This is a genomic window from Phenylobacterium terrae (assembly GCF_042681205.1).
Classification (GTDB): Bacteria; Pseudomonadota; Alphaproteobacteria; order Caulobacterales; family Caulobacteraceae; genus Phenylobacterium; species Phenylobacterium terrae.
Genome location: NZ_JBHUEY010000001.1, coordinates 394,724 through 448,699, shown reverse-complemented (window position 1 = coordinate 448,699; position 53,976 = coordinate 394,724). Strand labels below are relative to the sequence as shown.

Annotated in this window: 57 protein-coding genes (2 of these 57 only partly in view); 31 read left to right on the top strand and 26 right to left on the bottom strand. The window is 71.2% G+C overall.

From position 1 onward, the window contains the following. From ACFSC0_RS02220 to ACFSC0_RS02205, 4 genes are all read right to left on the bottom strand, one after another. On the bottom strand, positions 1–736 hold the 5' portion of the coding sequence (locus tag ACFSC0_RS02220) for an extracellular solute-binding protein (protein ID WP_377280978.1). Its footprint begins 338 nt before the window's first position; the window shows 736 of its 1,074 coding nt (coding positions 1–736); the start codon lies at positions 734–736; its stop codon lies beyond the left edge, outside the window. 63 nt (positions 737–799) lie between these two features. Continuing rightward, positions 800–2,140, bottom strand: coding sequence for an MFS transporter (locus ACFSC0_RS02215; RefSeq protein WP_377355054.1), 1,341 nt, complete (start codon positions 2,138–2,140; stop codon positions 800–802). A gap of 129 nt (positions 2,141–2,269) precedes the next feature. Beyond that, entirely contained in the window at positions 2,270–2,437 is a 168-nt protein-coding gene (locus tag ACFSC0_RS02210) for a hypothetical protein (protein ID WP_377280980.1), read from the bottom strand. Between the two features lie 101 nt (positions 2,438–2,538). Beyond that, positions 2,539–3,447 (bottom strand): LysR substrate-binding domain-containing protein, encoded by a 909-nt coding sequence (locus ACFSC0_RS02205; protein WP_377280981.1) that lies wholly within the window; start codon positions 3,445–3,447, stop codon positions 2,539–2,541. A 124-nt stretch (positions 3,448–3,571) separates the two neighbouring features. On the opposite strand from ACFSC0_RS02205, the gene ACFSC0_RS02200 reads away from it, so the two are divergent. From ACFSC0_RS02200 to ACFSC0_RS02185, 4 genes are all read left to right on the top strand, one after another. After that, positions 3,572–4,951, top strand: a complete 1,380-nt coding sequence (locus tag ACFSC0_RS02200; protein ID WP_377280982.1) for a cytochrome P450 — start codon at positions 3,572–3,574, stop codon at positions 4,949–4,951. A 120-nt stretch (positions 4,952–5,071) separates the two neighbouring features. Beyond that, a complete protein-coding gene (locus ACFSC0_RS02195; protein WP_377280983.1) occupies positions 5,072–6,298 on the top strand; it encodes a putative DNA modification/repair radical SAM protein in 1,227 nt (408 codons plus the stop codon). After that, on the top strand, positions 6,298–7,731 hold the full coding sequence (locus ACFSC0_RS02190) for a UdgX family uracil-DNA binding protein (protein WP_377280984.1): 1,434 nt from the start codon (positions 6,298–6,300) through the stop codon (positions 7,729–7,731). The genes ACFSC0_RS02195 and ACFSC0_RS02190 overlap by 1 nt, the downstream gene beginning before the upstream one ends. Positions 7,732–7,918: 187 nt before the next feature. Continuing rightward, the gene (locus ACFSC0_RS02185; RefSeq protein ID WP_377280985.1) at positions 7,919–9,091 is read left to right on the top strand and encodes a hypothetical protein; all 1,173 of its coding nucleotides are present in this window, start codon (positions 7,919–7,921) and stop codon (positions 9,089–9,091) included. Positions 9,092–9,233: 142 nt separating this feature from the next. Here ACFSC0_RS02185 and ACFSC0_RS02180 read toward each other — a convergent pair whose 3' ends face one another. The 4 genes from ACFSC0_RS02180 to ACFSC0_RS02165 form a co-directional block, all read right to left on the bottom strand. Continuing rightward, positions 9,234–9,890, bottom strand: a complete 657-nt coding sequence (locus tag ACFSC0_RS02180) for a TetR/AcrR family transcriptional regulator (RefSeq protein WP_377280986.1) — start codon at positions 9,888–9,890, stop codon at positions 9,234–9,236. Positions 9,891–9,906: 16 nt separating this feature from the next. Then, positions 9,907–11,082, bottom strand: a complete 1,176-nt coding sequence (locus ACFSC0_RS02175) for a vWA domain-containing protein (protein ID WP_377280987.1) — start codon at positions 11,080–11,082, stop codon at positions 9,907–9,909. A gap of 228 nt (positions 11,083–11,310) precedes the next feature. After that, the gene (locus ACFSC0_RS02170; RefSeq protein WP_377355052.1) at positions 11,311–11,835 is read right to left on the bottom strand and encodes a recombinase family protein; all 525 of its coding nucleotides are present in this window, start codon (positions 11,833–11,835) and stop codon (positions 11,311–11,313) included. A 118-nt stretch (positions 11,836–11,953) separates the two neighbouring features. After that, the gene (locus ACFSC0_RS02165; RefSeq protein ID WP_377280989.1) at positions 11,954–12,502 is read right to left on the bottom strand and encodes a GNAT family N-acetyltransferase; all 549 of its coding nucleotides are present in this window, start codon (positions 12,500–12,502) and stop codon (positions 11,954–11,956) included. A gap of 33 nt (positions 12,503–12,535) precedes the next feature. Between ACFSC0_RS02165 and ACFSC0_RS02160 the strand changes: the two genes are divergently transcribed. The 5 genes from ACFSC0_RS02160 to dxs all read left to right on the top strand — a co-directional run bounded on the left by ACFSC0_RS02160 (position 12,536) and on the right by dxs (position 17,460). Further along, a complete protein-coding gene (locus ACFSC0_RS02160) occupies positions 12,536–13,468 on the top strand; it encodes a histone deacetylase family protein (protein ID WP_377280990.1) in 933 nt (310 codons plus the stop codon). A 49-nt stretch (positions 13,469–13,517) separates the two neighbouring features. Continuing rightward, positions 13,518–14,135 carry a histidine phosphatase family protein gene (locus ACFSC0_RS02155; protein ID WP_377280991.1) on the top strand — a complete coding sequence of 206 codons (618 nt, stop codon included), beginning with the start codon at positions 13,518–13,520 and terminating at the stop codon, positions 14,133–14,135. A gap of 263 nt (positions 14,136–14,398) precedes the next feature. Further along, positions 14,399–14,641, top strand: coding sequence for an exodeoxyribonuclease VII small subunit (locus tag ACFSC0_RS02150; protein WP_377280992.1), 243 nt, complete (start codon positions 14,399–14,401; stop codon positions 14,639–14,641). Next, positions 14,641–15,522, top strand: a complete 882-nt coding sequence (locus tag ACFSC0_RS02145; protein WP_377280993.1) for a polyprenyl synthetase family protein — start codon at positions 14,641–14,643, stop codon at positions 15,520–15,522. The genes ACFSC0_RS02150 and ACFSC0_RS02145 overlap by 1 nt, the downstream gene beginning before the upstream one ends. Before the next feature lie 24 nt (positions 15,523–15,546). Continuing rightward, positions 15,547–17,460 carry a 1-deoxy-D-xylulose-5-phosphate synthase gene (gene dxs / locus ACFSC0_RS02140; RefSeq protein WP_377280994.1) on the top strand — a complete coding sequence of 638 codons (1,914 nt, stop codon included), beginning with the start codon at positions 15,547–15,549 and terminating at the stop codon, positions 17,458–17,460. Here dxs and ACFSC0_RS02135 read toward each other — a convergent pair. Beyond that, a complete protein-coding gene (locus ACFSC0_RS02135) occupies positions 17,457–18,212 on the bottom strand; it encodes a LytTR family DNA-binding domain-containing protein (protein WP_377280995.1) in 756 nt (251 codons plus the stop codon). The two genes, dxs and ACFSC0_RS02135, sit on opposite strands and share 4 nt — an antisense overlap. 144 nt (positions 18,213–18,356) lie before the next feature. Here ACFSC0_RS02135 and ACFSC0_RS02130 point away from each other — a divergent pair, with 144 nt between their 5' ends. After that, a complete protein-coding gene (locus ACFSC0_RS02130; RefSeq protein WP_377280996.1) occupies positions 18,357–19,424 on the top strand; it encodes an alpha/beta fold hydrolase in 1,068 nt (355 codons plus the stop codon). Positions 19,425–19,453: 29 nt separating this feature from the next. Here the strand turns inward: ACFSC0_RS02130 and ACFSC0_RS02125 are convergent, their stop codons facing one another. The 8 genes from ACFSC0_RS02125 to flgF all read right to left on the bottom strand — a co-directional run bounded on the left by ACFSC0_RS02125 (position 19,454) and on the right by flgF (position 24,861). Continuing rightward, positions 19,454–20,032: a DUF4328 domain-containing protein gene (locus ACFSC0_RS02125; RefSeq protein WP_377280997.1), complete on the bottom strand. Its 579-nt coding sequence runs from the start codon at positions 20,030–20,032 to the stop codon at positions 19,454–19,456. 167 nt (positions 20,033–20,199) lie between these two features. Beyond that, positions 20,200–20,703 (bottom strand): hypothetical protein, encoded by a 504-nt coding sequence (locus ACFSC0_RS02120; protein ID WP_377280998.1) that lies wholly within the window; start codon positions 20,701–20,703, stop codon positions 20,200–20,202. Between the two features lie 2 nt (positions 20,704–20,705). Continuing rightward, complete coding sequence (locus ACFSC0_RS02115; protein WP_377280999.1) at positions 20,706–21,206, bottom strand: hypothetical protein; 501 nt, start codon at positions 21,204–21,206, stop codon at positions 20,706–20,708. Positions 21,207–21,271: 65 nt separating this feature from the next. After that, positions 21,272–21,745, bottom strand: a complete 474-nt coding sequence (locus tag ACFSC0_RS02110; protein ID WP_377281000.1) for a hypothetical protein — start codon at positions 21,743–21,745, stop codon at positions 21,272–21,274. 62 nt (positions 21,746–21,807) lie between these two features. After that, positions 21,808–22,545 (bottom strand): flagellar basal body L-ring protein FlgH, encoded by a 738-nt coding sequence (gene flgH / locus ACFSC0_RS02105; protein WP_377281001.1) that lies wholly within the window; start codon positions 22,543–22,545, stop codon positions 21,808–21,810. Positions 22,546–22,556: 11 nt separating this feature from the next. Next, a complete protein-coding gene (gene flgA, locus ACFSC0_RS02100) occupies positions 22,557–23,318 on the bottom strand; it encodes a flagellar basal body P-ring formation chaperone FlgA (RefSeq protein WP_377281002.1) in 762 nt (253 codons plus the stop codon). Further along, the gene (gene flgG, locus ACFSC0_RS02095; protein WP_377281003.1) at positions 23,318–24,106 is read right to left on the bottom strand and encodes a flagellar basal-body rod protein FlgG; all 789 of its coding nucleotides are present in this window, start codon (positions 24,104–24,106) and stop codon (positions 23,318–23,320) included. The genes flgA and flgG overlap by 1 nt, the downstream gene beginning before the upstream one ends. 17 nt (positions 24,107–24,123) lie before the next feature. Next, positions 24,124–24,861 carry a flagellar basal-body rod protein FlgF gene (gene flgF, locus ACFSC0_RS02090; protein ID WP_377281004.1) on the bottom strand — a complete coding sequence of 246 codons (738 nt, stop codon included), beginning with the start codon at positions 24,859–24,861 and terminating at the stop codon, positions 24,124–24,126. A gap of 218 nt (positions 24,862–25,079) precedes the next feature. Here flgF and ACFSC0_RS02085 point away from each other — a divergent pair, with 218 nt between their 5' ends. Genes ACFSC0_RS02085 through ACFSC0_RS02065 form a run of 5 tightly spaced genes read left to right on the top strand, consistent with a single transcriptional unit; the run spans position 25,080 to position 31,219 of the window. Next, positions 25,080–25,694, top strand: coding sequence for a flagellar basal body-associated FliL family protein (locus tag ACFSC0_RS02085; protein ID WP_377281005.1), 615 nt, complete (start codon positions 25,080–25,082; stop codon positions 25,692–25,694). A 29-nt stretch (positions 25,695–25,723) separates the two neighbouring features. Continuing rightward, the gene (fliM, locus tag ACFSC0_RS02080; protein WP_377281006.1) at positions 25,724–26,845 is read left to right on the top strand and encodes a flagellar motor switch protein FliM; all 1,122 of its coding nucleotides are present in this window, start codon (positions 25,724–25,726) and stop codon (positions 26,843–26,845) included. Then, complete coding sequence (locus ACFSC0_RS02075; RefSeq protein WP_377281007.1) at positions 26,842–27,375, top strand: DUF6468 domain-containing protein; 534 nt, start codon at positions 26,842–26,844, stop codon at positions 27,373–27,375. Before fliM ends, ACFSC0_RS02075 begins: the two co-directional genes overlap by 4 nt. Next, a complete protein-coding gene (locus ACFSC0_RS02070; RefSeq protein ID WP_377281008.1) occupies positions 27,372–28,277 on the top strand; it encodes a MotE family protein in 906 nt (301 codons plus the stop codon). The genes ACFSC0_RS02075 and ACFSC0_RS02070 overlap by 4 nt, the downstream gene beginning before the upstream one ends. After that, positions 28,277–31,219 (top strand): tetratricopeptide repeat protein, encoded by a 2,943-nt coding sequence (locus ACFSC0_RS02065; protein WP_377281009.1) that lies wholly within the window; start codon positions 28,277–28,279, stop codon positions 31,217–31,219. The genes ACFSC0_RS02070 and ACFSC0_RS02065 overlap by 1 nt, the downstream gene beginning before the upstream one ends. Before the next feature lie 136 nt (positions 31,220–31,355). Here the strand turns inward: ACFSC0_RS02065 and ACFSC0_RS02060 are convergent, their stop codons facing one another. The 3 genes from ACFSC0_RS02060 to ACFSC0_RS02050 all read right to left on the bottom strand — a co-directional run bounded on the left by ACFSC0_RS02060 (position 31,356) and on the right by ACFSC0_RS02050 (position 32,858). Then, positions 31,356–31,757 carry an endonuclease domain-containing protein gene (locus tag ACFSC0_RS02060; protein WP_377281010.1) on the bottom strand — a complete coding sequence of 134 codons (402 nt, stop codon included), beginning with the start codon at positions 31,755–31,757 and terminating at the stop codon, positions 31,356–31,358. An 86-nt stretch (positions 31,758–31,843) separates the two neighbouring features. Continuing rightward, complete coding sequence (gene fliP / locus ACFSC0_RS02055; RefSeq protein ID WP_377281011.1) at positions 31,844–32,587, bottom strand: flagellar type III secretion system pore protein FliP; 744 nt, start codon at positions 32,585–32,587, stop codon at positions 31,844–31,846. Beyond that, entirely contained in the window at positions 32,580–32,858 is a 279-nt protein-coding gene (locus ACFSC0_RS02050) for a FliO/MopB family protein (protein ID WP_377281012.1), read from the bottom strand. The genes fliP and ACFSC0_RS02050 overlap by 8 nt, the downstream gene beginning before the upstream one ends. A 112-nt stretch (positions 32,859–32,970) precedes the next feature. Between ACFSC0_RS02050 and flgB the strand changes: the two genes are divergently transcribed. The 6 genes from flgB (at position 32,971) to ACFSC0_RS02020 (ending at position 38,117) form a co-directional block, all read left to right on the top strand. Next, positions 32,971–33,381 carry a flagellar basal body rod protein FlgB gene (gene flgB / locus ACFSC0_RS02045; protein WP_377281013.1) on the top strand — a complete coding sequence of 137 codons (411 nt, stop codon included), beginning with the start codon at positions 32,971–32,973 and terminating at the stop codon, positions 33,379–33,381. An 11-nt stretch (positions 33,382–33,392) separates the two neighbouring features. Beyond that, a complete protein-coding gene (gene flgC / locus ACFSC0_RS02040) occupies positions 33,393–33,815 on the top strand; it encodes a flagellar basal body rod protein FlgC (protein ID WP_377281014.1) in 423 nt (140 codons plus the stop codon). Positions 33,816–33,824: 9 nt separating this feature from the next. Continuing rightward, entirely contained in the window at positions 33,825–34,139 is a 315-nt protein-coding gene (gene fliE / locus ACFSC0_RS02035; protein WP_465264464.1) for a flagellar hook-basal body complex protein FliE, read from the top strand. Positions 34,140–34,242: 103 nt separating this feature from the next. Continuing rightward, entirely contained in the window at positions 34,243–35,769 is a 1,527-nt protein-coding gene (locus ACFSC0_RS02030; protein ID WP_377281015.1) for a tetratricopeptide repeat protein, read from the top strand. Between the two features lie 39 nt (positions 35,770–35,808). Continuing rightward, a complete protein-coding gene (locus ACFSC0_RS02025; protein WP_377281016.1) occupies positions 35,809–36,573 on the top strand; it encodes an ATP-binding cassette domain-containing protein in 765 nt (254 codons plus the stop codon). Then, entirely contained in the window at positions 36,570–38,117 is a 1,548-nt protein-coding gene (locus ACFSC0_RS02020) for a glycine betaine ABC transporter substrate-binding protein (protein WP_377281017.1), read from the top strand. Before ACFSC0_RS02025 ends, ACFSC0_RS02020 begins: the two co-directional genes overlap by 4 nt. Here ACFSC0_RS02020 and ACFSC0_RS02015 read toward each other — a convergent pair. Beyond that, positions 38,114–38,356 (bottom strand): hypothetical protein, encoded by a 243-nt coding sequence (locus ACFSC0_RS02015; RefSeq protein WP_377355050.1) that lies wholly within the window; start codon positions 38,354–38,356, stop codon positions 38,114–38,116. The genes ACFSC0_RS02020 and ACFSC0_RS02015 overlap by 4 nt on opposite strands. Continuing rightward, on the bottom strand, positions 38,353–38,796 hold the full coding sequence (locus ACFSC0_RS02010; protein ID WP_377281019.1) for a hypothetical protein: 444 nt from the start codon (positions 38,794–38,796) through the stop codon (positions 38,353–38,355). The genes ACFSC0_RS02015 and ACFSC0_RS02010 overlap by 4 nt, the downstream gene beginning before the upstream one ends. Before the next feature lie 158 nt (positions 38,797–38,954). Here ACFSC0_RS02010 and fliQ point away from each other — a divergent pair, with 158 nt between their 5' ends. The 7 genes from fliQ (at position 38,955) to ACFSC0_RS01975 (ending at position 48,483) form a co-directional block, all read left to right on the top strand. Then, positions 38,955–39,218, top strand: coding sequence for a flagellar biosynthesis protein FliQ (fliQ, locus tag ACFSC0_RS02005; protein ID WP_377281020.1), 264 nt, complete (start codon positions 38,955–38,957; stop codon positions 39,216–39,218). Positions 39,219–39,234: 16 nt separating this feature from the next. Continuing rightward, positions 39,235–39,990, top strand: a complete 756-nt coding sequence (gene fliR / locus ACFSC0_RS02000) for a flagellar biosynthetic protein FliR (RefSeq protein ID WP_377281021.1) — start codon at positions 39,235–39,237, stop codon at positions 39,988–39,990. A 3-nt stretch (positions 39,991–39,993) separates the two neighbouring features. Then, positions 39,994–41,076 (top strand): flagellar biosynthesis protein FlhB, encoded by a 1,083-nt coding sequence (gene flhB, locus ACFSC0_RS01995; protein ID WP_377281022.1) that lies wholly within the window; start codon positions 39,994–39,996, stop codon positions 41,074–41,076. Positions 41,077–41,144: 68 nt separating this feature from the next. After that, positions 41,145–43,214 carry a cell cycle histidine kinase CckA gene (gene cckA / locus ACFSC0_RS01990; protein ID WP_377281023.1) on the top strand — a complete coding sequence of 690 codons (2,070 nt, stop codon included), beginning with the start codon at positions 41,145–41,147 and terminating at the stop codon, positions 43,212–43,214. 229 nt (positions 43,215–43,443) lie between these two features. Continuing rightward, the gene (locus ACFSC0_RS01985) at positions 43,444–44,982 is read left to right on the top strand and encodes an MFS transporter (protein WP_377281024.1); all 1,539 of its coding nucleotides are present in this window, start codon (positions 43,444–43,446) and stop codon (positions 44,980–44,982) included. Between the two features lie 38 nt (positions 44,983–45,020). Further along, entirely contained in the window at positions 45,021–46,562 is a 1,542-nt protein-coding gene (locus ACFSC0_RS01980; protein ID WP_377281025.1) for an MFS transporter, read from the top strand. Positions 46,563–46,662: 100 nt separating this feature from the next. Then, positions 46,663–48,483, top strand: a complete 1,821-nt coding sequence (locus tag ACFSC0_RS01975; RefSeq protein WP_377281026.1) for a DUF885 domain-containing protein — start codon at positions 46,663–46,665, stop codon at positions 48,481–48,483. An 8-nt stretch (positions 48,484–48,491) separates the two neighbouring features. Here the strand turns inward: ACFSC0_RS01975 and ACFSC0_RS01970 are convergent, their stop codons facing one another. Continuing rightward, positions 48,492–50,087, bottom strand: a complete 1,596-nt coding sequence (locus tag ACFSC0_RS01970; protein ID WP_377281027.1) for an EAL domain-containing protein — start codon at positions 50,085–50,087, stop codon at positions 48,492–48,494. Positions 50,088–50,240: 153 nt separating this feature from the next. Between ACFSC0_RS01970 and ACFSC0_RS01965 the strand changes: the two genes are divergently transcribed. Then, positions 50,241–50,717: an NUDIX hydrolase gene (locus tag ACFSC0_RS01965; protein ID WP_377281028.1), complete on the top strand. Its 477-nt coding sequence runs from the start codon at positions 50,241–50,243 to the stop codon at positions 50,715–50,717. A gap of 102 nt (positions 50,718–50,819) precedes the next feature. Here ACFSC0_RS01965 and ACFSC0_RS01960 read toward each other — a convergent pair whose 3' ends face one another. The 3 genes from ACFSC0_RS01960 to ACFSC0_RS01950 all read right to left on the bottom strand — a co-directional run bounded on the left by ACFSC0_RS01960 (position 50,820) and on the right by ACFSC0_RS01950 (position 52,769). Next, positions 50,820–51,344 carry a hypothetical protein gene (locus ACFSC0_RS01960; protein WP_377281029.1) on the bottom strand — a complete coding sequence of 175 codons (525 nt, stop codon included), beginning with the start codon at positions 51,342–51,344 and terminating at the stop codon, positions 50,820–50,822. Positions 51,345–51,424: 80 nt separating this feature from the next. Further along, positions 51,425–51,826, bottom strand: coding sequence for a GFA family protein (locus ACFSC0_RS01955; protein WP_377281030.1), 402 nt, complete (start codon positions 51,824–51,826; stop codon positions 51,425–51,427). A 28-nt stretch (positions 51,827–51,854) separates the two neighbouring features. Then, entirely contained in the window at positions 51,855–52,769 is a 915-nt protein-coding gene (locus tag ACFSC0_RS01950; protein WP_377355171.1) for a type II toxin-antitoxin system prevent-host-death family antitoxin, read from the bottom strand. 291 nt (positions 52,770–53,060) lie between these two features. Here ACFSC0_RS01950 and ACFSC0_RS01945 point away from each other — a divergent pair, with 291 nt between their 5' ends. Further along, positions 53,061–53,426: a TadE/TadG family type IV pilus assembly protein gene (locus ACFSC0_RS01945; protein WP_377281032.1), complete on the top strand. Its 366-nt coding sequence runs from the start codon at positions 53,061–53,063 to the stop codon at positions 53,424–53,426. Beyond that, on the top strand, positions 53,426–53,976 hold the 5' end (the start) of the coding sequence (locus ACFSC0_RS01940; RefSeq protein WP_377281033.1) for a TadG family pilus assembly protein. The gene runs 1,114 nt beyond the window's last position; 551 of the gene's 1,665 nt are visible here — the first part of the coding sequence; the start codon lies at positions 53,426–53,428; the stop codon falls past the right edge of the window. Before ACFSC0_RS01945 ends, ACFSC0_RS01940 begins: the two co-directional genes overlap by 1 nt.

Genomic DNA, 53,976 nt, shown 5'->3' with positions numbered 1-53,976 from the left:
AGCGGGCGATGCGCAGGAAGTAGTAGCTGTTGGTCAGGGCCACCTGGCAGGCGCCCGCCTCGACCGCGCGGATCTGGTCGATGTCGCCGCCGGCCGGCGGGCGGGCCATGTTGGCGACGACGCCCTTCGCCCAGGCCTGCGCCTTCTCCGGCCCCCAGCGCTCGACCAGCGCGGCCATCAGGGAGAGGTTGTAGACGTTGTCGGCCGAGCGGACGCAGACCTGGCCCTTGAACCTGGGCGAGGCGAGGGCCTCGTAGGTCGCCACCTCCTCGGGCTTCACCTTGGCCTTGTGATAGGCGATCACCCGCGCCCGGCGCGAGAAGCCGAACCACTCGCCCTCCGGGTCGCGCAGGTTGGCGGGGATGGCCTGCTCCAGCTCGGGGATGCTCGCCTGCGCCAGCAGGCCGGCCTCCTCGGCGCGCCACAGGGCGCCGGCGTCGGCCATGATCACGACGTCGGCCGGCGAGGACGCCCCTTCCGCCTTCATCCGCTCGATCAGCTGGTCGGGCGCCATCTCGAGCCGGTTGACCTTGATGCCCGTGGCCCGGGTGAAGGCGTCGTAGAGCTGCAGGTCGGCGTCGTAGTGGCGGGCGGTGTAGAGGTTGACCGAGCCCTTGGCCGGGTCCGGGATGGCAGGCGCCTCGCCGGCGGGCGCTCCGGCCGTCTCCGCCCCCTGCTGGCCGCAGGCGGTCAGGGCCAGGGCGGCGGCGGCGAGGGCGGCGATCAGGCGGTTCATGGACTACGGCCTCATACTCTATGCGGCCGAGCTAGTCGCACAGTTGAGAACCGCTCGCAACTGTCAGCCTTGCAGCGTCAGCCTCGAAGTCCGCGGCTCGGGCACCATGAGGATCAGGACCAGCAGTCCGGCCGCCAGGAAGGCCATCGAGGTCCCGAACAGCACGGTGTAGCCCAGCGTCGCGGCCAGCACCCCGCCGAGCAGCGGGCCGGCCGAGGCCATGATGCCTTCGGCGGTCGAGGAGAAGGCGACCCGCATCGGCAGTTCGTCGCGCGATCCGAACTCCAGGATCATCGTCCCGGCGCTCATCATGTAGCCGGACTGGCTGGCGCCCAGGCCGAAGAAGGCCAGGAAGATCGGGATCGTGACGTCCAGCCCCATCAGGCCGGCGATCGCCTCGGATTCGATCAGCAGCAGGGTCGCGCCGATCCACAGGCCGATCGACAGCAGCATGATGCGCCGGAACCCGGTCTTGTCGCCGACGTAGCCCCACAGCAGGTTCGAAAGGGTGTCGGCCCCCAGGTAGGCCAGCGTCAGTCCGCCGAGGTTCGCCCCGGTGAGCTCGATCGAGCTGGAGACGAACAGGATGTAGAAGGGCACCGCCATCCGGCCCGAGACCGTCAGCATCTGGACGATCATGAACCACATGAACCCGCGGTCGGAGCGGATCAGGGCGGGGAAGTCCTTCAGCCGGTCGCGGAAGCGGGTCTTCTGGCGAACGGTCGGCGGCTCCGGCTCGACCATCAGCCACTGCAGCGCCGTCAGCCCCAGGCTGGTGAGCACGAAGGCGAACAGGAAGGTCGTCGAATAGCCGTTCCCGAACAGGTTGGCGTCGATGAAGTAGCGTCCGGCCACGTAGGCGAGCGCCGCGGCGATCACCCCGCCGGTGGCGTTGCGCCAGGCCTGCAGCCGGCCGCGCCGGCTGATCGGGATTACCTTGGACATGAGGATCGAGAAGACGACCCGCTGGGTGCCCATGAAGAGCCCGAACATGAACATGAAGAACAGCAGCGCGATGACCAGCGGCTGGCCGGAGAGCAGCCAGCCGGCGATGGCCATGCCGAGCACCTGGAGGCGGGCCAGCCCGCCCATCCAGATGGCCGCGCCCATCACCTTGGTCTTGTGCTCGATCTGGGTGGCGCCGAAGATCGGCGAGATGATCCCGCCCATCTGCTGCAGGGCCAGGCCCAGCCCCACGATGGTGTTCGAGCCCGAGAGGGCGAACAGATAGGCCGGCAGGAAGGTGGGGGCGTTGACCAGCCTGAAGCCGGTCATCCCCAGCATGCCGTGCAGATAGTGGCCGATGTAGTTGCGCTTGAGGTTGTCCCAAACGAACTTTTCGTAGGCGGCCTCGCGCTCGGCGAGGTCAGCTTCAACTGGCGCGGCGTCGGGCCGCGCGTCCACACGCTCGAGGTTTGCCAACGACCCTGCCGCGCGCGCCGCCCGTAATGCCCGGCGCGGGCGACTCCCTAATGAGAAGAATAATTATGGGCCCGTCCTAGCAACTCCGCTGCGCCGGGGAAAGCGGCCGCTCTAGCCTTCCTCCTCCTCGTTTTCGGCGGCGCGCTGGTCGGCGGCGTCGCGCTTCTCGCGGGGGGCGTCGGTGCGCTGTCCGCCCTGGCCGTCGGGGCCGGTTGCTTCACCGTCGCGGCGGGGCTGCGGCGGGTCCTCACGCCAGGTGACGTCTTGGGGATGGGGCATGGCTGGCCTCCTGATTTAAGGTTCGGAGCCCAACCCGCGAGCGGCGGAAGATGTTTCGGCCAGATGCTTCCTGGTGGGATGAGCGGTTGGGGGGGGAGCGGTCAGCCGGCGGGCTGAAGCAGCCCAGGCGCCGGCGGCGCGGGCGCGGCGGCGGCTTCCTCGACCAGCCAGTCGCGGAACGCAGCCGCGGCGCTCTTGGGCGCGCCCGGCGGCAGCAGCAGGAAGAAGCGGGCCGGCGTGGGCACGAAGCCGTAGGGCGCCGCCAGCCGGCCCGTGGCGATGTCGCCGGCCACGTAGATCCAGGGGCTGAGGCCGGCGCCCAGTCCGGCGGCGGCGGCCTCCAGCATGTAGAACAGGTGCTCGAACTCGCGGTCGACGGGGGCGTGGGGAAGCCGCACGCCGCTGTGCGCCTCCCATTCGGCCCAGGCCGACAGGTGCGGGCGGGTGTGCAGCCGCGGGATGGTGTCGAGGCCGCCGCCGGCCGCCAGCAGGGCGGGGGCGACGACGGGCCCGTGGAAATTCTCCAAGAAGGGCAGGGCCTCCACCCCGTGCGAGGGCACGTGCTCGGCCAGCCGGATGGCCGCATCGAACGGCTGGCGCGCGAAGTCCACCGGCGCGAAGGACTCGGTGACCTTGACCCGGAACTCCGGGTGGCGGGCGTGGAAGCTCGGCAGGCGCGGGATCAGCCAGCGGATGGCGAAGGTGCCGACGCAGGAGAGCCTAAGCTCGTGCTCGGCCGCCGACTTAAGCTCCACGAAGCAGCGCTCGAGCTGGTCGAAGCTCGAAGACAGCGAGGCGGCCAGCCGCTGGCCGGCGTCCGTCAGGCGCAGCTTGTGGCGCGGCCCCTCCGTCAGGCGCAGACCAGTGTCCCGCTCCAGGCTGCGGATCTGGCGGCTCACCGCCCCGTGGGTGACGCAGAGCTCGTCCGCCGCCAGCGTCATCTGGCCCAGGCGGGCGAAGGCCTCGAAGGCGCGGAGCGCCCCGAGCGGCGGCAGCGTGCGTCGGGCCATGTGACCTCAGCTCACAAGAACCTTGTTCATATATCGTTTGTCGCACTGCAGCAACGTCCGCATCCTCCCCGTGGGATAAAGGTTGCGCCGCAACGCAAGGTGGCGCGAAGCGTGGGAGAGACCGGTGAACAAGCCTGTCGTCGTCGAGCGATTCCGCCCCGCCTGTCCGCCGCGGCCGAAGGCGCCGCCGTCCTACTGGAGCGCCATGTTCGGGGCCCAGTCGCGCAACCCGATCAACGGCTGGCCGAGGGCCTCGTTCGAGATCTCGCACGACAGCCGCCGGCTCCCGGGCTTCACCTACCACACGGTCAACGATCCCGAGCTGATCCAGCAGGTCCTCCTCGACAAGCAGCCGAGCTTCGGCAAGCCCGCGCTGATGAAGCGGCTGGCCGGCCGCTACATGGGCGGCAGCGTGTTCATGGAGGAGGGCGAGGCCTGGCGCGGCCAGCGCCGGCTGATGGCGCCGACCTTCACGCCGGTCGCGGTGTCCGCCTTCCATCCCATCTTCGTCGACGCGGCGCAGCGGACGGCCGACCGCTGGGCCGGCGAGGCGCCCGGCGTGCTGGACGTGGACGCCGAGGCCGTGCGCACCACCTTCGACGTGATCAGCCGGGCGCTGTTCTCGGCCGAGCATGGCCTCGGCACCGACGAGGCGGCCGAGCACGTGGAGAACCTGCTCGCCTCGGTGCTGCGGCCGGGCGCGATCCTCGGCGGCCTGGGATGGCTCGACCAGACCCGGCGCACGCGCAAGGGCCGGGCGGCGGAGGCCTTCCTGATCTCGCGCCTGTCGGCCTTCATCGCCGCTCGCCAGGCCGATCCGGACCCGCCGGCCGACTTCATGACCCAGATCCTGCGGGCTTTCGCCGCCGACCACCCGCCGGAGGCGGCCGCGCGGATGGCGCTCAGCAACGCGGTGGTCTTCCTGGTCGCCGGCCACGAGACGACGGCCCACGCGCTCGCCTGGACCCTCTACCTGCTCGCCAACGACCGGCAGGCGCAGGCCTGGGCGGCCGAGGAGGCGCGCGACGCCCTCAGCGGCGCCGCCACGCCCGCCGAGACGCTGGAGCGCCTGATCTACCTGCGCATGGTGCTGGAGGAGGCGCTCCGCCTCTATCCGCCCGCGCCGCGTCTGGAACGCGAGGCGGTCTGCGACGAGGAACTGGGCGACCTCAGGATCCGCAAAGGCGACTGGGTCGGCGTCTGGCCCTGGCTCGTCCACCGGCACAAGGCCCTGTGGCGCGACCCGGACCTGTTCGACCCGGAGAACTTCTCGCCGGAGGCCAAGGAGGGCCGCCACCGGTTCCAGTACATCCCCTTCGGGGCCGGTCCCAGGATCTGCATCGGCGCCCAGTTCGCCATGGCCGAGGCGCTGCTGGCGCTGGCCCACTGGCTGGCCAGGTACGAGTTCGATCCCGTGCCCGGCCACAAGGTCGAGCTGTTCTCGGACATGACGCTGAAGCCGATCGGCGGCATGCCCCTGCGGGTCTACGAGCGGTTCGGCTGAGCAGGAACGCGCCTCGTCCAATCTCCGCTGGGGCTTGCGACCGGGATGACGGAGAGGTCGAAACGCGAAATCGCTACGGCTCAGCTCGACAGAACAAAAGTGGAACATTAACTTGCGGGAATGGCCGTTCTCGACCTGAAGCGCAAGCTCGCGATCCTCTCGGACGCCGCCAAGTACGACGCGTCCTGCGCGTCCTCGGGGACGGAGAAGCGGGATTCCGTCGGCGGCCGCGGCGTCGGCTCGACGGAGGGGATGGGCATCTGCCACGCCTATGCGCCGGACGGCCGCTGCATCAGCCTGCTGAAGATCCTGCTGACCAACTTCTGCGTATACGACTGCGCCTATTGCGTGAACCGGGTGTCGTCGAACGTGCCTCGGGCGCGCTTTTCGGTGCAGGAGGTCGTCGATCTCACCCTGGGCTTCTACAAGCGCAACTACATTGAAGGCCTGTTCCTCTCCTCCGGCATCATCCAGAGCGCCGACTACACGATGGAGGCGCTGGTGCGGGTGGCCCGCACGTTGCGCGAGGTCCACGATTTCCGCGGCTACATCCACCTGAAGCTGATCCCCGAGGCCTCGCCGGAGCTGGTGAACGAGGCGGGCCTGTGGGCCGACCGGGTCTCGATCAACATCGAGCTGCCCAAGGACGAGAGCCTGGCCGCCTTCGCGCCCGAGAAGGACCTGGTCGGCATCAAGCGGTCGATGGGCAAGGTGCGGCTCGCGATCGACTCTGCGAAGGAGCCGGCCCGCACGGCGGCGGCGCCCGCCTACGCGCCGGCCGGCCAGTCCACCCAGATGATCGTCGGCGCAGACGGCGCCAGCGACGGCGAGATCCTGGCCCGCAGCGCCAGCCTCTACGGCGCCTACGGCCTTCGGCGCGTCTACTATTCCGCCTTCAGCCCGATCCCCGATGCGGCGGCGGCCCTCCCGCCGGTGAAGCCGCCCTTGATGCGCGAGCACCGCCTCTACCAGGCCGACTGGCTGATGCGCTTCTACGGCTTCGAGCGCGAGGAGATCGCGGCGACGGGCGAAGACCTGGACCTGGCGATCGACCCCAAGCTCGCCTGGGCCCTGAGGAACCGCGGCGCCTTCCCGGTCGACCTCAACCTCGCCGAGCGCGAGCGGCTGCTCCGCGTGCCGGGCCTGGGGGTGAAGAGCGTCGACAAGCTGCTCGAGGTGCGCCGCTACAAGCGCCTGCGCCTCGAAGACGTGAAGCGCGCCGCCCGCAGCCTGGAGAAGCTGAAGCCGTTCATCGTGGTGGAGGACTGGACGCCGGGCGGCCTGACCGACCGGGCCGACCTGCGCTCGCGCATCGCGCCCGGGCCGGAGCAGCTGAGGCTCTTCTGATGCGGCTGGTGCGCCTTGCCTCCGAGATCGACTTCGACGGCTGGCGGCGCGCCGCCCGCGCACTGCGAACGGAGGGCGTCGCGCCGGAGGCGGTGGTCTGGACCGTGGACGGGGAGGGCGACCTGTTCGCGGCCGGCCAGCCGGCGCTTGCCGCCGCCGCGCCTGCCTTCACCGTCCCGAAGGACTTCGTGGAGCTGGCCCAGGAGGCGATCCTGCACCGCTCGGACGAGCGGTTCGCGCTGATGTACCGGGTGCTCTGGCGGCTCGGCGCCGAGCCTGCCCTGATGCACATCGCCACCGATCCGGACGTCGCCCGACTTCGCGACATGGCCCGCAACGTCGACAAGGCCGCCCACAAGATGAAGGCCTTCGTGCGTTTCCGGCTGGTCAGCGATCCCGACCAGCCGGAGACCTACGCCGCCTGGTTCGAGCCGGCGCACCGGGTGGCCGAGAAGGTCGCCCCGTTCTTCGCCCGCCGGTTCACCAACGTGCGGTTCTCGATCCTGACGCCGGACGTCTGCGTCCACTGGGACGGCGAGCGGCTGGGCTTCTCGCCGGGCGCGGACCCGGCCGACGCGCCGGCCCATGACTCCCTCGAGGACTACTGGCGCACCTACTACGCGGCCATCTTCAACCCGGCCCGGCTGAAGGTCGCCCAGATGCAGAAGGAGATGCCCAAACGCTACTGGCGGAACCTGCCCGAGGCGCGGCTCATTCCCGAACTGATCGAGGCCGCCGAAAGCCGCACCGCCGCCATGGTCGCCCAGCCCCCGACCGAGCCCTCCCGCCGCATCGTCCGCCAGGCCGCCCGCGTCAGCCGCGACGCGACCTACGACGCCACGGTGCCCACCACCCTGGAGGAGGTCTGGGGTGGGGTGCAGGTCTGCCGCCGTTGCGAGCTCTACCGCGAAGGCACGCAAGGGGTGGCCGGCGAAGGGCCGAAGACCGCCAAGCTGATGTTCGTCGGCGAGCAGCCCGGCGACCAGGAGGACCTGGCCGGCAAGCCGTTCGTCGGGCCCGCCGGCAAGGTGCTGGACCGGGCCCTGGACGAGGCCGGCGTGCCGCGCGGCGAGACCTTCGTCACCAACGCCGTGAAGCACTTCCGCCACGAGCTGCGCGGCAAGCGGCGGCTGCACAAGACGCCGGACGCCGGCCACGTCGAGGCCTGCCGCTGGTGGCTGGACGCCGAGCGGGCGATCGTCCGGCCGCGGGTGATCGTCGCCCTGGGCGGGACCGCGGTGCTGTCGGTGTTCGGCAAGCCGATGGCCATCGGCAAGTTCCGCCAGCAGGCGATCCAGCTGCCGGACCAGGCCCAGGGCGTCGTCACCTACCACCCCTCCTACCTGCTCCGCGTCCCCGACGCCGAAGTCAAGGCCAAGGCCTTCGCCCTGTTCGTCGACGACCTGAAGTTCGCCTGGAAGCTGGCGGCGTAGTGACCTCTCCCCCCGCCTGGCGGGGGGAGAGGTCTAAGAGCGATTGACCACGCCTGCTTCTGCCGCCAAGCTGCGTTCGCTGAACAAGGACGCTCCCATGCGTGAGGTCATTTCCTAGCGGCGTGACGCCCCCGCTTCCCCGGCTCGCCTGAGCCGCGACCTCACCTGCTGTTCGGCAAACTCATTCATGGCTTTCTTTCGCAACGAGGCGATCAACCGCCTCAACCTGCACACCACGGTGCAGACCTTCGCCCAGGCCGGCGGGGGCGTCTTTTTCTTCGCGTTCCTGCTCGCGGCCGGCGTGCCGGCGCACTGGGCGCTCGCGGCCGAGGCCGCGGTGGTCGCCGGGCGGTTCGTCCTGCGGCCGGCGATCCTGCCCTTCGCCCGGCGGTGGGGGCTGAAGCCCCTGCTCATCGCCGGGGCGCTGGCCACGGCGCTGCCTTATCTGCTGCTGGCCCAGGTGAGCGGCGTCGGCGGAAAGCTCGCCATCCTGGCCCTCACCCGCTGCGTGGCCGAGGTGGTCTACTGGGTTTCGTACAACGCCTACTTCGCCAGCGTCGGCGACTCCGAACATCGCGGCCACCAGATCAGCGCCCGCGAGGCCGCGGTGGCGGCGGCGAGCGTCGCAGCGCCCCTTGTCGGCGCCTGGGCGCTGGTGAGCGCCGGGCCCGTCTGGATGTTCGCCGGCGTCGCCCTGGTACAGGCGCTGTCGGTCCTGCCGCTTCTCGGCGCCCCGAACGTTGCGGTGCGGAGCGAGGCGGCCGGCGTCCTTCGGTCCGCCCGGCTGACCATGGCGCTGAACGCCCTCGACGGCTGGATCGACAGCTTCTTCTTCTACGTCTGGCAGATCGTGCTGTTCGTGACCCTGGCCGAGAGCTTCTCGGCCTACGGCGGGGCGATGGCGCTGGCGGCGCTGGCCGGGGCGGCGTTCGGCCTGGTGCTGGGCCGGCACGTGGACCTGGGCGGCGGCCGGCGCGCGGCGCTGATCGCCTACACGGCCATGGGGCTGGTGGTGCTGGTCCGTTCGGCGGCGGCCGGGCACCCGGCCCTGGCGGTCGCGGCCAACGCGGCCGGGCCCGTGGCCATCGCCCTGCTGGCCCCGGCCGTGGGCGTGGCGAACAGCAACCTGGTCAAGGCCTCGCCCTGCTGCCTGCGGGCCACGATGGCCAACGAGGGGGCCTGGGACGTGGGCTGCTTCGCCGCCTGCCTGACCGCGGCCGGGATCGCGGCGGCCGGCGCGCCGCTGGCGCCGTCGATCCTGCTGGCCCTGCCGGCGATCGCCCTGACCGGGGTCCTGCTGCGGCGGTATTACGGGGGGCTCATCCTCTCCCCCGAGGCGCAGCCCGAGGGGAGAGGGTAGGGAGAGGGGCGGAGCGGCGTTTCGAACTTCGCCGGATGCTTGATCGCTTGGGCGTGACCGGGCCGCCGCCTCGAACGCGGACAGGTCCAGTCACCCCTCTCCCGGCCTCTCCCCCCGCTCTTCGAGTCGGGGGAGAGGAGGGTCAGGCGCTGAACCCCGCTTCGGCGAAGTCGAGCATGCGGCCGAGCAGGGCCTCCACGTCGCCCTCGCGGGTGATCCCGCCGGAGAGGTGGTGCAGCCGGTCGAGCTCGGCGAAGCGGTTGTTGTGGATCATGCCCAGGCAGAAGTGCAGCCGCCAATAGACCTCCTCGCGGGGCAGGTCCGGACGGGCGGCGATCAGCGCGTCGGCGAAGCGGGCGAGGTGGGAGACGTCGTGCTGCAGCGCCTCGCGCATCTCGGCCGTGCCCTCGCCGCGGGCGCGGATGATGAACTGCAGCGAGATGCGCCGGGCGTTGTCGGGGGCGCTCCAGCGCAGCGGCGGGGCGAACAGCGCCTCGAGGATCTCGCGCACCGGCGGGGCGCCGCCGTGGCGGGCGTTGGCCTCGTGCAGCATCCGGGCCCGCTCGCGGTTCAGCTCCGCCGTGCGCCGGCGGAAGATCTCGAACAGCAGGGCGTCCTTGGAGCCGAAGTGATAGTTCACCGAGGCCAGGTTCACCCCCGCCTCGGCGGTGATGTCGCGCACCGAGACGTTCTGGAACCCGTGCAGGGCGAACAGCCGCTCGGCGGCCGCCAGCACGGCGGCCTTGGTCGCGGCCTCGTTCTCTTCCGCCGGAGCCTCGTGGGCGAGAGGATCGCTCATCCCGTTCTCGCCTGGGTCAGCGGGCGAGCTCCCGCATCGCCTTCTCCAGGCCTTCCAGCGTCAGGGGGTACATCCGGTCGTTGACCAGCTGTTTGATGAGGCCGACCGAGGGCGTGTAGTCCCAGTGGCGCTCGGCGGTGGGGTTCAGCCACACCACGTGCTCGTAGATCTGCGAGACCCGGTCGAGCCAGACGGCGCCGGCCTCCTCGTTCCAGTGCTCCACCGAGCCGCCCGGATAGGTGATCTCGTAGGGGCTCATGGTGGCGTCGCCGACGAAGATCACCTTGTAGTCGCTGGGGAACTTGTGAAGCACGTCCCAGGTCGGGATCTTCTCGGCGTGGCGGCGGCGGTTGTCCTTCCACACGGCCTCGTAGAGGCAGTTGTGGAAGTAGTAGAACTCCATGTTCTTGAACTCGGAGCGGGCCGCGGAGAACAGCTCCTCGCAGAGCTTGATGTGGGAATCCATCGAGCCGCCGATGTCGAAGAAGATCAGCACGCTGATCTTGTTGCGGCGCTCCGGACGCAGGTGGATGTCCAGGTAGCCCTTCTCGGCCGTGCCCTTGATGGTGCCGTCCATGTCGAGCTCGTCCGGCGCGCCGTCGCGGACCCATTTGCGCAGCCGGCGCAGGGCGACCTTGATGTTGCGGGTGCCGAGCTCGACGGAGTCGTCGAGGTTCTTGTACTCGCGCTTGTCCCAGACCTTGATGGCCTTGCCGTGCCGGCCCTTGTCCTGGCCGATGCGGATGCCCTCGGGGTGGTAGCCGTTGGCGCCGAAGGGGCTGGTGCCGCCGGTGCCGATGGCCTTGTTGCCGCCCTCGTGCCGCTCCTTCTGCTCCTTGATGCGCTGGGCCAGCGCCTCCATGAGCTTGTCGAAGCCGCCCATGGCCTCGATCTGCGCCTTCTCCTCCTCGGTGAGGAACTTCTCGCTCATCTTCTTCAGCCACTCGGCCGGGATGTCGGCGGTGATGTCGCCGTCCACCCTGTCCAGGCCCTTGAACACGTGGCCGAACACCTGGTCGAAGCGGTCGAGGTTCTTCTCGTCCTTCACCAGCGCCGCGCGCGAGAGATAGTAGAAGTCGTCCACGGAGCGGTCGATCACCGCCTTGTCGAGCCCCTCCATCAGCATGAGGTACTCTTTCAGCGTCACCGGCACCTTGGCTTGGCGCAGCTCGGTGAAGAAGCGCATGAACATGGGCGAAGCGTCCTTCGAGACGAACGGGCGTTTGACCGCCGAGGATGGGGCGGCGCGCCCGCAAAGTCCAGCGGGGCCCGCCGGGACAACGTCCGCCGCAAATCAAAGTTCGTCATCCTGGACGGGCTGCAGGCCCGATCCGGGACCCAGAGGCCCCGCGTGCATGGCTGGGTCCCGGCTCTCCAGCCCGCAGTTGCGGGCTTCCGGCCGGGATGACGGTGGGGGCAGCTAAGCTTCCGCCGCCTTCAGCTTGCGCCAGACGGTCATGCGCGAGACGCCCAGGCGGCGGGCGATCTCGACCGGGCCGTGGCCGGCCTGCTGCAGGGCGCGGATCTCGTGGGCGGGCGGCGCGGAGCGGCGGCGGCGCATGGGCAGGGGGCGTTCCACCGCTGCGACCGCCTGCAGGACGGCCCGCAGCGCCTTGCCGCTCTCGCCCTTGGTGGTGATCTCCGGCTCCACGACGTAGAGGCTGGCGCCCTTCTCCTCTAGCCGGTCGAGGACTTCCAGAACCGTGCGGGTTGAGTGGGCCAGGTGCTCCAGCCGCGTGACGACCAGCTGGTCGCCGTCGCCGATGAAGTCGAGGATGGCGGTCAGCACCGACGAGCCGGGATCGCTCGGCCCGGCCGGCTCCTCGGCGCGTACGACGTGGCACCCGACGCCCTTGAGAGTCGCACTGTCCTCTGCCGACGCCTCATCCCGCAGACGTACATAGCCGATCCGCACCATCACTCCCGCCCACCTACCGTCGCCCATCCCAGTTGCGACAAAATCGCAAACCGTGGGTCCGCCGTCAAAGTGTCTCGCGTTAAATCGGCGCAATAAAACTGCGAATCCAGGGGGTTCTTGGCGAAAAACTGGGCGTGCGTTCAGCCTAACTCGCCCCTGATGTAGAAATTCTGTGCGCAGGGCGCAGCTTGTAGATGTATTCGCGGTCGCGGCTCGCCCCGACGGGGAATTCGTACTCGCCGGCGTGCCCGAAGCCGTAGCGCGCATAGAACCTCTGGGCGCGGTGATTCTCCGACCACACGCCCAGATAGATCGCCGGGGGCGCGGCGGCCTGCATCCAGGCCATGGCCGCGTCCATCAGGCGGACGGCCACCCCGGCGCCCTGCCATGGCTTCAGCACATAGAGCCGCTTCAGTTCCAGGCAGCGGGCGGTGACCTCGGGATGAGGCAGCTCGCAGGGGCCGGCGTGGGCGTAGCCGACCGGTTCCTCGCCGGCCAAGGCCACCCAAACCGCCTGGCGCGCATCGGCCAGGATGGCGGCGTGGGCGCTCGGCGTATGCGTCTCGGCGAGGAAGGCCGCGAGGTCCTCCGGCGGGTAGAGGTGCGCGAAGGTTTCGCTGAAGGTGGCGGCGCCGAGCTCGGCGAGCCGGGGCGCCTCGGCGGGACCCGCGCGCCGGATGATCGGTTGTTGCATCGAAAGGACGACGTTCCGCGCTAGTATGGGGACATGTCTGTCGCTCTCTACACGCACCCGGACATGCTCGACCACCGTCCGGGCGAAGGCCACCCGGAGCGTCCGGCCCGCCTGAAGGCGGTGATCGACTCGCTGGAGGACGCCTCCGACCTCGACCTGGAGCTCGAGGACGCGCCCCTGGCCGAGCTCGCCGACCTCGAGCTCGTCCACGACCGGGCCTACATCAAGGCGATACTGGAGGCTGCGCCGAGCGGCGGCCTGCGCCAGCTCGATCCCGACACGGCGATGTCGGCGGGCAGCCTGATCGCCGCGCGACGGGCGGCCGGCGCGGTGATCGCCGCCGTCCGCGACGTCGCCTCTGGACACCAGGAGCGGGCCTTCTGCGCCGTGCGCCCGCCCGGCCACCACGCTGAGCCCGGCGTGCCGATGGGCTTCTGCATCTTCTCGAACGTCGCCATCGCCGCCCGGGCGGCCCAGCAGGCGGGGCTCTCCAAGGTCGCGGTGGTCGATTTCGACGTGCACCACGGCAACGGCACCCAGGCGGCCTTCTCCGGCAAGGACGGGCTGTTCCTGGCCTCGGTGCAGTCCTGGCCGATGTGGCCGGGCACCGGCCATCCCTCGCAGCCGGCGGCGGCCAACATCTGCAACGCTGTGGTGCCGGTCGGGGCCCCGGCCAGCGCCTGGCGCGCCGAATTCCTCAAGCTGATGAGCCACGTGGACGGCTTCGCCCCGGACCTGATCATCATCTCGGCCGGCTTCGACGCGCACGAGCGCGACCCCCTCGGCGGCGCGGACGGCGGGCAGAACCTGACCGAGGAAGACTTCGCCTGGGCGACCCGCGCCGTGCTCGATGTGGCGCGCGCCCACGCCAAGGGCCGGGTTGTCTCCTCGCTCGAGGGCGGATACGACCTGGAGGCGCTGGGCCGTTCGGCGCTGGCGCACGTGCGGGCGCTGCAGGAGGCGTAACGGGGCCATGGTCGGCTCTCGTGGGGCGAGGCGCATAGTTTCCGAATCGATGGCAGACGCCCTGACCGCCGCGCCGCCCAAAGCCGTCGCCCAGAAGGCCGGCGCCATCGTGCTCGCTCGCCACGGCGAGCCGGCGCTGTCGCGCAAGGTGCTGCTCTCCGCCGAGGAGTACCGGAGGTTCTGGGCCAGTTACGAGGTGCTCGGCATCCTGCCCGGCCAGACGCCGCCGGACGCGCTGATGCAGTTCGTGGCCAAGTGCGGCGCGCTCGTCTCCTCGACCCGGCTTCGCTCCATCGAAAGCGCCAAGGCGCTGGCCGGCGAGCGCCAGTTCGCCCAGCACGACCTGCTGGTGGAGGCGCCCCTGCCGCCGCCCAACTGGCCCTCGTGGATCAAGATGTCCCCCAAGTTCTGGGGCTTCTTCGCCCGCGTCTGGTGGTGGTGCTTCAACCACCACGAGGGCGAGGAGACCCGGGCCCAGGCCGTCAAGCGCGCCGAAGAGGCCGCCGACATGCTGGTCGAGATGGCCGAGGGCGGCGAGGACGTCGTCGTCCTGGCCCACGGCTTCTTCAACTTCATGATCGGCCGGGCCCTGCGCCGCCGAGGTTGGCGCTGCGTCGCCAGCCAGGGCTACAAATACTGGTCCATGCGCCGCTTCGAGCGGGGATAGCGCTTCTCCTTCCCTCCCCTTCAGGGGAGGGCCGAGTCGGCGGAGCCGACCGGGGTGGGGAAGCATCGGGCCGGCGAGGCGCCGATCGTCCAGCGCTCGCGAAGACCAAGACTTCCCCACCCGTCGCGTCGCTGCGCTCCGCGCCACCCTCCCCTGAAGGGGAGGGAAGATGCACCTGCGGCGCCTTTTCGGCGCAGGCGCCTCTCGCCCGTTGCGGCGTCCGCGCCCGCTCTCTAGGTTGCCGGCTCGTGGAAAGGAGCGTCATGGCCGAGGCCCCCGACATCGAAGCCCTGTCGTTCGAGCAGGCGCTGGCCGAACTCGAAGGCATCGTCGCCAAGCTGGAATCCGGCCAGGCGCCGCTGGAGCAGTCGATCCAGATGTACGAGCGCGGCGCGCTCCTGAAGGCCCACTGCGAAAAGCGGCTGGAGGCCGCGCGCCTGCGCGTCGAGAAGATCGTCATGGGTCAGGGGGGACCCCAGGGCGTCGAGCCGGCCGAGTTCGGCTGATGCTCGACCTCGCCAGGCGGGTGGCCGAGGCGGCGGATCTGGTGACCGTCGCCCTCGACGAGTTGCTGCCCAGAGCCGACGGGCCCGAATCGCGGCTGACCGAGGCGATGCGCTACGCGGTGCTCGGCCCCGGCAAGCGGCTGCGCACCTTCTTCGCCATCGAGACCGGCCGGATGTTCGAGATCGACGAGCGGCCGGTGCTGCGCGCCGCCTGCGCGCTGGAGTGCATCCAGGCCTACAGCCTGATCCACGACGACCTGCCGTGCATGGACGACGACGACCTGCGCCGCGGCCGCCCGACCGTCCACAAGGCCTACGACGAGGCCACCGCCGTGCTGGCCGGGGACGCCCTGCAAACCGTCGCCTTCGAGATCCTGGCCCACCCGGACACCCACAAGGACGGGACGGTCCGCTCGGACATGATCCTCAAGCTGGCCCTGGCCAGCGGCGCGCGGGGCATGGTCGGCGGGCAGATGATCGACATGGTCGGCGTCTCCGACGACCTCGGGGGCGTGGCCCGCATGCAGCGGATGAAGACCGGCGCCCTGATCGCCTGCGCCTTCGAGCTGCCGCTGGTGATGGCCCACGCGGGCGAGGCCGAGCGCCATGCGCTGATGGCCTTCGCCCAGGACCTGGGCCTGGCCTACCAGATCGTCGACGACCTGCTGGACGCCGAGGGCGACCCGGAGAAGCTCGGTAAACGGGCCGGCAAGGATGCGGAGAAGGGCAAGACCAACTATGTGACTCTGCTGGGCGCCGACGCGGCCAAGGAGCGCCTCGCCCTGCTGGCCGAGCAGACCAAGGCCCACCTCGACCCCTTCGGGCCGCCGGCCGAAATCCTGCGGGCCAGCGTGGATTTCGTGCTAGAGCGCCGCAACTGATTTGGGACCAGCCCCAGACCCCCGATGACCCACACCCCCCTCCTCGACAAGGTCGACTCGCCCGCCGACGTGCGGGCCCTGGCGCAGGCTGACCTGCACCAGCTGGCCGCCGAGCTGCGCGCCGAGACCATCGAGGCGGTGAGCCAGACCGGCGGACACCTGGGCGCGGGCCTGGGCGTCGTCGAGCTGACCGTGGCCCTGCACCACGTGTTCGACACCCCCAAGGACATCCTGATCTGGGACGTCGGCCACCAGGCCTATCCGCACAAGATCCTCACCGGCCGGCGCAGCCGCATCCGCACCCTGCGTCAGGGCGGGGGCCTGTCCGGCTTCACCAAGCGGGCCGAGAGCGAATACGACCCGTTCGGCGCGGCCCACGCGGCGACCTCCATCTCGGCCGCCCTCGGCTTCTGCGTCGCGCGCGACCGCGAGGGACGCGACAACTCGGTGGTGGCGGTGATCGGCGACGGCTCGATGAGCGCCGGCATGGCCTACGAGGCGATGAACAACGCCGCCGAGTCGACCAAGCAGCTGACCGTCGTGCTGAACGACAACGACATGTCCATCGCGCCGCCGGTCGGCGGGATGAGCGCCTACATGGCCAGGCTGGTCTCCGGCGGCGGCTACCAGCAGCTGCGCAAGGTCGGCAAGTCGATGGCCCGCGCCTTCCCCAAGCCGCTGCAGGAGGCCGCCCGCAAGGCCGAGGAGTTCGCCCGCGGCATGGTCACCGGCGGCACCTTCTTCGAGGAGCTGGGCTTCTACTACGTCGGGCCCATCGACGGGCACGACCTCGACGCCCTGGTGCCGGTGCTGAAGAACGCCCGCTCGATCAAGGACCGGCCGGTGCTGGTCCACGTGGTCACCCAGAAGGGCAAGGGCTACGCCCCGGCCGAGAAGGCGGCGGACAAGTACCACGGCGTCCAGAAGTTCAACGTCGTCACCGGCGAGCAGTCCAAGGGCTCCGGCGGGCCGCCCAGCTACACCAAGGTGTTCGCCGCCGAGCTGATCAAGCAGGCCGAGAAGGACGACAAGATCGTCGCCATCACCGCGGCGATGGATAGCGGCACCGGCCTCGACATGTTCGCCAAGCGCTTCCCGGACCGGATGTTCGACGTGGGCATCGCCGAGCAGCACGCGGTGACCTTCGCCGCGGGCCTGGCGGCCGACGGCATGAAGCCGTTCGCGGCGATCTATTCGACCTTCCTGCAGCGCGGCTACGACCAGGTGGTGCACGACGTGGCCATCCAGCGCCTGCCGGTGCGCTTCGCCATCGATCGGGCGGGCCTGGTGGGCGCCGACGGACCGACCCACGCCGGCTCGTTCGACGTCGGCTACATGGGCGCCCTGCCGGGCATGGTGGTGATGGCCGCCGCCGACGAGGCCGAGCTGGCCCGCATGGTCGCCACCGCCGTGGCCATCGACGACCGGCCCAGCGCCTTCCGCTATCCGCGCGGCGAGGGGACCGGGGTGGCCATTCCCGATGTCGCCGAGCCGCTGGAGATCGGCAAGGGCCGCATCGTGCGCGAGGGCAACGCCGTCGCCATCCTCTCCTTCGGCACCCGTCTGGCCGAATCCCTGCGCGCCGCCGACCTGCTGGCCGTGCGCGGCTACACCGCCACGGTCGCCGACGCCCGCTTCGCCAAGCCGCTGGACCTCGACCTGGTGCTGCGGCTGGCGCGCGAGCACGAGTGCCTGATCACCGTCGAGGAAGGCTCCGTCGGCGGCTTCGGCGCCTTCGTCCTGCATGCCCTGGCCGAGCACGGCGCCCTCGACCGTGGCCTGAAGATCCGCACCCTGACCCTGCCCGACGTCTTCCAGGACCAGGACAAGCCCGAGGCCATGTACGCCCAGGCCGGTCTGGACGCCGACGGCATCCTCCGCGCGGCGCTCTCGGCACTCGGCGTCGACAACGCCTCGGCTGCGGGCCGCCGGGCCTAGATCCAGCCGGCGCGCCTCAGGCGCGGGACTGCGTCTCGCGTGACCGGCGCCTCGACGCCGTTGGCGAGCGTCAGCGTCATGCGCCGCCCGTCGGGGCGCGCCGAGGCGACCGCGGACCTCGCCACCCACCACGACCGGTGCACCCGTTCGCCCTCGAGCCCGTCGAGTTCGGCGATGGCGTCCGCCAGCCGCATCAGGATCAGGGTCGACCCGGCCTTCGTGTGCACCCGCACGTAGTGGTCCTCGGCCTGCAGGGCCAGCACCTCGCGGCCGAGGCGGCCGGGCAGGCGGGCGAGCAGCCTCGGCGGAGCCGGTTCCGGGCGGACCGGCGGCCTCTCCTCCCGCTCCAGCCAGCGATCGACGAACAGGTAGCCGACGCCCACCGGCAGCACCATCGCCAGAACCGCGAAGTAGCGCTGAAGGCCGCTCGAGACCGGGTCCGCCTCGAACAGGCGGCCGACCAGCCAGGTGACGGCGCTGACCGGGACGGCCAGCAGGCTTAGCCCGGCCACCATCACGAACAGGTCCGGAAGGCCTGCCCGCGCGCCGGCGCGCAGCGCCAGCCGCATCGGCGGCCAGAGGATGAGCAGGCCCGAGAAGCCGTAGGCGAAGCTCCGGACGATCCGCTCCTCCAGGGGCGCGTCGTAGGAGCCGTAGGGTCCCATGACGGCGATGGTCAGCGCGGCGACCGCGGTGAACGCGATGTCGCGCACCCAGACCCGCCGATCCCCGATCGCTTCCGCCGGCGTCATGGCCCGATGCTAGCTGCCGAACGGCGGTTCGTGAATTGGCCGCGCGGCGGGTCCGCGCACCCGAGCGGCCGACTGGCGCAACCGTCGTTGCCGGTCCCGGCCCGGCCGGCTCCCTTGGGGTCGACGAGAGCAGGGGAGGTACGGATGCGAAGACTGAAGCGGTGGGCGCTCGGCGTTGTGGTGGTGATCGCGGCGGCGGTCGTCTCGGGGTTCGTCCTCAGGGCCGCGGCCCAGGCCGCGGCGGCCTCGACGGCGCAGATCGGCGACCCGGCAGGAATTTCCGAGGCCGGCTACGTCCGCATCAACGGGACCGAGCAATGGGTCACCATCCGGGGCCGCGACCGGGCCAACCCCGTCCTGCTGATCCTGGACGGCGGCCCGGGCTACGCCACCAGCCACCTCGTCCCGCATCCGTTGGAGGACCGCTTCACCATCGTGAAGTGGGACCAGCCGGGCGCCGGCCGCTCGTTCGCCCGGGCCGGCCGGCGGATCGATCCCGGGCTGACCGACGACCGCTTCGCTGAGGACGGGATCGCGGTCGCCGAGCATGTGCGCCGGCGGCTCGGCAAGGCCAGGGTGGGCCTCCTCGCCTCCTCGTGGGGGACCTACGTCGGGGTGAACATGATCCGGCGTCGGCCGGAGCTCTTCTACGCCTACGTCGGCGCGGGCCAGGTGGTGCACGGCCGGATGGGCGAGGAGATCGGCTACCGGCAGGTGCTCGCCAAGGCGCGGGCCCGCGGCGACCGCCGTGCGATCGCCGAACTCGAGCGGCTCGGGCCGCCGCCCTGGCGCTCCCAGGACGAACTGGGCGTCCAGCGCAGGTGGGCCATGGCGTACGAGGACGGGGCGCCCGGCGCAGTCGAGATCCTCGGCGGCCTGATGACCGCGCCCGGGTTCAGCCTGGACGACGCGCGCAACTGGATGGACGGATTCAGGGGCGGGACCTCGCATTTCTACCGCGTGCGACAGGACCGGGACCTGTTCGCCCTCGGGCCCGAGTTCGACACGCCCATCTTCGTCTTCCAGGGCGAGGCGGACGACTTCACGCCCCACGGCCTCGCCTGGCGCTGGTTCCAGGTGGTCGAGGCGCCGCGCAAGCGGTTCGTCACCGTCCGCGGCGGCGGGCACTTCGCCCAGGTGAGCCACTGGCCGCAGCTGCGCCGGCTGCTCGTCGAGGAGGTTCGGCCGCTGGGGATGGCGGCGAAGAGCTGAAGCCAGGCGATCTTGGCGGCCGTCGGCCTTTACGCGAATGCTCTCGCACTCAGCGCGTGAGTTTGCGCCTCCGATAGGCGTCGGACGATCTGCGCGAACATCAGATTCACTACGATATTCAGCGGGTAGGTCACCATCGCAACCACGTCCAGGGTGTGGAGCTCGCGGACGGTGTCCGCCTGCAGGGTCGCGGGAAGGGCGGCAAGGCCGATCACCGATGACAGAATCCAAAGCGCCCACCAGCCATACAGCAGAGCCGGGGTCTTGAGGCCTGGCCAGGAGGCGGGGTCATGGCTCGCCTTCCACGTCTCCCGGAGGGATTCGAACGGCATCCAAAGGCTGACGACGGGAACGAAGAACCAGCCGACGGCCCAGCCTGGCGAGGTCTGCAGACCGGTGGCGAGCTCATGGGCATTGAGCTTCGTCCGGTAGATCCACTTCAACACCAGGAAGGCGGCTATCACCCAGATGACGAGCTGCAATAGCGCCACCGAGCTGAGCAGGATGTCGAGGGTCGCCGTTTCAGCTACGCCGGTTACGGGATCGTACGTCTTTGCCGGGTCGAGGCCGCTGAGGGCGCGCAGGTGCAGCCAGGTGACAAGCAACACCAGCGCGTTGCCTCCTATGTCGAGCCGCAGCCAAAGCACGACGGTCCGTCCGAGCGCCGCCGGCGGCAGCGGTTCACGCTTAGACCCTGAGGCCATGCTCCCCCCTGGGAGTTGTCTACAACTACCGGGCGGTGGTCTGCAAATGACGACTCAACCGGGTGAACGCCCTAGCGACACGCCCTCACCAGCCGGCTCGCGTCGCGGCGGGGGGCGGGTGGCACGGCGACGGTGGTCCCCAGCGCGCTGACCCGCAGTTCGCCGGTCTTGGCGAAGGCCTGCATCACCGGGGCGCGGTCGGTGAGCTCGACGCTAATGCTGGAGCCGCCGGCCAGCTCGTCGGGGTGGGCCTCGCCGCGGACGGTGGTGGACTGCGCGCCCGAGGCGACGGTGACGCTCACCGGCCAGGGGGCGGGCCGGCCGACCTTGTCCAGCCAGGTGGAGCCCCGCAGGGTCTCCGCCAGCCGCTCCTCGACTGGGAAGAAGATGCGGATCTGGCCGGTCTTGCGGGTGCAGTTCAGCGAGAGCTCCACCTCGTCCGACTCCGGGACCGCGTAGGTCAGGTGGGCCTCGGTCTTCTCCACCGCGCCCATCCACCGGGGCGCGGGGTCGGCCTCCTGCGCCTGGGCGGCGCCGGCGGTCAGGACGGCGGCGAGGATAAGCGCGGCTCTCATGGTCAGGGCTGGCAGGCCTCGAGGAACTGGCGGACCAGTTCGGCCGGGGCGCGCGGCGTGCTGGTGGTCTCGCCGAAGGCGCTCGCGGAGAACTCGCCGCTGCGGCCGAACGCTGACAGCACCGGCCCGCCCATGGGGAAGTCGGCGGTGATGAACGAGGCCTCCCGGGCCTCGTCGTGATGGGCCTGGCCGCTGAGCGCGGCGCGGTGCTGGCCGGAGGCGACAGTCACCCGCACCGGCCAGGGCGCCGGGCGGCCGGCCTCGTCGTAGTAGGTGGTCCCGCGCAGCTCGACCCCGATCCGGCGCTCGACGTTGAAGGCCACGACGATGCGGCTGCTGGCGTCGCGGCAGCGGAACCAGAGGTCGCCCACGTCGCTGCCCTCCGGCCCGTAGACCAGGTGGCTATGCCCCGGGCTGGTGCGGAATCTCCAGTCGAGGTCCTGGGCCTGTGCGGGGAAGGCGCCGAGCACGGCCAGCGCGGCGAGGAAGGGGAGGGCTTTCATGCGGCCAAGCTAGCATCGCGCCCGCGCCGGTCCAGTGCGACGCGCGGCCTCGCCGGAACGTGCGCTCAGACTTCGGCCCGGCAGGCGGCGAAGAAGTCGCGGATCCGGCCGCGTTCGGCGACGCGGACCGGCAGCCGGGCCGAGTGGTCGGCGTCGTGCAGGGACAGCTCGCCCGTGCGGGCGAAGCGGGCCAGCGCCGGATGATCGGCCGGCGCGGCGGCCTCCACATAGACGCCCTGGCCGAGGCCGGCCGGACCGGCCTCGCCGAAGAAGTCGGCGCGCTCGCCGGCGGAGGTCAGCCGGATCTGCGCCGAATCGCCGGAGTTCACGGCCGACACCGTCACCTGGCCGGAGTGCGGCTGGCAGGTCATCATCAGCACGACGTTGTCGCTCGACGGGGCGCCGTAGGCCAGCTTCGCGCCTTCCCCCTCGCTCTCGTAGAGGAACCAGGCGAGCCCCGGCAGGGCGCCCTGGCCCTGGCTGGCGCAGGCCACGACGAGGCATGAGGCGACGAGGGTGAAGATGGCGCGACGGCGCATGAGTGACGCTCCCGGACGTCACTCATTAACTATTGAAACCGGCGGAGGTTCACCGGCCCCGCTCAGAACGGGGTGAAACGCTCCACGAGCGACTGGCCGGCCGGAGTCTTCTGCACGCGGCTGATGTCGCCGCGGCCGCCGTAGCTGATCCGCGCCTCGGCGATCTGGGTGTGGCGGATGGTGTTGGCGCTGGAGATGTCCTCCGGCCGCACGATGCCGCTGACCGCCAGCTGGCGCACGTCGTAGTTGGTGCGCACCTCCTGGGTGCCCTGGATCATCATGTTGCCGTTGGGCAGCACGGCGGTGACCACCGCGGCGATGGTCAGGTTGATCTTCTCGGCCCGGTTCACCGAACCCGCGCCGGCGTTGGAGGTGGTCGAGCCGGTGTTGATCGCGTTGGCCGGATCGAAGCCGCCCGGGAAGACGCGGCCCAGGCTGGACTCCAGGCCGAAGAAGTTCTCCACGCCCGCGTGGGTGTTGGCGGTGCGCGAGGAGCTGGTGGCGTTGGTCGTCTTGGCCGAGTCGTCGATCTCGATCTGCACCGTCAGGATGTCGCCGACCCGGTTGGCCCGCTGGTCGTTGAAGAAGGCCCGCGCGCCCGAGCGCCACAGGGAGTTGGCCGAGGCCGGCTGGGGCGCCGGCTCGCGCGCCGAGGCCAGGTGCATGACGTCCTGCTGCTGCGGGACCAGGACGGCGGGATAGCGCACCGGCGTCAGGTCCGGGCCCTGGACGGCCTCCTTGACGGTGGTGCAGGCGCAGAGCGGGGCCAGGGCGGCGAGGGCGACGAGAAGCGGACGCATGGGATGGGCCTCTAGCGGGACGCGAAGGTGCGGGCGCGGAGCTGGAGCGCGGCGGGGCCGACCACGGCCTCGCCGGGACCGGTGGCCACGGCCTGCAGCACCTTGCCCGAGCTGGGGTTCTGGACGTTGAAGCTCTCGCCGGCGGCGGCGGCGCCGACGGCCTTGGCCTGCAGGGTCAGGCTGATCTGACCGTCGGCGTAGGTGACCAGCACCATGTCGCCCTTCTTGATCACCTGCGGGGCCGAGACGTCGCGGGCCGAGACGGCCGCGCCGGCGCGCAGGGGGCGCTTGGCGGCCAGGCCGATCACCCGCTCGGCGTCGGACGGGGCGTCGGCCGGGGCGGCCGCGGCCTTGGCCCAGACCAGATCCTCCGGTCCCACGATCTCGCCGGCCGCGAGGCTGCGGGCGTAGGTCAGGACCTCCACGTTGCCGCGAACGGCGGTCGCCGCCGGAGCTGCGGCGGCGCCCGTCTCGCCGGACCGCACCGCGATCAGGCGCAGGCCCTGGGCGTTCGGCCAGTCGAGGCCGGAGCGGCGGGCGAGGGACTGCACGGCCGCGGCGTGCAACATCACCGACCGGCCGGGCTTGGCCGCCACCGGCACGTTCGCGGCCTCGCCGGCGCCTTCGAACAGGTCGCCGAGGGTGACCACGCCGTCGTCGTCCACGGTCTGCGCCTTGAGCACGACCGGCACGCCGGCGCAGGCCCAGGAGACCCAGACCACGCTCGCCAGCCCCGCCAGGGCGCCGGCCAGCACCTTCACCTTGCGGACCATCAGCGGCTCACCTGGCTGGCGGTCTGCAGCATCTCGTCGGCGGCGGAGATGACCTTGGAATTCATCTCGTAGGCCCGCTGGGCGACGATCAGGGCGGTGATCTCGCTCACCGCATCGACGTTGGAGCTTTCGATGTGGCCCTGGATCAGGTCGCCGACGCCCTCCGCGCCGGGGGCGCCGACGGTCGCCGCGCCGGAAGCGGTGGTCTCCAGGTAGAGGTTGTCGCCGATGGCCATCAGCCCGGCCTCGTTGACGAAGGTGGCCAGTTCGATCTGCCCCAGCACCTGCGGCTCGGTCTGGCCCGCGGTCGCGGCCTGCACCTGGCCGGTCTTGGAGATGGTCACCGCGGTGGCGTCGGCCGGGACGTTGATCGCCGGCTCGATGGCGTAGCCGTCCTCGGTGACCAGCAGGCCCTCGTTGTTGACCGAGAAGTTGCCGGCCCGGGTGTAGCCGATCTCGCCGGACGGCATCTGCACCTGGAAGAAGCCGCGGCCGCCGATCGCCAGGTCGTAGGGGTTGTCGGTGCGGGTCAGCGAGCCCTGCGCATGGATGCGGTAGGTCGAGCCCGCCTTCACCCCGGCGCCGATCTGCACGCCCGTCGGCACCACCGTGCCCTGGTCCGAGGACTGCGCGCCGGGCATCTCCAGCGTCTGGTAGAGCAGGTCCTGGAACTCGGCCCGTTGGCGCTTGAAGCCGACGGTGTTCATGTTGGCGATGTTGTTCGAGATGAGATCGACGTTCATCTGCTGGGCGGACATGCCCGTGGCGGCGGTGCGCAGAGCCTGCATCGCTGGAGCCCTTCCTCTTACTGCACGCGGCCCAGCCGCTCGACGGAGCGGCGGGCGAGTTCTTGTTCGGAATCCATCATCTTGGAGATCGAGGTGTAGGCCCGGCTGACCTCGATCATCCGGGTGATCTCGACGATGGGATTGACGTTGGAGCCTTCGATGAAGCCCTGACGGACGACCGCGTCGGCCGCCGGCTGGGGCTGGGCGTTGGAGGCGTTGCGGAGCTGGTTGTCGCCCGTCTTCTCCAGCACCGTCAGGTCGTCGAAGGTGAAGACGCCGATCCGGCCGACCTGCTCCTCGCCCTGGCTGAGGGTGCCGTCCTTGCCGATGGCGACCGGGCCCTGGGCCGGGTCGATGACGATCTCCTCGCCGCCGTCGCCCAGCACCGGATGACCGCTCTGGCTGACCATGCGGCCCGCCTCGTCGAGGCGGAAGCGGCCGTCGCGGGTGAAGCGGGGGCCGTCGGCGGTGTCGACCTGGAAGAAGCCCATGCCCTCGATCGCCAGGTCGAAGGCGCCGCCGGTCTGGCGCAGCGCGCCCTGGCCGAAGTCGCGCGCGACGCCGTTGGCGACCACGAACTTGACCGGCTTGGGCCCGTCGGCCGTGTGGGCCGGGGCGGCCGGCTCGGCCCTCGCCAGCAGCGACTCGACCTTGAAGCCGGTCGTGTCGGCGTTGGCGATGTTGTTGGCCACGATGTCGAGCTCGCGGCGCAGCAGGATCTGCCGCGACAGTCCGACATAGAGGGCGTTGTCCATCGTAAAGCTTTTGCTCGTTGCGACAGTTTGCTCGCCCTTCCGCCTGCAAGCTTCAGGCCAGTCCGAAACGCCAATCAATTCAGCGGAAAAGACGGTTAACGGCGGCCGGCCGGCGGAAATTTCCGGGCCGGGTTTTGCCGCCTTAACAAGCTCTAAAAACGACCCGTTAACCAATCGGCGCGCACACACGAGCAACAAGGATTCTAAGGAACGCGCGCGTGTTCGGGAAAAAGAAGCCCAAGCCCGAAGAGGCCGAGGCGACCGAGACCGACGCCCCCGAGGGCGAAGGCGCCGAAGGCGAGGTCGCAGAGGGCAAGAAGAAGCTTCCGCTGAAGCTGGTCCTGATGGGCGCGGCCGGCGCCCTGGTGGTGCTCGGCGGGGGCGGGACCGCGGCCTACATGTTCCTGGCGCCGAAAGGCGACAAGGCCGGCGCCCAGGCCGAGAAGCCGAAAAAGAAGGAGAAGGGCGGCCACGCCGAGAAGGGCAAGGCCGCGCCCGGCGGGGCGGTCGTCCGCGCCGGCCCGGACGGCGTCACCTTCTACACCCTGCCCGACATCGTCGTGAACATGCAGACCGCCGACGGGCGGCCGACCTTCCTCAAGCTGAAGCTGACCTTCGAGCTGCCCGACGAGCACACCGTCGAGGTGCTCGATCCGAACATGCCCAGGCTGCAGGACATGTTCCAGACCTTCCTGCGCGAGCTGCGCCCGGAGGACCTGAACGGCAGCCAGGGCAGCTACCAGCTGCGCATGGAGATCCTTCGGCGGGTGAACCTCGTGGTCGCCCCGGCCAAGGTCAACGCCGTGCTCATCGAGGAGATGCTGATCAACTAGGCGCTCCCTGCGCCTCGTGACGCCCCGCCATGAGTGACCAGACCGACCCCTTAGCGGCCATCGCCGCCGCCGCCGCCGCCAACGCCGAGGCCGCCGAGAAGGGCGAGGCGGCTCCGGGCGGCTGGGAGGACTCGCCCGATCCGGAAGCGCTGATGAGCGCCGAGCGGATCCTCAACCAGGACGAGATCGACAGCCTGCTGGGCTTCGACCTCACCGAGGACGAGGCCGCCGAGCGGACCGGCATCCGCGCCATCATCAACTCCGCGCTCGTCACCTACGAGCGCCTGCCGATGCTGGAGATCGTCTTCGACCGCCTGGTGCGGCTGATGACGACGTCCTTGCGCAACTTCACCTCGGACAACGTCGAGGTCAGCCTCGACAACATCTCCTCGATCCGCTTCGGCGACTACCTGAACTCGATCCCGCTGCCGGCCATCCTGGCCGTGTTCCAGGCCGAGGAGCTCGACAACTACGGCCTGCTGACGGTCGATTCGAACCTGATCTACTCGATCGTCGACGTGCTGCTGGGCGGACGGCGCGGCACCGCGGCCATGCGCATCGAGGGCCGGCCCTACACCACCATCGAGCGGGTGCTGGTGCAGAAGATGGTCGAGGTCATCCTGGCCGACGCCAAGACCGCCTTCCAGCCGCTGCGCCCCTCGGCGCCGATCAACTTCACCCTCGACCGGCTGGAGACCAACCCGCGCTTCGCCGCCATCGCCCGGCCGAACAATGCGGCCATCCTGGTCAAGCTTCGGATCGACATGGAGGACCGGGGCGGGCGAATCGAGCTCCTGTTGCCCTACGCCACGCTCGAGCCGGTCCGGAAGCTGCTGCTGCAGCAGTTCATGGGCGAGAAGTTCGGCCGCGACAACATCTGGGAAGGCCACCTGGCGACCGAGCTGTGGACCACGCAGATGGAGGTCCGCGCGGTCCTCGACGAGCTGCAGATCCCGCTCAAGGACGTGCTGGCGCTGAAGGAGGGGGACACCCTGATGCTCAACGCCACGCCCGACAGCGTCGTTGAACTGCGCGCCGGGTCGATCCCGCTCACCGTCGGCCGCATGGGCCGGCGCAACCACCACATCGCCGTCCGCGTGGAGGCGCCGCTGTCGCCCCACGCCCGGCGCGCCGTCCAGAGGACCTCATGAGCGCCGTCGCGATCGGGCTGAACGTCTTGCTGGCGGCGCTGCTGGCCGCGGCGCTGGCCATGGGCTGGCGGCTGAACCGGCGGCTGAACGTCCTGCGCGAGAGCCAGGCCGGCTTCGCCAAGGCGGTCGCCGACCTCAACGCCGCCGCCGCCCGGGCGGAGAAGGGCCTCGCCGACCTGCGCGCCGCCGGCGACGAGGCGATGGACCTGCTCTCCGACCGCATCACCAAGGGCCGCGAGCTGGCCTCCAAGCTGGAGAGCCTGACCGCCGCCGCCGAGGCCGCCGCGAGCCGGGTCCCGCCCCGCGCGGCTGCGCCGCGGGCCGGCGACGAGGACGTGCTGGAGCTGGGCGACCGCGACCGGCGCCTGGGCGCGCTGCTCGCCGAGGCCCAGCGCCGGCGCGCGACGCCCGAACCGCCCGCGGGCGGCGAGCGGCCGCTGACCCTGGCCCGCCCCAGATCCTTCGATGACGACCTGTTCGACAGCCCGGCCGACGAGGCCGGGCTTGGCCGCCTGAGGCTTCGCCGATGAGCAACATGCCCCGCATCCTGCCGCTGATCGGCGTCGCCATCGGCGGCGTGCTGGCCCTCAACGCCGTCTCCGGCGCCCGGGCGCTGCCGGACCTGCTTTCCGGCGCGACCGCCTTCGCCGAGGAGGCCAAGCCCGGCGAGAAGGCCGCCGTCGGCGAGGCCGCGCCCGCCGCCGGCAAGGCCGCTGTGCCGCCCGGCGCCTCGGCCGCAGCGCCCAAGCCGCCGGCCCCGGTGTGCGCCCCGACCGCCGCCGAACTCGCCCGCCAGGCCGGCCTCTCGCCCGCCGAGCTGCAGGTCCTGCAGAGCCTGGGCGCCCGTAGGGGCCAGCTGGAGCAGCGGGAACAGGACCTCAACGTCCAGCTCGCCCTGCTGGCCGCCGCCGAGGCCAAGCTCGACGCGAAGCTGAAGCAGATGAACACCCTCAAGGCCGAGGTCCAGGGGCTGATGACCCAGGCCGACGAGAAGGAGGCCGCCGAGACCGACCGGCTGGTGAAGGTCTTCGAGTCCATGAAGGCCAAGGACGCGGCCCCGCGGATGGAGCTGCTGGACGATTCCGTGCGCCTGCCGATCGCCGCCAAGATGAAGGAGCGGGTGCTCTCGGCCATCCTCGCAGAGATGAAGCCGGCCGAGGCCAAGCGCCTGACCGAGGCCCTGGCGCGCCGCCACTCCGCCGCCAAGGCTGCGGCTCAGGCCGCTCAGGCCGCCGCCCAGGCCCCGGCCGCCGACCCCGTCAAGCTCGCCGCCGCGACCGCTCCGCCCGCCGCCAAGCCGGCGCCGAAGAAGCCTGCGCCCAAGCCCGCCGCGCCCAAGCCGGCGCCCGAGAAGACCGCGGCGGCCGCGCCCGCGCCGGCCGAGAAGGCCGCCCCCGCCAAGCCGGCCGAGCCGGCGGCCAAGCCGGGCTGATGAGCCTCTCCCGGGCCCTGCGCGCCTCGGCGGCCGCGGCCGCCATCCTGGCCGTGGCCCTGCCGCCGGCCGGTCTGGCCGCGCCCGAACGCGTGGCCGCCGCGAACGGGGCGCTGGAGGTCCGCGTCGGCCAGGCCGACGACTTCTCGCGGATCGAGTTCCACTGGCGCGGCGGGGCCAGGATGACGACCCGGCGCGAGGGCCAGCTGCTGGTCCTGCGCTTCAGCCGCGACGCCCGGCCCGACATCTCCCGCCTGCGGGTCAGCCCGCCGCGCTGGCTGAAGGGCGCCGAGCAGAAGCATGTGGGCGGGGCCCTGGAGCTGCACCTGACGCTGGCGGACGACGCCGACGCCCGCACCGGCGTCGCCGACGGCGCGCCCTACGTCGTGGTCTTCGAGAAGGCCGCGCCGCCGCCGGAGCCCAAGACCGCCGAGGCGGACCCGTCCGAGGTCGCCCGCCCGAACCCGATCCCGGCCGGCGGCGTCGTGCGCATGGGCGCCGAGCTCGACGGCAGACAGGTGCTGCTGACCTTCCCGTGGGCGAATCCCAACGGGGCGGCGGTGTTCCGGCGCGGCGACGCCGTCTGGGTGGTGTTCGACGCCCCGGCGCGGATCGACGTCTCCAAGACGCCCCGCGGCCTGCGCCAGCTGAGCGGCGCGCGGGCCTATCACGGCGCCGACTATGCGGCGGTGCGCATCGCCTCGCCCGCCACCGTGCCGGTGAGCGTCAGCCAGGAAGGGCCGGTCTGGACCGTGGCCCTGGGCGCCGGCGCTCCGGTCACCCCGGGGGTGATCGGCGTCGCCCGCAACGATGTCGCCGGCCCGGCCGGCCTGGTCGCCGCGGTCGCCGGCGTCAGCCGGATCGTGCGGATGACGGACCCGGTGGTCGGCGACGAGCTGACCATCGCCACCGCGCTCGGTCCCGCCAAGGTGCTCCCCTCGCGCCGCGAGTACGTCCAGCTCGCCTTCCTGCCGACGGCCCACGGCCTGGCCATGGAGACCTACGCCGACAACCTGCTGGTCTCGCGGCGGGGCGACCTGGTCAGCATCGTCCGGCCGCAGGGCCTGGTGCTCTCGAAGGGCGGCGCGCGCAAGAACGCCGCCGCCGGCCTGGAAGGCGCGCCCCTGCCCGCGGCGCTGCCGGGCCTGGTCCGGGAGGACTGGGCCAAGACCGGCTCGGGCGGGTTCCTGGCCCGCTACAACGCCCTGCTCGACGCCGCCTCGGAGGAGATCGCCAAGGGCAAGGACGCCCCCGTCGCGGCCCGCCTGGCCCTGGCCCGGTTCCTGGTCGGCTCGGAGCTGGCGCACGAAGCCATCGGCGTGCTCAACGAGCTGGCCCGCACCAACCCGCGGCAGCTCTCCAACCCCGAGTTCCGCGGCCTGCGCGGCATCGCCAAGGTGATGGCCCGCCGCCATCAGGAAGCGGCCGCCGACTTCGCCTCGCCCGCCCTGGCGGACGATCCGGCCAGCGCGCTCTGGCGCAGCCACATCGCCGTGCAGGGCGCCGATTGGACCGAGGGGCGGCAGGCCTTCGCCGCCGGCGCCTCCGCCTTCAACCAGTTCCCGGCCCGGTGGAAGGCCCGCTTCGCCCGTGGCGACGCCAAGGCCGCCCTGGCGCTCGGCGACCTGGCCGGCGCCACCGCCCGCGTCAACCTCGCCCTGATGGCCCGGGCCGGCCCCCGGGAGGACCTCGCCACCCGCCTGGTCCAGGCCCGGCTGCTCGAGGCCCAGGGCCAGAACGCACGGGCCTTGGCCATCTACCAGGCCGTCCAGAAGGCGCCGCTGGAGGAGCTGGCCGCGCCGGCGCTGCTGCGCGCCACCCAGATCCGCTACCAGACCGGCCAGGCGACGCCGGCCCAGGCGGCCCAGGTGTTCGACGGCCTGCGCTTCCGCTGGCGGGGCGACGCCACCGAGCTGGAGACCATCCGCGCGCTCGGCCGCCTCTATCTCGACCAGGGCCGCTACCGCGAGGCGCTGGAGGCGCTGCGCTCGGCCGGCATGCGGCTGCCCGACCTGCCCGAGGCGGTGGCCCTGCAGGCGGACCTGGCGGGCGCCTTCCGGACCCTGTTCCTCGACGGCATGGCCGACGGCCTGGAGCCGATCCAGGCGCTGGCCCTGTTCTTCGACTTCAAGGAGCTGACCCCCATCGGCGCCGACGGCGACATGATGGTCCGCAAGCTGACCCGCCGGCTGGTGGACGTGGACCTGCTGGCCCAGGCCGCCGAGCTGCTCGACTATCAGGCCAACAACCGCCTCGACGGGGTGCCGCGCGCCCAGGTCGCCACGGACCTGGCCCTCATCCATCTGATGGACCGCCAACCGGAGAAGGCCCTGGCCGCCATCAACGCCTCGCGCACCACCGTCCTGCCGACGGCGCTGAACGTCGAGCGGCGGCTCATCGAGGGCCGGGCGCTGATGATGCTCGGCCGCTACGAGCACGCCCTGGAGGTCATCCAGCGCGACAACTCCCGCGAGGCGAACGATCTGCGCGCCGAGATCATGTGGCGGCAGAAGGACTGGGCCGGCGCGGCGTCCGCCTTCGAGCGCTCCCTCGGCGAGCGCTGGAAGAACCCCGCCATCCTCTCCGCGGACGAGGAGGGCCGCCTGCTGCGGGCCGGCGTCGCCTACAGCCTGGCCGGCGACGAGGCCGCCCTGAACCGCCTCGAGGGCCGCTGGAGCGGCTTCTACGAAAAGGCGCGCAACCCCGAGGCCCTGCGCGTGGCCCTCAGCGGCGCCGGCTCCGGCTCCCTCGGCGCCGCCGAGTTCGGCCGCCTGACCGCCGACACCGAGGCCTTCGCCGGCTGGGTCGCCAAGATGAAGGAACGCTTCCGCCAGGGCCCGACCCAGTACGCCCCCGCGCCGCTCGCCAAACCCCCGGTGCTCGCGCCCCCTCCGGCGGCCCAGAAGCAGGCGGCGGCTGCGGGACCGGAGAGGCGCGGCTAACCCTTTCCCTGCCCTCGGGCTTCGCCTCGGGGGAGAGGAGATCGCGCGGCTAAGGCCTCCTCTCCCCCGACACGAAGTGCGGGGGGAGAGGATTGAGGAGAGGGGCGACGCCGTCATCGCGGCCGCTCCGGATGGTTCAGCGATCGTCCACCGGGCCGCCGCCGCTCTCGCAGGCCTCAAGGATCGTCAGGCACACGCCGTCGAGGTTCTCGGACACGTCCCTGTTCCAGAACCGCAGAACTCGAAGGCCGAGGTCTCCGAGGAAGGCCGTCCGCCTCGCGTCGTACGCGACCTGCTCATCGTGCTGGCCGCCGTCGACCTCCACGACCAGACCAGCGTCATTGCAGATGAAGTCGACGATGTAGGGGCCCTTGGGAACCTGCCGGCGCCACTTCCAGCCGCCGAGCCGGCGGGCGCGCAAAGCGCCCCAGAGCTTCGCCTCAGCGTCGGTGTCGTCCCGCCGCATCGCGTTGGCGCGCGCCAGCAGCGGGTCCTCGTTGATGGTCCGGATCCTGCCCACAACCAGAGGGTGGGCCATTGACCAGCTTCTTCGCAAGCGGAGAGGCCGCTCCGCCCCTCTCCTTAATCCTCTCCCCCCGCGCTTCGCGTCGGGGGAGAGGAGACTCATCCCCCCGCGCCCCGCTGGAAACTCTCCACCAGGCTCCCCGCCACGAGGCGCCAGCCGTCGACGAGGACGAAGAAGATCAGCTTGAAGGGCAGGGACACCACCACCGGGGGCAGCATCATCATCCCCATGCTCATCAGCACGCTGGCGACGACGAGGTCGATGACCAGGAAGGGGACGAACAGCAGAAAGCCGATCTCGAAGGCCCGTTTCAGCTCGCTGATCATGAACGCCGGGGTGACGACCCGCAGCGGCAGGTCCTGGACGTTGGCCGGTCGCTCGACCCGCGAGAGGCGGACGAACAGCGCCAGGTCCTCGCGGTCGACCTGGCTCAGCATGAAGGTCTTCACCGGCGCGCCGGCCGCCTCGAAGGCGACGGGCAGCTCCATCTGCTGGTCGAGCAGCGGCCGGATGCCCTCGTCGTAGGAGCGCTCGAAGGTCGGGCCCATGACGATGGCGGTGAGGAACAGCGACAGGCTGATGATCACCGCGTTGGGCGGGCTCTGCTGCAGGCCGAGCGCGGTGCGCAGCAGGCTGAGCACCACCACGATCCGCACGAACGAGGTGGTCATGATGACGATCGACGGGGCCAGCGACAGGACGGTCAGCAGGCCGACCAGCTGGACCACCCGCTCGGTCAGGCCGGCGCCGGTGCCGAGGTCGATGTTGATCGCCTGGGCCTGGGCTGCGGCGGGCAGGGCGATCAGCGCCAGGGCCGCAAGGACGGGCAGGGCTCTAAGCATCGGCGCCCTCGCGACGCGTCCCGTGCGGCATCACCTTGCCCTCGCCGAGCAGCAGCAGCTGTTCGGTCCCGTCCACGTCCACGATCACCAGCCGCCGGGCCGGGTCGAGCACCAGCGTCTCGACGATGCGGATGCGGCGCTCCTTGCGGGTGGGGATGAAGCGGGAGAGGGCGTCCGGCCCGAACCGGCGCAGGGCGACGGCGCAAAGGCCGATCAGGCCCAGCACCAGGGCCAGGGCGAAGACCGCCTGGGCGAAGTCGGCGAAGTTCATCGAAGCGAGGGTCTCTCGGGGCGCCGGGCGGGCGGGGCGCCGGTCTTGCAGGGCGATTTGTCGATGAGTCCCTTAAGCCGCGGTTAACCCTGTTTCTTCACCAATGGACCCCATGAACCTCGGCGAGATTCCGCTCTTTGCGATGCTGAAGTCCCGCCTCGGACACCTGTCCGAACGGCAGCGGCTGATCGCCCAGAACGTCGCCAACTCCGACACCCCGGGCTACCGGCCGCAGGACCTGAAGCCGTTCGGCTTCCAGGCCCACCTGGCCGCCGCCGCGTCCGGCGGGGCCGACCAGCCGGCCCGCACCAACAAGGCGCACCTGTCCGGCACGGTGAGGCGCGCGGGCCCGCACCGGGCGGTGGAGGGCAAGGATTCGGAAGTCACCCTCGACGGCAACGCGGTCTCGCTTGAGGAGCAGATGCTGAAGATGGCCGAGGCGCGGATGAGCTACGACGCGGCCATCGGCTTCTACCAGAAGTCCATGGGCCTGCTGCGCATGGCCGCCCGGACCCCGAAGTGAGGACGCCCTAGATGCCCGAGATCAAGACCGGTTCGGCGGCGACCATGGCGACCGCGGCCTCGGCGTTGAAGGCCCAGCAGGCCAGGATGCGGATCATCGCCGAGAACCTGGCCAACGCGAACTCGACCTCGCGCACGCCGGGCGGGGATCCCTACCGGCGGCAGATCCCGGTGTTCGAGCCGGCCAAGGTGGCCGGCGGCGCCGAGGGGGTGAAGATGGCCCGCGTCCAGGCCGACCCCTCCGACTTCAAGACCGAGTACGACCCCGGCCACCCGTCCGCCGACGCCAAGGGCTATGTGAAGCTGCCCAACGTGAACACCCTCATCGAGGCGATGGACATGCGCGAGGCCCAGCGGGCCTACGAGGCCAACCTCAACGTCATCGAGACGCAGCGCGCCATGGAGATGCGCACGCTCGACATCCTGAAGAAGTAGGGCTGACCGATGATCACTCCGCTCGCCGCCGCCAAGGCCTACGGCGCCGCCCAGAGCCAGGCGCTGAAGGGCGTGGGCGGCGGGGACGGCCCGGAAGCCGCCCAGGGGCCGGGCTTCGCCGACCTCGTCCGCAACGCCATCAACGACGTCACTCAGACCTCCAAGGCGGCCGAAACCCAGATCGCCGCCCAGGTCGCCGGCAAGGCCGAGCTGATCGACGTGGTCACCGCCATCTCCGCGGCCGAGGCGAGCCTGGAGACCGTCATGGCGGTCCGCGACCAGGTGATCGCCGCCTACCAGGAAATCATGCGGATGCCGATCTAGGGGCGTTCGCCCCCCTGCGGCTCGACCGGTTGTTGTGAGATCGCTACACTCTCCGCGAGCATCGGGGGGTGAGGCGATGGGTCTGGCGGGCTGGCGCAACCTCATGAGAGTCGCTGCGGCGGCGGCGGCCGGCGCGCTTCTGGCGCTGGCGGGGGTCGCCGAGGCGGCCTGGTACCGGGCCGAGACCGACCGGTTCGTGGTCTACGGCGAGGGGCGGGAAGCCCAGGTCCGCGACTACGCCGTCAAGCTCACCGTCTTCGACCGCGTGCTGCGCCAGCTCAATCCGGTCGCCGCCGACCGCCCTGCGGGCGCCAAGGTCGAGGTGTATCTGGTGCGCGGCGTCGGGCAGATGCGGCGCGTCCGTCCGGGGATCGACCAGAGCATCGCCGGCTTCTACTCCGGCAACAACGAGGCCATGTTCGCGGTGGCCGATCTGGACCGCAGGGACGTCGAGGCCCAGCAGGTCCTGTTCCACGAATACGCCCACCACTTCATGCTGGCCAACTTCCCGGCCGCCTATCCCGCGTGGTTCGTGGAGGGCTGGGCCGAGTACTACCAGACGGTCGAGATCACGCCCGAGCAGATCAAGGTCGGCGACTACAGCGAGAACCGCGTCGAGTGGCTGTGGCTCGGCCGCTGGCTGCCGCTCGACGAACTGCTGACCAAGCGTGTCTCGGACCTGCGTGACGACGGACAGGCCGCCTTCTACGCCCAGGCCTGGCTGCTGATGCACTACATGCGCAGCGACGCCGAACGCGCCGATCAGCTGAACGCCGCCATGCTCGCCATATCGCGGGGACAAGATCCGCTCACCGCGTTCAAGGCGGCCACAGGCGCCGAGCCGAGCCAGATCGACAAGCGTCTCCAGCGCTACCGCAAGCTGCCGGTGCTGCTGATGAAGAACACCGAGCCGCCGCCCGAGGTGAAGGTCACGCAGCTGCCCGCGTCCGCGGACGACCTGCTGCTGGAGAACCTCAGGCTGATGTCCAGCCCGCTCGAGCCGCCGGACACCCGCTTCCTCGAACAGGTCCGCGCCAAGGCCGCCCGCTATCCCGGGGACCGGCTGGCCGAGATGACGCTGGCCCGGGCCGAGTTCACCTACGGCGACCTCGACAAGGCCCAGGCGATCCTCGATGCGCGTATCGCCGCCGATCCGACGGACGAGGATGCGCTCGTGCTCGCGGGCGTCGGGCAGTACGTCGCCGGCCTGCGTCAGCCCGACCGCGCGGCGGAACGGTTCAGGGCCGCGCGCCAATACTTCGGCAAGGCGCATGCGCTGGATTCGAACGACTTCCGCACCCTCTACCACTACGCCCGCAGCCGCCAGCTCGAAGCCAACTATCCCACGGAGAACGATGTGGCGGCCCTGCTGCAGGCCCGCGCCCTTGCGCCGTCGGTGATGGAGATCTCGATGCACGCCGGAGCGGCGCTGATGCACAGGGGCCGCAAGGAAGAGGCGGCGCTGGTGCTGTCGCCCGTGCTGAACTCGCCCCACGGCGGCGAGAGCGCCGCCGTCGCCAAGGCGATCCTGGAAGGCCGCTCGGTGGAGGAGGCCCAGACCGGCGCCCAGCCGGCGGCCGCGCCGGCGCCCGATCCCGTCACGCCCGAGAAGACCGCCAACGGCGGCTGACGGGAGGCGCCCGCGGCTTGGCCGTGGTAACCCTTGGCCATGGCCGGAACGCAGATCGAGGTCGCATCCGTCTCCAAGCGCTTCGGCGCGGTGGCGGCGCTGGACGGGGTCAGCCTCGCGGTGGAGGCCGGCGAGTTCGTCGCCCTGGTGGGCGGGTCGGGTTCCGGCAAGACGACCCTGCTCAAGACGCTGAACCGGCTGGTGACGCCGGACGCCGGGAGCGTGCGGATCGGCGGGGCGGAAGCGTCCGGCCTTGCGCCCCACGAGCTGCGGCGGCGGATCGGCTACGTGTTCCAGGAGATCGGCCTGTTCCCGCACCTGACGGTCGGGGAGAACATCGCCATCACCCCGCGCCTGCTGGGCTGGGACGAGGCGCGGCGGGCGGCGCGGGCGGCCGAGCTGCTCGAGCTCGTCGCCCTGCCGGGCGAGGTCGCGGCCCGCCGCCCGGCCGAGCTGTCCGGCGGTCAGAGACAGCGGGTGGGCGTCGCCCGGGCGCTGGCGGCCGAGCCGGCGATCATGCTGATGGACGAGCCGTTCGGCGCGCTCGATCCCCTGACCCGCGACGCCCTGGGGGCCGACTACCGCGCGCTGCACGAGCGGCTGGGCCTGACCACCCTGATGGTCACCCACGACATCGCCGAGGCGGTGCTGCTGGCCGACCGGATCGTGGTGCTCAACACGGGCCGGATCGTCGGCGACGGGACCGCCGCCGAGCTGCTGGCCAGCGCCGATCCGGACGTGCGCGACCTGATCGAGGCGCCGCGCCGCCAGGCCGACCGCCTGCACGCGAGGCTGGCCGGATGAGCCCGCAGGTCTCGGCCGCCTTCGGCCTTCTGCCGGAGTACCTGGCCTGGCACGTGCTGCTCAGCGCCGCGGCGCTGGGCCTGGGCGTGGCCATCAGCCTGCCGCTCGCCGTCGCGGCGGCCCGGCGCCCGGCGCTGCGCTGGCCGGTGCTGGGCGGGGCGGGGGTGATCCAGACCATCCCCAGCCTGGCGCTGCTGGCGCTGTTCTTCCCGCTGCTGCTGGCGCTGTCGGCGCTCAGCGAGGAGGTCACGGGGCGGGGCTTCTCGGCCCTCGGCTTCCTGCCGGCGCTGCTGGCGCTGACCCTCTATTCGATGCTGCCGATCGTGCGGAACACGGTCACCGGCCTGGCCAGCCTCGATCCGGCGGTGCTGGAGGCGGCCGACGGCGTCGGCATGACCGCCGGCCAGAAGCTGCGGCTCGTCGAGCTGCCGCTCGCCGCCCCGGTGATCATGGCCGGCGTCCGCACCGCCGCGGTGTGGACCATCGGGGCGGCGACGCTGGCGACGCCGGTGGGACAGACGAGCCTCGGCAACTACATCTTCGCCGGCCTGCAGACCGAGAACTGGGTCTTCGTGCTGTTCGGCTGCGCCGCCTCGGCGGCCCTGGCGCTCGCCGCCGACCAGCTGCTGGGGCTGATCGAGCGGGGGACCGCGCGGCGCAGCCGGGCCCTGGTGATCGGCGGGGCGGCCGGCCTGGCCGCCGGCGTGCTGCTCGCCCTCCTGCCGCTGGCCGCCTTCGGCGGACCCGCCAGCTACGTCGTCGGCGCGAAGAACTTCTCCGAGCAGTACATCCTGGCCGAGCTGATGGCCGAGAAGCTGGAGGCGAGCGGCGCGCAGGTGCGCCGCAAGGAGGACCTGGGCTCGGCCATCGCCTACCGGGCGCTCGCCTCGGGCGAGATCGACGCCTACGTCGACTACTCCGGCACCCTCTGGGCCAACGTCCTGGGCCGCAACGACAACCCCGGCCGCGAGCAGGTGCTGGCCGAGCTGACCCGCGAACTCAAGGCCCGCGACGGCGTCCTCGTCCTGGGCTCCCTCGGTTTCGAGAACGCCTACGCCCTGGCCATGCGCCAGGACCGGGCGCAGGCGCTGGGGATCGCCTCCATCGCCGACCTCTCCGCCCACGCGCCGCAGCTGGTGATGGGCGCCGACCTGGAGTTCTTCTCGCGGCCCGAATGGAAGGCGGTGGAGAGCGCCTATGGGCTCCGGTTCCGCGCGCAGCGCACCTTCCAGCCCACCTTCATGTACCGGGCGCTGGCGCGCGACGCCGACGTGATCAGCGCCTTCTCCTCGGACGGGCGGATCGCCGCCGACCGGCTGGTGGTGCTCACCGACCCCAAGGGCGCCCTGCCGCCGTACGATGCGGTGATCCTCGTCTCGCCGAAACGGGCCGGGGACCAGCGCCTGCTCGCCGCCCTGCGGCCGCTGATCGGCAAGATCCCGGTCGAGGCCATGCGCGAGGCCAACTACAGCGTCGACCGCGACGCGGACAAGGCGACCCCGGCCCAGGCCGCGGCGGCGCTGGCGCAGAAGCTGGGGCTCTAGTCCTTCGGCGCCTGGCAGAGCGTCTGCGGATCCGCGGTCGCGGCCTTGGCCTTGGCGTGCGCCTCGCGGGTCAGGGCCTCGGCGGCCGCCCGGTCGGTCAGCCAGAACAGGCCCCGGCTGATCAGCACCTCCCCCTGGAAGTCGGTGACGCTGGTGATCACCGTCCGCGCGCTGGTCAGCGAATCGAGCAGCGGCGCGGCGCCTTCGTCCTCGCGGGTGAAGGGGACCGTCCCCATCACGCTGACCGGCTGGCCCGCTTCGCTCGCGCCGAGCAGGGGGCGCCGGCCTTCAGGTCGGCGACGGCCTGGCCGTACATGCGCCACTCCTTGAAGATCGGCTGGATGGTGTTGCTCGACACCCCGACGGCGGCGCGGTCGGCCGCGGGGGGATCCATGGACGCCGCATTGAGCGCTTGCAGCGCCGTGTACTCGCCCAGCACGCCCGCCTCCGGATCGGCATAGCGGCGCTCGAGCAGCAGCGCCGCGCCGGGCGTGGACGAGCGGTCGGCGGGCGGCATCCACCGGGCCCCGCCGTCGGTGATGCGGCCGCCGTCGACCTCCAGGACGACGAGCACTTCGCCCGCCGCACCCTTGGCCTCGCCTTGGCACACCCGTTCGGCGGCGGCGGCCGGTCCGACCATTGCGCCCGCGAGCGCGAGAAACCCCAGCAGCCTGCGCATGATCCGCACCTCCCCGGCGCAGAGGGTGAGGCCCCGCGGCCGCGGCGTCCAGCCGGTCCGATCCGTTAACAAAGGTAGCCCTTCGTTAACCATGATCGGCGAGCTTTCGGATCGACACGCTCGACCACCCAAACTGCAGTACGCAAAGAGGCTTTCCCATGAACGGCGCCGAGGTGCTGGACGTCGGCAGAGACGCCATTTGGCTGACCATCCAGCTCTCGGCGCCGGTGCTCATCGTCGGTCTGATCGTCGGCGTCGCCATCGGCCTGTTCCAGGCCCTGACCCAGATCCAGGAGGCGACGCTCGTCTACGCGCCGAAGATCGTGGCCATCTTCGTGTCCCTGCTGCTGTTCCTGCCGGTGATGGGGGCGCTGATGAGCGGCTTCATGCGGCAGATCGCGGCCCGCATCGCCGGCATGTGAGGGGGCGCGCAGCCCCATGGAATCCTACGCCACAGCCGGCCAGGTCTGGGCCGCCGGGCTGATCTTCGCCCGCATCGGCGCCCTGCTGATGGTGATTCCCGGCGTCGGCGAGCAGTCGGTGCCGCCCCGCGTCCGGCTGGGCTTCGCCCTGCTGTTCGCCCTGATGCTCTACCCGGTCCTGGCCCCCTCGATGCCGCCCGTGCCGGGCACGGTGGGCAGCCTGGCGGCCCAGGTCATCAAGGAGATCCTGATCGGCTTGGTCATCGGGACCGTCCTGCGCCTGTTCCTGGCCTCGCTGGCCACGGCGGGCGAGGTGGTCTCGCTGCAGACCACCCTGTCGATCGCCCAGACGGCCAACCCGGGTCAGGCGCAGCCTACGGCGACGCTGGCCACCTTCTTGGGCCTCCTGGGCCTGGTGCTGATCATGACCACCGACCTGCACCACATGTTCATTTCGGCGATGGTGCGTTCCTACGCGCTGTTCCCGGTGATCAAGCCGCTGCCGGTCGCCGATTCCGCCCAGCTGGCGATCCGCACGGTGGGCGACAGCTTCGCCCTGGGGATCCAGCTCGCCGCGCCGGTGCTGGTGTTCAGCCTGGTGTTCAACATCGCCACCGGCCTGGTCGGGCGGATCATGCCGCAGTTCCCGGTGTTCTTCGTGGCCAGCCCGATCATGGTGCTGCTGGGCCTGTCGATCTTCGCCCTCAGCCTGGGGGCCGTCGGCCTCGTCTGGGTCGACCGCTACCGCCAGCTGGCGGACATCTTCGTGTGATCCATGGCTGAGGAAAACGAAGGCGCCTCGAAGACAGAAGAGCCGACACCGCACAAGCTCCAGAAGGCGCGGGAGAAGGGCGACGTCGTCAAGTCGGCGGACCTGGCGCCGCTGGCGGCGCTGCTGGCGGCGGCCGGCGTGATGGCGGTGATGGGCGGGCCCCTGGCGCGCGAGCTGGCGGTGGGGCTTCGCAGCTATATCGCCGAGGCCGGGAGCATGTCGCTGGAGGGCCATGCCGGCGCCCAGCTCCTGGCCCAGACGATGCAGTTGGGCGCGCCGGTGCTGCTGGCGGTGCTGGGGACCGCCGCCGTGGCCGCGGCCGCCGGCAATCTTGTCCAGCACGGCTTCATGTTCACGCCGGAGAAGCTGAAGTTCGAGTGGAAGAAGCTCTCGCCCATGCAGGGCGCGAAGCGGATCTTCGGCCCGGACGGGCTGTTCAACTTCCTCAAGACGATCGTGAAGATCCTGCTGGTCGCCGGCGTCGCCTGGTGGGCCGTGGATCCGCACTACGACGAGCTGCAGACGCTGGCGCGCATCTCGCCCATGGCCATCCTCCCGCTCGCCGCCGACCTGATGCGGCGGCTGGTGTTCGCGGTGGTGGTGCTGCTCGCCGTCGTCACCGGGATCGACTGGTTCTGGCAGCGCCACCGGTTCATCAAGCGGATGCGGATGACCAAGGAGGAGCTGAAGGACGAGTTCAAGCAGACCGACGGCGACCCGCACGTGAAGGCGCGCCTGCGGCAACTGCGTATCCAGCGGTCGCGCCGGCGGATGATGGCCGCGGTGCCGGACGCCACCGTGGTGATCATGAACCCGACCCACTTCGCCGTGGCCCTGAAGTACGAGCCGGGCGAGTTCGGCGCGCCGACCTGCGTCGCCAAGGGCCTCGACACCCTGGCCCTGAAGATCCGCGACGTGGCGAAGGACGCGAACGTGCCGGTGGTGGAGGATCCGCCGCTGGCCCGGGCGCTCTACGCCGCCGTCGAGATCGACGAGCAGATTCCCCCCAAACACTACGAAGCCGTGGCCAAGATCATCGGCTTCGTGCTGGCCGCCGCACGAAAGCGTGGGGCGAGCGCACTGTGAGAGTATGATCGATGCGTGATTCGGACGGGCTGGCCGCCCTGGCGCCGAACGATAGCCGAAGGTCCGGAATGGCGGACGCCGCGAGCGCAGCGCGCCCCAGGCGCAAGGGCAGCGCCCTGAACTGGCTGATCGGCCTGTTCTTCGGGGTCGCGGCCCTGTGCGCGGCCGCCCCCGTGCTCGTCGCCCCGGTGACCGCCGCCAGCCTGATGCTGCTGGTGGGGCTGGCCGGCGTCGCCTGCCTGGGCCTGCTCGCCCTGCGCAATCCGGCCGAGCCGGCGAGCGATCCCGAGCTCAGCCCCGAGGCGCTGCTGGAGGCGCTGCCGGAGCCGACCGCGCTGGCCGCCGCCGACGGGCGGATCCACGCCTGCAACGGCGCCTGGCGGGGCAGCGTCGGGATGGCGCCGCGCCTGCCGAAGAACGGCGCCAGCGGCGCGGGCCTGTTCGCCGGCCTGTCCGCCGCCCGCCGCGGCGAGACCGGCCGCGCCAGCCTGAAGATCGCCGGCGAGGACCGTCTGGTGGAGATCACCCCGGCGGGGCCACGCCGGTTCCTGGTGCGGCTGCTGGAGGGCGGGCCCGAGCCGCTGCGCCTGCCGGCCAAGGCCCTCGAGGTGCTGGCGGCGGTGGCCACCGCCAGCCCCCCGCCGCCCAAGGTGCTGGACGCCTTCGCCGCCGCCTCGCCGTTCGGCGCGGCGCTGCTGGAAGGGGAGGACCCCTTCGCTGCGGCCATCGTCGAGGCCAACCCCGCCCTGGCGGCGGTGGCCGGCGGCGGCGCGCCGGGACAGGTGTTCGGCGAGCTGATCGAGCCGGCCTCGCGGGCCGACGCGGCGCAGAAGCTGCAGGACGGCGCCCAGGGCGCGCTGGAGGTGCGGCTGTCGAGCGACCCTTCGCGCATCGCCCACCTGTACCTGGCCAAGAGCGACGGCCGCTGGGTGGCCTACCTCGTCGACGTCTCGGCCCAGAAGCAGATCGAGCTGCAGCTGGCCCAGAGCCAGAAGATGCAGGCCATCGGCCAGCTGGCCGGCGGCGTGGCCCACGACTTCAACAATCTGCTCACCGCCATCTTCATGCAGCTCGACGTGCTGGCCGCCCGCCATCCGGTGGGCGACCCCAGCTACGAGGGGCTGAACGAGATCCGCCAGACCTCCGCCCGGGCCGCCGACCTGGTCCGCAAGCTGCTGGCCTTCTCGCGCAAGCAGACGGTGCAGCGCGAGGTGCTGGACCTTGGCGAACTCATCTCCGAATTCGAGGTGCTGCTGCGCCGGGTGCTCTACGAGGACGTCAACCTCAAGACCGAGTACGGCCGCGACCTGCCGCAGGTGAAGGCCGACCGCAGCCAGCTGGAGACGGCGGTGATGAACCTGGCCGTCAACGCCCGCGACGCCGTGCGCGCCCATGGCGGCGGCACGGTCAGCATCCGCACCGCCCGCCTGACCGAGGCGCAGGCCCAGTCGATGGGCTTTGCGGCCGCCAAGGGCGACCAGGCGCTGATCGAAGTCGCCGACGACGGGCCGGGCATCCCGCCCGAGGTGATGGACAAGATCTTCGACCCCTTCTTCACCACCAAGCCGGTGGGCGAGGGGACGGGGCTGGGCCTGGCCACCGTCTACGGCATCGTCAAGCAGTCGGACGGCTGGATCAGCGTCCACACCAAGCCCGGCCAGGGCGCCGCCTTCCGCATCTTCCTGCCGGTGCACGTGCCGCTGGCCTCGGTCGAGCCCGCGCCCGCGCCGGTGAAGCCGCGGCCGGTGGCCCGCGACCTCTCCGGCGCCGGCAAGATCCTGTTCGTGGAGGACGAGGACGCGGTGCGCGGCGTCGCCGCCAAGCTGCTGCGCGCCCGCGGCTACGAGGTGATCGAGGCGGCGTCCGGCGAGGAGGCCCTGGAACTGGCCGAACAGCACGCCGGCGAGATCGACCTGATGATCTCCGACGTGGTGATGCCGGGGATGCAGGGGCCCGACCTGCTCAAGCACGCCCGGGCCTACCTGGGCGCGGCCCCGGTGATGTTCATCTCCGGCTACGCCGAGAGCGAGTTCTCCGACCTGCTGGAGGGCGAGAAGAACATCTCCTTCCTGCCCAAGCCCATCGACATCAAGACGCTGGCCGAACGCGTCAAGCTCGAGCTCCAGAAGGCGGCCTAGAGAGTTCCCCGCCGCCCGGGTCGGCGGCGACGGGCAGCGCCTGCGGCGCGACCGGCGGCCGACAGCCGCATCCCTCCGTTCCGCCAATCCGACCGCTGCGGCGGGGGACATCCGCCTGCGGCGACGCTGTGTCGGCGCTGTAACGTCTCGGCCGTTGACGAGGCCCGCCGGATCATCCTTGTTTGCCGGATTGATCGGCGCACCAAGAGGCGCCCGGGAGGTTATTGTTTTGGTCGATACTGCCAGCGGCGGCGCATCTCGCCTGCCAACAAGAACGAAGGTCGCGTTCGGCCTGGGGAGCGGCGCGGAGTCGGTCACCCTCTACGCCATCAGCCAGTTCGCGGTTCTCTACTATTTCCAGGTGCGCGGCCTGTCTCCGGCCCTCGCGGGCCTGGCGGTCTCCGTCAGTCTGGTGCTCGACGCGCTCTCCGACCCCTTCGCCGGGTCGCTGTCGGACCGCACGCGCTCGAAGTGGGGCCGGCGGCACCCCTACATGTTCGCCTCGCCGATCTTCATCGTCGCCGCGTTCATCGCCATCTTCAACCCGCCCGCCGCGCTCACCGACATGGGCCTGTTCTTCTGGTTCCTGGCCAGCGTGGTGGTCATGCGCCAGGCGATGACCTTCTACCACACGCCCCACCTGGCGCTGGGGGGCGAGCTCTCCACGGACTATGTCGAGAGGTCCAAGGTCATGGCGTGGGCCAGCTTCCTGGGCTGGGCCGGGGGCGCCTCGACCTTCTGGGTGGCCACCCGGCTGTTCTTCCCGGAGACGCCCGAGTACTCGAACGGACTGCTCAATCCGGAGCCGTGGTTCGCCTATTCGATGACGATGGGCGTGGTCGCCCTGCTGTTCCTGTACGGCTCGGCCTGGTTCACGCGCGACCGGATCCCCCATCTGCCGCAGCCGCCGGAGAACCAGCCGCCCTGGAGCCCGCTGGAGTTCTTCAAGGACATCGCCCGGGCGATGGGCAACATCAACTACGTGTGGATCATCGTCGGCTACTTCTTCCTGTCGATGATGGTGGGCCTGCGCAACGGCCTGCACATCTTCACCAACACCTTCTTCTGGGAGCTGAAGACGATCGACCTGTCGTGGTTCGTGATCGGCAGCTTCTTCGGCTTCCTCACCTCGTTCGTCGTGGCCCCGCGGGTGCACGGCAAGTTCGACAAGAAGCTGACGATGATCGTGTCCGGGCTGGCCTACGCCATCGTCCCGGCGATCCCGATGGTCCTGGGCCTGCTGGGGATCATGGGCCCCGAGACCCCGGGCCTGGTGCCGATCCTCATCGTCTTCCACGGGGCCGGCTGGTGCGCCATCAGCATCCTGAACATCAGCATCATGTCGGCGCTGGCGGACATCTCCGACGAGAACGAGCTGAAGCACGGCGTGCGCCAGGAAGGGGTGCTCTACGCGACGCGCGCCTTCTTCGCCAAGGTGGACGCCGCCATCGGCACCGCCTTCGCCGGCGTGGTGCTGGGCTTCATCAGCTTCCCTGAGAAGGCCAAGCCGGGCCAGGTCGCGCCCGAGGTGCTGCACAACCTCGTCATCTGGGACGCCCTGGTGGCGATGATCCCGGGCGTCTTGGCCGTGTATTTCTACACCCGGTACAAGATCACCCGCGGCAGCTACGACGCGACCCGGGCGGCGCTGAACGAGAAGAAGGGCCTCGCCGCCTCGCCCACGCTCACCGGCGTGATGGCGGCGGAGGACATCGGTAGCCCCCTCGAGAACCCGGGCGGCGCCAAGCCCGCCCCCGGTCAGGCATGACCCGCCGGCCTTAAAACCCAAGAAGGAGGAGCCGTCCCGTGAGCAGCACCCAGGCCGCCGGCGCGGACCGGCTCCCCTTCAAGACCAAGCTGGCCTTCGGCCTCGGCAGCGGGGCCGAGACGATCGCGCTCTACACGGTCAGCCAGTTCGCGATGCTCTACTACAACCAGGTGCTCGGGCTGCCCGGGCACCTGGCGGGCCTGGCGGTCTCGGCCAGCCTGATCCTCGACGGCCTGTCCGACCCGGTGGTCGGCTCGCTGTCGGACCGCACCCGGTCCAGGTGGGGCCGGCGGCACATCTACATGTTCTGGGCCCCGATCCCGATCGTCCTGGCCTTCATCGCCATCTTCAACCCGCCGGCCGGGCTCTCCCAGTGGGCGCTGTTCGCCTGGTTCATGCTGACGGTGATCCTGCTCCGGCAGGCGATGACCTTCTACCACACGCCGCACCTGGCGCTCGGCGGCGAGCTCTCCCGCGACTACACCGAGCGGTCCAAGGTGATGAGCTACAACAGCTTCTTCGCCTGGGCGGGCGGGGCGGCGACCAGCTGGATCGCGCTCAGCTACTTCTTCGTCGACACCCCGGAATACCCGCGCGGGCTGCTGAACCCGGAGCCCTACGCGCCCTATTCGCTGGTGATGGGCGCGGTGGCCCTGGCGGTGCTCTTCGGATCGGCCTGGTTCACCCGCGACCGCATCCCCCTGCTGCCCAAGCCCCCGGCCGAGTTGCCGCGCTGGAGTCCGCTCGAGTTCCTGAAGGACGTCGGCAAGGCGTTCCGGAACGTGAACTACGTCTGGCTGCTGGTCGGCTACTTCTTCCTGTCGATCATGATCGGCCTGCGGCAGACGCTGCATCTCTACGTCAACACCTTCTACTGGGAGCTGGGGTCGGAGCAGATCCGCTGGTTCGTGATCGGCTCCTTCGCCGGCTACTTCACCGCCTTCGTGGTCGCCGCGCGGCTGCACGGCCGGTTCGACAAGCGGCTGACGATGATCGTCGCCTGCGTGCTCTACGCCGTCATCCCCGGCCTGCCGGTCGTGCTGGGCGGGATGGGGATCCTCACGCCGCAGACGCCGGGCCTGCTGGCCATCCTCATCGCCATCGCCGCCCTCGGCTACGGCGCGGTCAGCGTGCTCTCGATCAGCGTCATGTCGGCGCTGGCCGACATCGCCGACCAGAACGAGCTGAAGTTCGGGGTGCGCCAGGAAGGGGTGCTCTATTCGACCCGGGCGCTGTTCGCCAAGGTGGACCAGGCGGTGGGCGCCTTCATCGGCGGCCTGGTGCTGACCATCATCGCCTTCCCGACCAAGGCCAAGCCGGGCCAGGTGCCGGACGAGATCGTCTGGAACCTGGCGCTCTGGGACGGCGTGATCGGCGGCGTGCCCGGCCTGATCGCGGCGCTGTTCTACGCCAAGTACGGCATCAACCGGCAGTCCTACGAGGCCACCAAGGCGGCGCTCGCGGCGCTGCGGCCCAAAGCGGCGGTCGCCGCCGCGGCCGTGCAGGGGGCCGAGGATGCGCCCGAGCCGCTGGGCGGGGGCGGCACGCCGCCTCAGGCCTCGCCGCGGCCCGCCGAATAGGCGGCGGATTACAGCGATTTAACCCGCGACGGCTTGCCGGGCGCGGGCCGGTGCGCCAAGCCTGCAAGCGTAACATTGGTAACACGCTGGGGCCCGCGAAGTGCTGAACCGCCGCCATCTTCTCGTAACCGCCGCCGCGCTCGCCGGCTCCGCCGCTGCGCCGGCCCTGGCACAGCCGGCGCCCGCGGGCTCGCCGCAGGCGCAGCTTGACGCCCTGCTGGAGGCCTTCTTCCAGGAGGCGCTGGACGACTCGCCCCAGCTCGCCACCCAGCTCGGCGTCGACACCGGAGCGCGCGCCGCGGCCAAGTCGCAGCTGGACGACCGCTCCATCGCCGACCTCGAGCGCGACAAGGCCCGGACCGCCGACCAGCTGCGGCGGCTGAAGGCCGTGCCCCGCGCCCCGCTCACCGGCATGGCCGCCGTCAACTACGACGCCGTGCTCGACGGCCTGGAGCGGGCCGACGCGGCCAACCGGCGCTTCGTCTACGGCAACGGCGGGGCGGGCCAGCCCTACGTCCTCAGCCAGCTCACCGGGGCCTACCGCTCCATCCCCGACTTCCTGGGGACCCAGCACACCATCGAGACCAAGGCCGACGCCGACGCCTATCTCGCGCGGCTGGAGGCCTACGCCACTGTGATGGACCAGGAGGCCGAGCGGGCCCGTCGCGACGTCGGCCTGGGCGTCGTCCCGCCCGACTTCGTCATCGAGCGCTCGCTGCAGCAGATGCGCGCCCTGAAGGTCGCCCCTGAGGCCTCCCCGCTGGTCAGCTCGGTCGCGGACCGGGCCCGGGAGAAGGGCATCGCCGGCGACTACGCCGCCCAGGCGGCGAAGATCTACGCGGACAAGGTGGTCCCGGCGCTCGACCGCCAGATCGCCTTCATGGAGGGGCTGAAGCCCCGCGCGGTGCACGACGCCGGCGTCTGGCGGCTGCCGGACGGGGAGGCCTACTACGCCCACGCCTCCCAGGCCTCGACGACCACCCGGATGACGCCGGACGAGATCCACCAGATGGGGCTAGACGAGTCCCGCCGGCTCTCCGACCGCGCCGAGGTGCTGCTGCGCAAGCTGGGGATGACGAAGGGGACGGTCGGCCAGCGGATCCGCGCGCTCTACGACGATCCCAAGCACCACTATCCCAACACCGACCCTGCCAAGGAAAAGCTGATCGAGGATCTGAACGCCCAGGTGAAGGCCATGATGGCTCGCCTGCCGGAGGTGTTCGGCCGCCTCCCCAAGGCGCCCGTCGAAGTGCGCCGCGTGCCGAGCTTCATCGAGGCCGGCGCGCCGGGCGGCTACTACAATCAGCCCACCCTCGATGGCTCGCGGCCGGGGATCTACTGGATCAACCTGCGCGACACGGCCGAGTATCCCAAGTGGACCCTGCCGACGCTCACCTACCACGAGGCCGTGCCGGGCCATCACATGCACCTGGCCATCCAGCAGGAGACCGAGCTGCCGATGATCCGGCGGGCGACCTTCCTGTCCGCCTACGGCGAGGGCTGGGCGCTCTACGCCGAGGAACTGGCCCGGGAGATGGGCGTCTACGAGGACGATCCGCTGGGCGAGATCGGCTACCTCCAGTCCTCGCTGTTCCGCTCGGCCCGGCTGGTGGTCGACACCGGGCTGCACGCCAAGCGCTGGAGCCGCGAGAAGGCGATCGAGACGATGACCTCCATCGACGGCTCGCCGACCAGCGCCGCCACCACCGAGATCGAGCGCTACTGCGTCTGGCCGGGCCAGGCCTGCAGCTACATGGTCGGCAAGCTCACCTGGCTGCGCCTGCGCGAGGCGGCCAAGGCGAAGATGGGCGCCAGGTTCGACCTGCGCGCCTTCCACGACATGGCGCTGGCGAGCGGCTCGGTGCCGCTGACGGTGCTCGAGCGCCGCGTCACCGACTGGAGCGAGGGCCGGGCGGTTTAGGGCTTGGGTTACCCCGCCCGCTTCAGCCCGGGCCGGATGGCGGGCGCGCGGGCCTCGATGCGCGCGGGCTCGTCGGAGGGGGCGCCGTAGAGGTAGCCCTGGGCCAGGTCCACGCCGGCCTGGCGCACGGCCTGCTCGGCGGGCTTGGTCTCGACCATCTCGGCGACCGTGCCGACGCCCAGCTCGGCGCACATCCGCACCAGGTGGCGGATGAAGGTGGTCTCCCGCCCGCCGTGCTGCAGTTCCTTGATGTAGCGGCCGTCGATCTTGACGAAGTCGAGCGGCAGTTGCTGGACGTAGGCCAGCGAGGCCGCGCCGGCTCCGAAGTCGTCGAGGCAGATCTTGCAGCCTTCCTCGCGCAGCAGCTGCAGGTTCGCCTGGGCCATCGGCATGTCGGTGATCGCCGCGCTCTCGGTCAGCTCGAACAGCAGCCGGCCGCGGACGGCGGGGCTGCCGGCGATCATCAGGGCGACCTTGGCGACGAAACTCCCGGACTGGGCGGTCCGGCCGGACATGTTGACCGCCAGCTTCAATCCCGGCGTGGCGACCAGCTTGGCGATGGACTGCTCGGCCACCGCCAGGTCCAGGCTCTCGATCAGGTCGAGCTCCTCGGCCATGCGGATCATCGGGAAGGGGCTCTCGTCCTGGCCGAAGCGGACCAGCACCTCGTGGTGGTGCACCGCCCCGCCGGCCTTCAGGTTGACGACCGGCTGGTAGACGAGGCGGAACTGCTTGTCGGCCAGGGCCTGGCCGAGGGCGCCCACCTCCATGGCCGTCCGGCGGACCGAGTCCGTCACCGCCTGGCTCAGGCTGGCCGGCACCGCCGCGTCCAGGCCGTCGGCGATGAAGCTGTCGACGGCGTAGCGGATGGCGCGGATCACCTGGTTGGGCGAGGCCTCGCCGGTCAGCGACATGGCCTGCCCGGCGGGGGTGACCGTGTCCTCGGCCACGCCCAGCATCCTGAGCAGCCGGCGCGCCAGGCCGTCGGGGCTCTCGCCGCGCGGGCGGACGAGGGCGAAGCGGTCCTCGCCCAGCTCGGCCGCCGCCGACCCGCCGTGCGAATGCGCCCGCAGGAGGCCGGCCAGCTCCTGATCCATGTCGCCCTGGCCGCCGCGGACGCTGGTCAGGCCCGAGAGCTCCACCAGCGCCAGCTCCAGCTCCAGGCCGGTGGTCTTGGCGCTCTCGAACAGGGTGGCGGTGACCTGCTCGAAGCTGTCCTTCGAGTGCAGGCCCAGGGCGGCGGTGCGGGGCGGCGGCGCGGCGCGGGTGAGCGCGCAGGAGATCGCCCCCTCGTTCTGCGGCAGGCGGAAGACGGAGAGCGCGGCGGCCCGCTCGGCCTGCCCAGCGTCCCCCGCCAGCCGCACGACCACCGGCCCGCCCCGCAGGCCGTCCTTCAGGCCCCGGAACAGGGCCTCGGCCATGGCCCGGTCGTAGTCGTCGATGAAGTCCGACCAGGGCCGGCCGACCAGCTGCGCGTCCGGCGAGCCGGACAGGGCCTCGGCGGCGCCCGCCGCGAAGGCGATCCGCCCGTCCGGCGCGATTTCGATGAGCAGGTCGGCGCTCGCGAACGCGAAGCCGACGAACCGTGACAGGGCAGCGTTCAAGCGCGGCTCCTTCCCCCCATATAGCGCCACTATCCGAGCTCAGCCTTAATGGGCCTTTGAGGGCGCGCGAAAAAGTTGCCGGACGCAACCACATGGTGCGCCAGGGGCGCCGTCGCTTCCTTCCGGTCCGCCGCCGGGACATGCTCGCGCCGCATGCGCGACCGACTCACCGCCCGCATCCTGCTGTTCGACGCCGCCGGCCGGTTGCTGCTGATGAAGGGCCGGCTGCCCACCGCGCCGGACGCACCGGGCGCGTGGTTCACCGTCGGCGGCGGGGCCGAGCCCGGAGAGACCGTGCATCAGGCCGCCGCGCGCGAGGTGGTCGAGGAGACCGGCTTCACCGACGTCGAGATCGGCCCGGTGGTGTGGCGGCGCACTGCGCCCTACCGGCTGGTCGGCGGCGAGCTGGTGATGTTCCAGGAACACTACCTCGTCGCCCGCTGCCGGGGCGGCGAGCCCTGCCGCGACGCCTGGGAGCCGCACGAACTGGACCTCGTCGACGACATCCGCTGGTGGACGCTCGAGGAGCTGATGGCCTGCGAGGAGGACGTCTATCCCCTCGGGCTGCGGGAGCTGCTCCCCGACGTCCTGGCCGGCCGCTACCCGGCCGAGCCGCTGGTGATCCGGTGAGGGGTGACAGGTAGCGCAACCCGTCACCGGCGCGCCTCGGTGAGGGGTTGGCGCGTCAGGATGGGTGGCCGGCATGAAGCCGGCCATGACGAGGGCGGGAGACTATGGCGTCGGCGCCGGCTCCGGGACGGCCTCGGGCGGGGCCGCGTCGAGCGTGGCGGCGTCGGGGGCCGGAATGAGCTCGGGTTGGACTTGCGGGACCGCCTCGGCCTGCGCGGCCGCCGCCTCGCCGGCGCTGGCGGCGCTCACCGGCGCCGGAGGGGGACCACCCGCCGCCTCCAGATCCGCCAGCGTGGCGGGCGCGTTCCCGGGCGGCGAACCGGCCGCGCCGGGCGGAGGCGCGACTTCGGCGAGCGTCGCAGGGCCCGGCCCCTTGGCGCTCTCCTCCTTCTTGTCCATGCCGAACAGCTTCTTCACCCCGCCGACCAGGCCCTTGCCGATCGACTGGCCGGCGAGCCCGCCCACGGCGCTGCCCAGCGGCCCGCCGGCCGCCCCGGCGGTGTAGCCCAGGGCCCCGCCGACGGCCGCGCCCAGGCTGTCGACCACGCCCGGCTTTTCCTTCTCTTCCGCCAGCGCGGCCGATGGGATCAGTACGGCGGCCGCGGCGATGGCGAGCGTCTTGCGCATCGGATCACCTCTCTGATGAGCCGCCCCCGTTGAGTCAGGGTCCTTCAACGCCCCCGCGCCCGGCGGGTTCTGGCGCCGCTTCAGGCGGGCGCGGCGTCCGCATGTCGCGGCAGGTCGTCCTCGGGCGGCCACCAGCTGGCCTGCGAGGCCGTGTAGAACCAGAAGCCGGGACGCGTCTCCACCGGCTCGTCCAGCGATCCGGCCCGCAGCCGCATCACCTCCGGCGTCTCGTCCCGCTGGCTGAACACCGGGCTGCCGCAGACCCCGCAGAACACCCGCCGCTTGCCGGGCGAGGACCGGTATTCCCTCAGCTCGGCCTCGCCGCTCAGCAGGCGGAAGTCGGCGCTGGCCACCGGGATGTTGGCCCCGAAGGCCGAGCCCTGCGCCTTGCGGCACTGGCCGCAGCAGCACAGCTGGATGGGCGCCAGCGGCCCTTCGACTTCGAAGCGGACCGCCCCGCAGAGACAGCTGCCCGTGTGCATGTGACCTCCCGATGCCGAGGCCCGCTGCCTAGCCCGGGGAGGCGGACCCGTCACGCATCGTCTGCGCCACCATGCTGATCCCCGTAACCGCTCCGTTGTCGAGCACCGGCGAGAGCGCCAGATGGACGGGCGTTTCGTCCAGTCCCTTCGAGAGCACGGCCGAGGTCAGCGACTGGGCCTGGCGTTGGTCGATGACCGCCTCGATGGCGGCGGCCACGGTGTGGCGGGCCGCCGGGCGGATGATCTGCACAAGCTGAAGTCCCGCCAGGTCCTCGGCCGCGAGGCCGGTGAGGTGGGCCAGCCCCTGGCCCACCTCGGTGAACCGGCCCCTCAGGTTGATGGCGGCCCAGCAGGCGCCGGGCAGGGCCCGGAAGGCGGCCACCTCGGACTCCAGCCGCTGTCTCGTCTCCCGTTCGAGCACCTCTTCGCGGCGGCTCTGCAGCAGCACCGCCACGCCGCCGAGGTAGGGGAAGGCGCGGACGCGGTAGAAGCGGCCGGAGGCCAGCGCCGAGGGCGCTTCGAAGTCGGCGACTTCGCCGTCCGCCATCGTCTGGTGCAGGAAGGCGTGGACGATCGCGTAGGACTTGGGGAACGCCTCTTCGAGGCTCCTGCCGACCAGGTGCGCTTCGCCCCGTTCGGCCATCACGCAGAAGGCCCGGTTCACGCTCAGGATCCGCAGCTCGCGATCGAGTGCGACAAAGCCCTGGTTGATGTTGTCGAGCAGCGTCGCCAGCGCCCAGTCCAATGTCGGCTGGGACGACGACTGGTCGTTCTGAGGCGCACGGGCCGCGCAGTAGGCGTCGGCGGACAAAAGCACGACGCGAGGTTTACCATGCTTGGTCACGATGACCGGGGTGGTCATGGCCTTATCCTGCCATGTACCGAAATTCCGGCTGATGGCGGCAGCCGTCACCTCGACAGCATTTGGAATGGATCCCCCCATCATGCCCCCAACTTACGCGGAACTTGTACAGTGAGCTAGCACCTTCTAGCAACCATGGCGACAGTAAACTCGCCTTTACCTTGTAGTCCGCTCTAGCGACTGGCCTTTTGGTCACAGCGCGCAGATCCCGCGCGCTCGATTGTCCGGAGAATCCGGATTTCGCCGCCGCACGCCCTGGCAAGCCAGGCCGGCGCAGGCTGCTCCGTCCACGGAAGCGGCTTGCGAGGGTGAAAAATGAGCCGATCAGGACTTTGGCGGGCTCTTGCCAGGGATCGTGCCGGCGTATCGGTCGTGGAGTTCGCGCTGATCGCGCCGTTCCTGACCATGCTGCTGGTCGGGATCATGACCTACGGCGGCTACTTCTGGACGGCGCACAGCGTCCAGCAGCTCGCCAACGACAGCGCCCGGGCCGCGATCGCCGGCCTTGACGCCCAGGAGCGGCAGGAGATCGCCGAGGCGACGCTCGCCGCCGGCCTGGCGCACCATCCGTTCCTCGATCCCGACCGCGCCGGCGTCACGGTGATGGAGGCGGCCGAGGGCGTCGCCGTCAGCGTCACCTTCGACGCCTCCGAGAGCTTCATCTTCCTCTTCGACTTCATCCCGATGCCGCCGCCGATCATCGACCGGCAGGCCGCCGTGCGGCTCGGAGGCTACTGATGCGCGCCCTGACCCGAGGCGGGCGGTTCCTCGCCTGCGAGCGCGGCAACGTCGTGGTCGCCATCGCGGCGGCCGGGGGCCTTCTGATGGGCGTCTCGGCCCTGGCGGTCGACCTCGGCTCGGTCTACCTGCAGACCCGCAAGCTGCAGGGCATGGCCGACCTCGCCGCCATCGCGGCGGCCCGGGACCTCGCCAACGCCCAGGCGGCGGCCGAGGCCACGGTGGCGGCGAACGGCTGGGACGGGCCGGTGTCGGTGAACGTCGTGCTGGGCCGGTATCGGGCGCTGCCGGACAAGGCGCCGGACGAGCGGTTCACGGCGGGCGATCCCCAGTCGAACGCCGCGCGCGTGGAGCTCGCCGCCGAGGCGGACCTGTACTTCGCGCAGATGCTGATCGGCAGGAAGACGCTGGCCGTCCGGCGCAGCGCCACCGCGGCGCGGGCCGACCTCGCGAGCTTCTCCATCGGGACCGGCCTGGCCGCCCTGGAGGGAGGGGTCGCGAACAAGCTGCTGTCCGCGCTCACCGGCGGGCAGGTGTCGCTGTCGCTGAT

What these genes read in the sequence shown, in the direction of transcription:
- ACFSC0_RS02210 (WP_377280980.1), bottom strand. Translation starts at nt 2,437, where the DNA reads ATGCCCCATCCCCAAGACGTCACCTGGCGTGAGGACCCGCCGCAGCCC.
- ACFSC0_RS02205 (WP_377280981.1), bottom strand. Translation starts at nt 3,447, where the DNA reads ATGGCCCGACGCACGCTGCCGCCGCTCGGGGCGCTCCGCGCCTTCGAG.
- ACFSC0_RS02195 (WP_377280983.1), top strand. Translation starts at nt 5,072, where the DNA reads ATGGCCGTTCTCGACCTGAAGCGCAAGCTCGCGATCCTCTCGGACGCC.
- ACFSC0_RS02190 (WP_377280984.1), top strand. Translation starts at nt 6,298, where the DNA reads ATGCGGCTGGTGCGCCTTGCCTCCGAGATCGACTTCGACGGCTGGCGG.
- ACFSC0_RS02185 (WP_377280985.1), top strand. Translation starts at nt 7,919, where the DNA reads ATGGCTTTCTTTCGCAACGAGGCGATCAACCGCCTCAACCTGCACACC.
- ACFSC0_RS02180 (WP_377280986.1), bottom strand. Translation starts at nt 9,890, where the DNA reads ATGAGCGATCCTCTCGCCCACGAGGCTCCGGCGGAAGAGAACGAGGCC.
- ACFSC0_RS02175 (WP_377280987.1), bottom strand. Translation starts at nt 11,082, where the DNA reads ATGTTCATGCGCTTCTTCACCGAGCTGCGCCAAGCCAAGGTGCCGGTG.
- ACFSC0_RS02170 (WP_377355052.1), bottom strand. Translation starts at nt 11,835, where the DNA reads ATGGGCGACGGTAGGTGGGCGGGAGTGATGGTGCGGATCGGCTATGTA.
- ACFSC0_RS02165 (WP_377280989.1), bottom strand. Translation starts at nt 12,502, where the DNA reads ATGCAACAACCGATCATCCGGCGCGCGGGTCCCGCCGAGGCGCCCCGG.
- ACFSC0_RS02160 (WP_377280990.1), top strand. Translation starts at nt 12,536, where the DNA reads ATGTCTGTCGCTCTCTACACGCACCCGGACATGCTCGACCACCGTCCG.
- ACFSC0_RS02155 (WP_377280991.1), top strand. Translation starts at nt 13,518, where the DNA reads ATGGCAGACGCCCTGACCGCCGCGCCGCCCAAAGCCGTCGCCCAGAAG.
- ACFSC0_RS02150 (WP_377280992.1), top strand. Translation starts at nt 14,399, where the DNA reads ATGGCCGAGGCCCCCGACATCGAAGCCCTGTCGTTCGAGCAGGCGCTG.
- ACFSC0_RS02145 (WP_377280993.1), top strand. Translation starts at nt 14,641, where the DNA reads ATGCTCGACCTCGCCAGGCGGGTGGCCGAGGCGGCGGATCTGGTGACC.
- dxs (WP_377280994.1), top strand. Translation starts at nt 15,547, where the DNA reads ATGACCCACACCCCCCTCCTCGACAAGGTCGACTCGCCCGCCGACGTG.
- ACFSC0_RS02135 (WP_377280995.1), bottom strand. Translation starts at nt 18,212, where the DNA reads ATGACGCCGGCGGAAGCGATCGGGGATCGGCGGGTCTGGGTGCGCGAC.
- ACFSC0_RS02130 (WP_377280996.1), top strand. Translation starts at nt 18,357, where the DNA reads ATGCGAAGACTGAAGCGGTGGGCGCTCGGCGTTGTGGTGGTGATCGCG.
- ACFSC0_RS02120 (WP_377280998.1), bottom strand. Translation starts at nt 20,703, where the DNA reads ATGAGAGCCGCGCTTATCCTCGCCGCCGTCCTGACCGCCGGCGCCGCC.
- ACFSC0_RS02115 (WP_377280999.1), bottom strand. Translation starts at nt 21,206, where the DNA reads ATGAAAGCCCTCCCCTTCCTCGCCGCGCTGGCCGTGCTCGGCGCCTTC.
- ACFSC0_RS02110 (WP_377281000.1), bottom strand. Translation starts at nt 21,745, where the DNA reads ATGCGCCGTCGCGCCATCTTCACCCTCGTCGCCTCATGCCTCGTCGTG.
- flgH (WP_377281001.1), bottom strand. Translation starts at nt 22,545, where the DNA reads ATGCGTCCGCTTCTCGTCGCCCTCGCCGCCCTGGCCCCGCTCTGCGCC.
- flgA (WP_377281002.1), bottom strand. Translation starts at nt 23,318, where the DNA reads ATGGTCCGCAAGGTGAAGGTGCTGGCCGGCGCCCTGGCGGGGCTGGCG.
- flgG (WP_377281003.1), bottom strand. Translation starts at nt 24,106, where the DNA reads ATGCAGGCTCTGCGCACCGCCGCCACGGGCATGTCCGCCCAGCAGATG.
- flgF (WP_377281004.1), bottom strand. Translation starts at nt 24,861, where the DNA reads ATGGACAACGCCCTCTATGTCGGACTGTCGCGGCAGATCCTGCTGCGC.
- fliM (WP_377281006.1), top strand. Translation starts at nt 25,724, where the DNA reads ATGAGTGACCAGACCGACCCCTTAGCGGCCATCGCCGCCGCCGCCGCC.
- ACFSC0_RS02075 (WP_377281007.1), top strand. Translation starts at nt 26,842, where the DNA reads ATGAGCGCCGTCGCGATCGGGCTGAACGTCTTGCTGGCGGCGCTGCTG.
- ACFSC0_RS02070 (WP_377281008.1), top strand. Translation starts at nt 27,372, where the DNA reads ATGAGCAACATGCCCCGCATCCTGCCGCTGATCGGCGTCGCCATCGGC.
- ACFSC0_RS02065 (WP_377281009.1), top strand. Translation starts at nt 28,277, where the DNA reads ATGAGCCTCTCCCGGGCCCTGCGCGCCTCGGCGGCCGCGGCCGCCATC.
- ACFSC0_RS02060 (WP_377281010.1), bottom strand. Translation starts at nt 31,757, where the DNA reads ATGGCCCACCCTCTGGTTGTGGGCAGGATCCGGACCATCAACGAGGAC.
- fliP (WP_377281011.1), bottom strand. Translation starts at nt 32,587, where the DNA reads ATGCTTAGAGCCCTGCCCGTCCTTGCGGCCCTGGCGCTGATCGCCCTG.
- ACFSC0_RS02050 (WP_377281012.1), bottom strand. Translation starts at nt 32,858, where the DNA reads ATGAACTTCGCCGACTTCGCCCAGGCGGTCTTCGCCCTGGCCCTGGTG.
- flgB (WP_377281013.1), top strand. Translation starts at nt 32,971, where the DNA reads ATGAACCTCGGCGAGATTCCGCTCTTTGCGATGCTGAAGTCCCGCCTC.
- flgC (WP_377281014.1), top strand. Translation starts at nt 33,393, where the DNA reads ATGCCCGAGATCAAGACCGGTTCGGCGGCGACCATGGCGACCGCGGCC.
- fliE (WP_465264464.1), top strand. Translation starts at nt 33,825, where the DNA reads ATGATCACTCCGCTCGCCGCCGCCAAGGCCTACGGCGCCGCCCAGAGC.
- ACFSC0_RS02030 (WP_377281015.1), top strand. Translation starts at nt 34,243, where the DNA reads ATGAGAGTCGCTGCGGCGGCGGCGGCCGGCGCGCTTCTGGCGCTGGCG.
- ACFSC0_RS02025 (WP_377281016.1), top strand. Translation starts at nt 35,809, where the DNA reads ATGGCCGGAACGCAGATCGAGGTCGCATCCGTCTCCAAGCGCTTCGGC.
- ACFSC0_RS02020 (WP_377281017.1), top strand. Translation starts at nt 36,570, where the DNA reads ATGAGCCCGCAGGTCTCGGCCGCCTTCGGCCTTCTGCCGGAGTACCTG.
- ACFSC0_RS02010 (WP_377281019.1), bottom strand. Translation starts at nt 38,796, where the DNA reads ATGCGCAGGCTGCTGGGGTTTCTCGCGCTCGCGGGCGCAATGGTCGGA.
- fliQ (WP_377281020.1), top strand. Translation starts at nt 38,955, where the DNA reads ATGAACGGCGCCGAGGTGCTGGACGTCGGCAGAGACGCCATTTGGCTG.
- fliR (WP_377281021.1), top strand. Translation starts at nt 39,235, where the DNA reads ATGGAATCCTACGCCACAGCCGGCCAGGTCTGGGCCGCCGGGCTGATC.
- flhB (WP_377281022.1), top strand. Translation starts at nt 39,994, where the DNA reads ATGGCTGAGGAAAACGAAGGCGCCTCGAAGACAGAAGAGCCGACACCG.
- cckA (WP_377281023.1), top strand. Translation starts at nt 41,145, where the DNA reads ATGGCGGACGCCGCGAGCGCAGCGCGCCCCAGGCGCAAGGGCAGCGCC.
- ACFSC0_RS01965 (WP_377281028.1), top strand. Translation starts at nt 50,241, where the DNA reads ATGCGCGACCGACTCACCGCCCGCATCCTGCTGTTCGACGCCGCCGGC.
- ACFSC0_RS01960 (WP_377281029.1), bottom strand. Translation starts at nt 51,344, where the DNA reads ATGCGCAAGACGCTCGCCATCGCCGCGGCCGCCGTACTGATCCCATCG.
- ACFSC0_RS01955 (WP_377281030.1), bottom strand. Translation starts at nt 51,826, where the DNA reads ATGCACACGGGCAGCTGTCTCTGCGGGGCGGTCCGCTTCGAAGTCGAA.
- ACFSC0_RS01950 (WP_377355171.1), bottom strand. Translation starts at nt 52,769, where the DNA reads ATGGGGGGATCCATTCCAAATGCTGTCGAGGTGACGGCTGCCGCCATC.